Raw genomic sequence first — 42,650 nt, forward strand, 5'->3', positions numbered from 1 at the left:
GCGACCATTCTGGTCGATGACGAAAAAGAGAGCGCAATCGACGCCAAGATGACACCGGCATTTGGATATCTGAATCTAACGACAACGCCACCGAATGCTCCCGTTATGGTCAACGATAAACCAATTGGCAACGCGCCTTTACTGAATTACAAACTGATGTCCGGTAAGTATCTGCTAATGCTGAAAGCCGATTTCTATAAAACCACGCAGGAGGGAATCATCATCGCCGATGGGCAAACTTTGACAAAAGCCATCGACTTACCGCCGGACTTCGGTTCGATTTCCGTGCAAGCCGCGCCGGTTGGCTCTAAAGTGTTGATCGATGGAAAAGCAGTTGGCGTCTCACCATTATTTGTCAAACAAATTGCAGTTGGCAGTCATAAAGTCCGCATTGAGAGCGGTGAACATTACGAACCAATCGAGACGACACTATTCGTCGGACTCGGCGAAACACAGGTGATTCAAACGTCATTGAAGGAACGCATCGGTTCGCTGATGATTACCAGCAACCCGCCGGGTGCGATCATCAAAATCGACGGCGCTGGCTACAAACTGACTTCCGGAGAAAGCGCCAAAACACCAATCAAACTCAGTCGGGTATGGGCGGGTAAACGAACGGTCAGTCTGGAAATGCCCGGTTATGCGTCCGCCAAGCAGGATGTCGTTGTCCGGGAAAATGAACTGAAACCTCTCCAATTCACGCTGAATAAAATGGTTTTTATCAAACCGCGTGATCAAGCCTTGTGGCGATCTGCCGTAGTACCGGGTTTTGGGCAAGCCTATTCCACACGATACAAAGTGGGTGCTGGTTATCTCGCCGGAGAAGTCGTCCTCTATTTTATCCTTCAGAATCAGAAAAGACTGTATGAAAAGTATCAAAATGCCTATCTGATAGAACGGGAAGATTATCGTAGCGTCATCGGAACGTCGGAAGAATTGAAAGTGATCTGGGAGCATGTTCAAGACTCATACAACAAAATGGACAATCAATATAAGAAACAGCAACTCGTCACTGGAGCAATGGTGGGATTGTATCTATGGAATATCGCCGATGCCTACCTATTTATGCCGAAAATCGGTGAAAAGCATGTCAGTGTTTATCCGACCATTGACGGATTTGCTCTGCGATTAGAAGCGGAGTTGCCATGAAATCGAAATTACTATTCCGATTCTGGATGGCTCTGCTCATTGGTCTATTTTCCTGTTCGCCGCACGAGGAACTCATTCCGCCGGACAATCCGTTAGACCCGGATAATCCCGACTACGAGCCGCCGGCCGCTGTCATCACTTATGGCATTGCTGACGGAAGTGTTTCGACGAAAGATTCGGCGACCTTTGCGTGGGATGGCAATTCAATTACAAAAGACTTTTCATATCGGTTTGACAATGGTGAGTGGTCGAACTGGACGACAATTCAGACGGTGACTTTCAGTTATCTCGATGAAATGGCGCATCGGTTTGAAGTGCGTGCCCGCGGCGAAAACGACGAGATTCAGGAAATACCGGCGACCAGTGACTTCACCACAGATGCCGTCGATGGCGCGTCGCTGATTCTGTTTCCCTATCGTCAGACAAGTAATGTCGGTGACACACTAACTGTTGCGGTGATGCTGGAAGAAGTGACAAATATTCTTGGCGCTGAGTTTACACTGACTTACGATCCGACGGGATTTCTATTCATCGATTCTCAAACCGGTACGTTTGCGGATTCGATTCAGGCGACGGGATTGCAGGTCGTTGAGGTTGATCCGGTTCTGGGTAAGGTTTCCGCCTCGGTGACTGCCGCCGCGGGAAGCGTCAAGTTTTTTTCCGGCACGGCATCTCTATTAACGATCCGTTTAAAGACTATCAAGATCGGAACCTATTCGCTGACGCTTGGAAATGGTGTTTTGGTCGATTCCAACCGTCAACCGGCGGCAGTCAATCGTCTGCGCGGCGGAGTGGTGGTGGTGAAATGAAAGAATGCCGTGTCCACCTTCAGATTAATCCACAGATTTATCTGTGGAAGGAGGATGAATCGGTTCGGATGACAGGTTTCACGTCCCATAATCCCCGCGTTGAAACGCGGGGCTATTTTGATCTCATCAACGACGTCATTCAGTGTAACCCACAGATTCATCTGTGGGATCAAAACGTCTCTAAAAGCCCCGAAACCATTTTTTTTTAATGGTTTTCCAAAATCAAGGAGGTTTCTAATGTCCCACGCCTATGTCGCTAACTGGTTACATATCATCTGGTCAACTAAAAACCGGCGACGCTGTCTGATGGCAAATAATGCTCTACCAGTCCGTGAACATTTGATCGCGGAAGCCGCAAAAACCGAATCATCCATCGAGACCATTAATATCCAACCCGAACATGTTCATATTCTTGTGAATCTGCCTGCAACACAGTCAATCGATAATTTTATCCATCAACTCAAGGGTGAATCGTCACATTGGATCAATGACGAAAAGATCATCCCCGGTCGTTTTAACTGGCAGAAAGGTTATGGCGCTTTTTCGGTTAGCGTGTCGATGGTTGAAATGGTCAAACAATACATTCAGAATCAGCAAGAACATCATCGACGCAAGCCGTTTGCAGAAGAGTATAAGGAATTTTTAGAAAAACATGGATTCGTTTATGATGATGAAAACCGATAAATCGGTTTGGATGGGTTTCACGTCCCATCATCCCCGCGTTGAAACGTGGGGTTATTCTGATCTCGTCAACGACGTCATTCAGATTAACCCACAGATTCATCTGTGGGATGACGAAACGCCCCACGCCCAGATCCCCATATCCGTTTCAACGGATTTCCTATACCCGAAAACCGATGAATCGGTTCGGATGATGGATTTCGCGTCTTATCCTCCCCGCGTTGAAACGCGGGGCTATTCTGACGAACCGTTATTCCATTTCCGCAAGGAGTTATTCTCTTCAGGAAGGCAATCATTCTCTTCCGGAAAGCAGTCATTCTGTTCCGGAAAGGAGTTGTTCACTTGCGGAAAACAGTCATTCTCTTCCGGGAAGGAGTTATTCCGTTCCAGAAAAGAGTTGTTCTGTTCAGGAAAGCCATTGTTCTGTTCAATAGTTCAACCGTTAAGTTTATTAGCCCAGCCGTTCACGGTTGGGAGAGAGATTCAATTAGCAATGGAGCAATCCAAATGAGAAATAAAATTTCCATACTCATTTTAATTTCTGTTCTATTATTTTTCGCAGTCAATAGCGCCAATTCCCAGCAATTCACCGAAATGACGGAAATCAGTTTAACAGAAGTTATGGGTGGTTCTGCAGCCTGGGGCGATTATGACAACGATGGCGATCTCGATATCTTACTCACGGGTTATACAAGTAGTGACTTCTCTGTTTCCAAGATTTACCGTAATAATGGTGACAACTCATTCACTGAACAAACTGGAATCAGTTTAACGGGAGTTTATTACAGTTCAGTAGCCTGGGGCGATTATGACAACGACGGTAATCTCGATATCTTACTCACTGGTGAGAAATATTCATCACATAATTATGATGCAATTTCCAAGATTTACCATAACAATGGAGATAACTCGTTCACAGAGCAGACGGGAATTAGTTTAACGGGAGTCGAAAATAGTTCTGTAGCATGGGGTGATTATGATAACGACGGAGATCTCGATATCTTGCTTACAGGCTTTACGGGTAGTAGTAATACATATGTTACCAAGATTTACTGTAACAACAATTTAATAACGAATTCCACTCCATTAGCACCTTCCGGATTGACGGCTACAACAACAGGATCGGATGTTACCTTCAGTTGGAACAAATCCAGTGACACGGAAACACCGCAGAATGGATTGACCTACAATCTATACGTCAGCACAACTTCGGGCGGTTGTCAGGTGAAATCGCCGATGGCGGACAGTTCAACGGGTTATCGAAAAGTTGTTCAACTTGGAAATATGAATCATTGCAATTCTTATACTCTGAAAGGACTTACTGACGGTAAATATTACTGGAGCGTGCAGGCGATTGATAATGCATTCGCAGGTTCATCTTGGGCAACAGAGTACAGTTTTATTATAGATACAACTTCGCCATCCGCGCCTCAGAATCTCACCGTTCAGCCCGGCAATGGACAAGTTATACTCAAATGGAACAAGAACATCGAATCCGATTTCCTCCGCTATCGTATATATAGTGGAACGAGTGCCAATCCGACAATCAAGATTGATTCCACTATAGGTGGAATTCTTGATACTATCAAGGTCATTACCGGATTGACGAACGGCACGACTTACTATTTCCGTATCACCGCGGTGGATTCTGCTGGTAATGAGAGTGGATTTTCTAATCAAGTCAGTGCCATTCCCGACGATTATGAAGCCCCGCAAGTTGCGCTTCTTTCTCCCGTCGGGGGTGAGAAGTGGGAGGAGGGTTCCAGTCAATTGATCAAATGGATTTCGTCGGATAATGTCAGGATACAGCATCATTTGGTGCACTTTAGTATTGATAATGGGCAGAATTTCACCCGGATTGACAGCGTTTCTGGTGAAGTGGATTCCTTATTGTGGACGGTTTCAAACAAGATTACAAAACAAGGTAAGGTGAAGGTCACATCTTATGACGCGCGCGGCAATTCTGCGTTTGCGGTGAATACAAATCCGTTTGAAATTGTGGATATTACTCCGCCAAATGTAATGCTTATAAGCCAGATTTCTGGAAAAACAGTAGAAATTGCCAATGCTGAATCGATAACTTGGACCGCAACTGACAACGCGGGTGTGCAGTTCATCGATCTGGATTATTCCGTAAACGGCGGTACTGACTGGAAACCGATAGCGGCTCATGAATCCAACGACGGTTCTTACGACTGGTTGATTCCCGATGAACAGTCGGAAAATTGTAAAATCCGTGTCATTGCGACGGACGGCGTCGGTCTCTCCGATACTTCCATAAGTGCAGGCGCTTTCACAATTGTCCGTATCTATCCAAAGTTAGCGGCATTTCCGTCGGTACTGTCACCGCTCGATACACTGGTTTTGGAATTCACACAGGCGATGGACAGCGCCGGTTTCCGGAGCGGTTGTGCACTTTACAGCCAGATGTATGGCGATTTGACTTATCATTATCGTTTCTATGATAATCTCCGAAAGGCGAAGTTATTCTTAACTGAGTCATTTACGTCGCGTGATACTCTATCGGTACTTATGACGGCTAATTCCACGACGAATATCTACGGTTATGGCTTAGATGGAAACGCAAACGGTGGCTTCGAGGGTTCGCCGACAGATAATCTGACGTTGACAATTCCGGTCGAGATTGCCGGTGATTTCAACAACGATGATGTTGTCAATTTCGATGACTTTGCGCCGTTCGTTTTAGCGTGGCAAGGGCGCGATTTCGGAAAGGAATTGGCTCCCAATCGTGGTGAAGTTCCCAGGATTACTATTTCGCCCAATCAGAAGTATGACGTCTATGACTTGACGACATTTGCGAGTCTGTGGAACTGGACGGTTGGCTTGCGCAAAGCGTTACCGATGATAGCGGATTTCCCGGAAGTTGATTTTCCTGTCACACAGGAAGGAAACAGCGTAATGGTCAAGCCGAATAGTGCCGACGTGATCGCTTACCAGTATTTAGTCGAGTACGATCCAAAAGTCGTTGGTGTCAAATATTCTGACAACCGACTTCCTAAGATTACTGAAACACAGATGCGGATGGTCGATGCCTTTCCGGATAGCGGATTATTGTTGATTTCCGAAGGATATTTCAGCGCCAGTGCTTTGCCGGAAATGCATCTGGAACTTTTACCGAAGGGCAGAAATCCGTACGAAATTACAATTGCCTATCAAACTGTTCTGACCGATTGCACGCGGGTCATAGGCAAACGCACTATTCGTCTCCAACCGATACCGACGAAGTTCGCATTGCAACAGAACTACCCGAATCCATTTAATCCGACAACGACGATTCCATATCAATTGCCGGAGAAAGCATACGTCAGGATTTCGATTTATAATCTGAATGGTCAGTTTGTAGAAACCATCGTTTCGAAGGAACAGCCTGCCGGTTATTACAGCGTCGTTTGGAACGCTGGCAATGTTGCATCGGGCATCTATATCTATCGAATTGAAGCCGGATCATTTCACGATGTGAGAAAATGCGCCATTCTGAAGTGATCTGACTATGTATCGTTTGTTATGAATATAAGAGCCATCCCGAGCGGTGGCTCTTTTCATTTATCAAATTACTGATAGATAAGTACACGAGTTTTGGGACAATTGTTGTTTAAAGGATTTATGACGCTTGATAATCGGATTATTTATGATTAATATTCAATTGTATGAAGAGAAAAAAGGATCATGAATCTGTTCAATCACTACTGGGAAATCTTCACCTTAAGTTTGTCTTCCATCAAACTTGGAAGTTTATAGATAAACCTGATTAATGAAGAGAATATGCACGATAGACATATATTCAGCAGTCTGTGGGTCATCTTGGGAAAGTTCACGGAATCAGTCAGATTGATTGCCTTTGTCTTGATAGTCTTGGGCACTCTCGGCCTTCTGGCGAACGAGTTTCTTGTCGGTTGGGGTAGGCCGCCACTCTCGCGTCAGCTGCCCTGAATGTGGTCGGACTCGCGATTCTGGGGTACTCGGCGATGCGTGACAGCAAGCGATCGGGCGCATAAGCGAAGACGCCAGCCTGCTGAAGTCTGACTGAAAGTAATCTGAAAAGTTGGGGGAACTTTTTCTCTCTGAGGGAGAACGATTGTTAGAAAATGTCAAATTTAGCAAGTCTGTTTTCGCAAAATAAGCGACACGTTGTGTATGTTTTTGATGGGTTTCTCATCAGTAAAAGTGGAGCGGGGCCGACGGGGCTCGAACCCGCAACTTCTGGCGTGACAGGCCAGTGCTCTAACCAATTGAACTACGGCTCCATTGTCAAATCCTGTTCAGAACAGGCGGACGCAAATTTAAGGAAATTGAAATCGCCCTGCAAGCAGAATTACGGTACTTCCAAAATAAACATCTGCCTCTTCAGGAAATAATTTTTTATATTCAGCCTGTATGAGAAATTTGGCAGAAATAATAAATCTGGAGATTCGAGCGAATGGGATTTAAATGCGGGATAGTCGGACTTCCGAATGTAGGTAAATCCACGCTATTCAATGCGCTGACCCGGGCGGGTGTTCCAATGGAAAATTATCCGTTTTGCACGATCGAACCGCATGTCGGAATGGTTGAGGTTCCGGACAAAAGATTGGAACTGTTGCAGAAGACCTATCATCCGCAAAAGGTGATTCCGACGACATTGCAGTTCGTGGATATTGCCGGATTGGTCAAAGGCGCCTCGCAGGGTGAAGGTCTCGGTAATCAATTTCTGAGCAACATCCAACCGGTCGATGCGATTATTCATCTGGTGCGATGTTTTGAAGACCCAAACGTAGCGCACATCGATGAAAAATTAGACCCAAAGCGGGATTTTGAAATCGTCGAAACTGAAATTCTGTTGAAAGACCTCGAGATTATCGAAAGCCGGATCAATAAAATTTCCCCTCGTGCCAAAACCGGCGATGACAAAACAAGAAAACAGTTGGCAATTCTTTATGATTTGAAAAACCTGCTTTCGGAAGGGAAATCCGCCAAACTCTATCACACTCATCCGGAGGAAGAATCTTTTCTGCGAGAACTGGCGCTCTTGTCGGCTAAACCCGTTCTAGTCGTCGGAAATATTTCCGAAAATGAAGCCACTTTGGGTAAAAAATCCGAGACGACGCGGAAGTTCGAACAATATTTTATGCAAACCGGTTCGCTTTTTCTGACGCTTTCGGCAAATCTGGAACTGGAATTATCGGAATTGGAAAATGACGATCGGACTTTTTTAATGAGGGAATGGAAATTGCCGACAACAGGTCTGAACCGATTGATTTCCGCGAGCTACGATCTTCTAAGATTGATTACGTTTTTTACGGTCGAATCCGGGATTTGTCAGGCGTGGACGATTCCCGGCGGAAGCGTTGCCGTCAAAGCCGCTTCGGTTATTCATTCCGGTTTTGAAGATCGTTTTATCAAGGCGGAAGTGCGTCACTGGTCAGACATCGAAAAAATCAGATCCGAAACGTTGTTGCGCGAGCAAGGATTGGTTCATATCGAGGGAAAATCTTATATGGTTAAAGACGGAGATGTGATCACGTTCAAACTCGCCGCCGGTTAGCGTTTCTACGACAAGAAATAATCAAAAGGGAGCCGCGAAAACGACTCCCTTTTTTTGTTACAATTTTATAACTCAATCTGAGAATGTTGTAGTTTTTTTATTCGGCGACGCCGTTTAAATTGTTGTAGGCTTTAATGATTTCCCTGACCAACCGGTGGCGAACGACGTCTTTGGGTTCAAAATAAACGAAGTCGATGCCGTCGATATTCTGCAAAATGTTTTTAGCTTCGATGAGGCCGGAATGGGCTTTATCCGGAATGTCGATCTGTGTAATATCACCGGTGATGATTGCTTTCGAGTTGACGCCGAGGCGAGTCAGAAACATCTTCATCTGCATGGAGGTCGTGTTCTGCGCTTCATCGAGAATAACATAGGCGTTATTCAACGTCCGACCGCGCATGTATGCCAGCGGTAGGACTTCGATGACACGTTGTTCGGTGTAAGCGTTGACTTTTTCTGTTGAAAGCATGTCCATTAACGCGTCGTAAAGCGGAGCGAGATAAGGCTCGATTTTTTCTTTCAAATCGCCCGGTAAAAATCCCAAACTTTCTCCGGCTTCGACTGCAGGGCGTGTGAGGATGATGCGCTGAACGTCATGGTTTCGCAGAGCGGCGACGGCGATTGCGACCGCGATATAGGTTTTACCGGTTCCGGCGGGTCCGATGCCGAACACGATGTCATTTTTCAACGTTGAGCGGTAATATTTTTCCTGATTCGCCGATCGTGGCTTGATGACACCGTTCTTTTTAAAAAGGATCACCGAATCGGCGGTAATCTCTTCTGCCGCCGGTCGTTTTCCGAGAATTTCAATATTGATCAGCGTCTGTACGTCATCTTCGGAAATTTCTCCTTTTTGGTTGATCGTCAACAACATTTCCCCGATGATGGCGTCGATTTGGCGAATTGAGTTTTCATCGCCGTCCAGCATCAATTTATTCCCGCGTGCGAAAATCTTTATTGGAAAGGTTTTCTGCAATAACGTCAAATTGATGTCGTTCATTCCGAAAACCAATAACGGATCGACGCCTTTGATTTCAATGATTTTTTCTGCCATTTTTCCTTATCCTAAACAAACCATAGTAAAATTTCTCGTATTTACGGAGATTTACAAGAAATTTATCGACGAGATCGAATCTGTAGTTATCTTTAGATTTTGTGTCAGATGAGACTAAGACGGGTTGTATTTTCTGCTTTAAGTCGGGATACTTGAAGACGTATAAAAACAACTTAGCCCCCAAGATTCTACATCTGTGGGGGCTAAATAACGTCTAATGAACGGTACCTACTTGGTGGTGTCAACCGCTGTGGTGTCCGTCGGTACCTGTTCAATTGTCTGCTCTGTGGCTGGGACTTCAGTTTTTTTCTGGCAACCAGCTAATCCGAGGACAAACAACAGAACCGCTGCAAAGACCAATGCTTTCTTCAATTCAGTTCCTCCCTTTGTTAGTTCTACTACGAACGTCTATATATGAAAAATCGTTCATGCCCTAAATTTAAGCAGCAATTTACCGAAATGAAATATTTATTCTGAACAGAACGAAAAATTTTTTATATCAGGATGGTCTGATTGTGCTTTGATGATCTGTCATTTAAAACTCAGGTAAGTGACGTTCACCTTCCTTAATAATGAAGAATATGACATATAACCGCCCCGTCCTTTTTCTTGTTTTTAGTGGGGTCTGGACTTAAATTTGCAATGCTTTATTAGATGGATTATGTGTCTGAAAAATATTGATAATACTAAAATTAATTCGATAAAATGCCCAAAATAATTACGATTGCGAACCAAAAAGGAGGCGTTGGAAAGACAACGACTGCGATCAATCTTGCGGCCGGATTGGCGGTTTCGGAAGTCGATACACTTTTGATAGATCTCGATCCGCAAGCCAACGCGACCATCGGTTGCGGAATTGATTATAAAAGCGTCGAAAACAGTATCTATGAAGTGCTGATAGATGGCGAAGGCATCAGTCCTGTGATTCAAACGACTGAAATTCCCTTTCTGGATATCGTACCTTCCGCGACTCGTTTGGTAGGAGCCGAGATCGAAATGGTCTCTATGATCGGCCGGGAAACGGTTTTAAAAAAGGCTCTCGAATCGCTCGAAAAGGAATATAGATATGTTATTATCGACTGTCCGCCGTCTCTCGGTTTGCTGACGATAAACAGCCTGACGGCCTCTCATTCTATCCTGATTCCGATCCAGTGCGAATACTATGCAATGGAAGGTTTGGGACAGTTGTTGAATACGATCCGTTTGGTTCAAAAAAGCCTCAACCGGAACCTTCAGATCGAAGGAGTGTTAATTACGATGAGCGATTCGCGATTGCGTCTGACTCAGGAAGTCACTGAACAGGTGAGGAGTTTTTTCAAAGAAAAAGTCTATCAGAGCGTGATCCGGCGGAATGTTCGTCTTGGAGAATCACCGAGTTTCGGCAAGCCCATTATTTTGTACGATGCCTCGTCACCGGGCGCTCAAGATTATATGGCATTGGTAGGAGAATTTTTAAAGAATGACGGTCAAGAGATTAGGTAAAGGATTAAGCGCAATCATTCCGGAATTTCCACCGGATTTTAACATGATCAATCAGGTTGCCGAAATTGACGTCGATAAAATTCGCGCCAACCCGCATCAGCCGCGAAAAGATTTCAACGAGCAGGCGATGAATGAATTGAAAATGTCCATTCGCGAGAAGGGCATTATTCAACCGATTACTGTTCGTCAGGCGGAAAACGGATTCGAATTGATCGCCGGGGAAAGACGTTTGCGCGCTGCGATAGAACTCGGACTGAAGTCGCTTCCGGCGTATATTTTATCCGTTAAAACGGATGTCGAGATGATGGAACTCGCCTTGATAGAAAACGTACAGAGGGAAGATTTGAATCCGGTGGACGAAGCCGAAGCCTACTCGGTTCTGGCCAACACGTTCAATATGTCCCATGAAGAAATCGCAACGAAAGTAGGGAAAGACCGTTCTACTATTACAAATTCTCTGAGACTGCTAAACTTGCCGGCTCCAATCATTCAAGATTTGCGCGATGATAAAATCACACCCGGACATGCCCGGCCTATTCTTTCTATAAACAATGAAAAACAGCAACTGAATCTCTGGCAAAGAATCAAACGTGATGGATTAAGCGTGCGGGCTGTTGAAGCATTCGTGAAAAATATGGATTTGGTCCAGCAAAAAACCGCCGAGCCAAAAGTCTTTCGCAAATCCAATTATGTTAAGACGGTAGAAGAAAAACTGATGCATATCGTCGGTTCGCGTGTAAAAATCCGTGGCGACGAAAATAAGGGCAGTATTGAGATCAACTTTTATTCACGGGAAGACTTGACTCGGTTGATGGATATTTTTGAATCTATCGAGGACATCGAAAAATGAGTAAAGCGGGTAAAAGATATTTTACGTTTCATCTGATGTCCACGGACAATAAAAAGCCGTTCAAGATAACGTTTAACCATCATATCGCACATCTGATTTTCGCTTTCGGCGTGATCGTTATTTTGTTTTTTTTCGTTGGTATTTTTACTTTTTTCCCAAAGGCGATTCAATACGACAAAATCAAGGCGGAAAACGACATCCTAATTCAGGATCGGATCAAAGTGACAAAAATCCTGAGTGATTACAATCAAATCCGGCAAATGGATCAGTACATCCGCTCCGTTTTAGGTAGCGATTTGAAGATTCCCGAAGGCGATTCGACAGTATACGACTCGATGGCGAATACACAGATGGGAGTAATTCAAAAGCCGGATGAAGTGGCGCGAATCAGTTTTCTGGATAACATTCCCATTTATCCGCCCGTCGACGGTTATATCACGCAGGGATTTTTAGATAATCGTGTGTTCAACAGTGATAACCATTTAGGAGTCGATGTCGTGGCAACTGAAGGCGAACCGATCAAGGCATCAGCCTCAGGAGTCGTCATTTTGTCGAATTGGACTCCCGATCTCGGGAATACGGTGATTATCTATCATGCCGGCGGTTATTTTACAATTTACGGCCATAATCAAAGAAATTATGTTGAACCGCACCAATATGTGAATCGCGGAGATGTGATTGGTTTTGTAGGAAACACCGGTAAAAGCAAAGGACCGCATCTTCATTTTGAAATTTGGAAGGAAGGAAAGCCTGTCAATCCGCAAGATATGGTTTATTCCTATAAACTGTCTGATAAATCGCTGAAAAATGTAGAAAGATAAACTTATGAGAGGCGACTCTATTATTAAGAAAGAATCGACGATCAACACAATCATCGGTGAAAATACTTTGATTGCCGGAAAAATTAACTGCGACGGCAACATTATTGTTTATGGAAAAATTGAAGGCGACATCACAACCGAAGGAACGATCACTATTTTTGCGACCTCTAACGTTCAGGGAAATTTGACAGGTTTCAATGTTCAGATCAGCGGTAAGGTCGAGGGAAACATCGATGCCAACGGAAAAGTCGTTCTAGGCGAAAAATCCAGTCTGATTGGTGATATCAAAGCTGTCCAAATCGTCATCGAAGAGGGCGCCGCATTCGACGGTCGATGCGTTATGCGAACCGCGAATCCGGAATCGGCAGCGTCTACAAAATCCGACCGCTGAGTCTCAACCAAGGGATTGTCATGAAATTGAAACGCACAGTGAATTGCGGAGAACTACGGAAATCAAATGAAGGGCAAACGGTCGTTTTAAACGGCTGGGTCAATAAACGACGCGATCACGGCGGACTCATTTTTCTCGATCTGCGCGACCGGTACGGAATTACGCAGATCGTTTTCGACACGGAATCGGCGGACGCCGCAATTCTAAATGCAAAAAAACTCGGCGCTGAAGACGTTGTCGCCGTCAAAGGGACTGTTCGGCTTCGCCCGGAAAATTCGATAAATAAAGAAATGCCAACCGGCGAGATCGAAATTGTTGCGCGAGAATTGGAAATCCTGAACACATCCTTAAATATTCCGTTTCAGGTGACCGATCGTTCGACCGGATTAGAAGACCTTCGCCTGAAATATCGTTTTCTGGATTTGCGAACCAAGGAACTGCAAAAAAATATTGCCATCAGACATCGCGCCGCACAAGCCGTTCGAAAGTTTTACTCCGCCAATGGGTTTTATGAAATCGAAACGCCATTTTTAACGAAAAGTACGCCGGAAGGCGCACGCGATTTTCTAGTTCCGAGCCGTCTGCATCAGGGCTCTTTTTATGCGCTTCCGCAATCGCCGCAGACTTACAAACAATTGCTGATGATTTCCGGTTTTGATAAATATTTTCAGATTGTCCGTTGTTTTCGAGACGAAGACTTGCGTGCGGACCGCCAGCCGGAATTTACTCAAATCGACGTCGAGATGTCTTTTATCGAAGAAGAAGACATCATGAATCTGACCGAAACCATGTTGAGAGAAGTTTTTCGGGAAGTCATCGGCGTTGAACTTGACGATCCGTTCCCCAGAATGTCATTCGACGATGCGATGCGTCAATATGGAAGCGACAAACCAGACTTGAGATTGGGTTGTACGATTCGGACAATCGATGAAATTGCCGCGAAAACCGAGTTTGCGGTTTTTCACTCGATGCTTCAAAAAAATGGGGTCATTGCAGGATTTTGTGCGCCGAACGCCGCATTTTTTAGTCGGAAAATCACCGACCAACTTACGGAAAAAGTTAAACAGTGGGGCGCAGGCGGACTCGCATTTGCCAAACTGACTGAAAATGGTTGGGAAAGCGGAATTGCGAAATTTTTATCGCCGGTGGAAAAGGAATTGATTCATGCGTTTGACGCCAAAGTCGGCGACATCGTTTTTTTCGTGAGTGATCTGGCAAAAGTTACTTATTCGGTTCTCGGTTATTTGCGCCTCGAAATCGCGAAAATGCTCAATCTGATTCCGCTAGGTGTTTTTAGACCGATTTGGGTGACTCGCTTTCCTTTGCTGGAATGGAGCGACGAAGAAAGCCGGTACGTAGCGATGCATCATCCGTTCACCTCGGCAGATATGGAGGAGCGCCATTTGTTAGAGACCGAACCGGAAAAAGTTCACGCACGCGCTTACGACATTGTCATTAACGGCAGTGAAATCGGCGGTGGAAGCATCCGGAATCATACCGTCGAAATGCAGGAACGGATGTTTGAAGCGTTAAAAATCCCGAAGGATGAAGCGCGTTTCAAATTCGGTTATCTTCTAGATGCTCTTGCGCATGGCGCTCCGCCACATGGCGGGATCGCGCTTGGATTCGACCGGTTGGTCATGATCCTTGCTGGCGCTGACAATCTGCGTGAGGTTATCGCTTTTCCGAAAACCACCAGCGCCTCCTCGCTAATGGACGGTTCTCCAACGCCGGTTGACGAAAAGCAATTGAAAGAACTGGGCATCAGATTAATCAAATAAAAATCTGCGATCGCCTTCGATAGACGATCCATATTTTCCGTATGGTGTCATTAAGGCGGAAAATTACTTCATGAAGAAATAGTTGTCGAGTGGATCGGTGATATTATTGGCATTTGACGGTAAAATAATTACATCGAAAATCGAACCATGGAAGATTTCGCCGATCAGATGATAGGTCATTTTCGACGGAAATTCGATAGGAATTCTCATTGATTTTTATTCGGCATTTTTACTTCCTTCAAGCGTGTATCTGCCGTTCGGTTGATAAATCTTATGAGACGTAAGCACGACAGATCGCACTTTCTCGACTATTTCGGCATCGGTCATTTTGATGAGATCTTCATTGGGAATCGGCGGGTGAATAACGGCTTCAACCGGCCATTTTCGTTCTATATTAAAGCGCGTTTTCGGCTTGAGTTCGTAAAGACCATTGAGAGTTACCGGTAGAACGTCGAGGCTCGTGCCCCAGAAAATGTGAACAAATCCTTTTTTAAAAATTCCGATCCGACCGTCGAGCGTTCGGGTTCCTTCGGGGAAAATAGCGATTGTCAGCGATTTGGCTTTTTCGATCGATTGGGAAATAGACTGGCGCGCTTTGACATAGTCGTTCCGATCGATCGGAATATAGTCGGTTCGCGACAGGAGAGATCCGAAAATGGGGATTTTGATCAGATATTCTTTCCCGATGAAAGCCAGCCGCGGGATGATTGTTAAAATCGCCGGAATATCATAAATACTCGAATGATTCACAACGAGAATATAATTTTTGTCTGGGCGAATATTCTCTTTTCCGATAATATGAACTTTCTTTACCATCAGCCAGAAAATACTATTAGCCCAGAACCAATGTCCAAATCGCAGTGGCATTTCCCATTTGACGATCGCCAGCAGGACGCCTATTAGAACCATAATAGCGGTGAAAATCCATTGAAGGAAGTAACTGCAACTGCTAAAAATCATAGTAGTAAACGATCGAATTCTATTCATTACTCTTTCTATCGACTAATCAAGCGCCTGCAGATTCTAAGAAAAAGTGAGGGAAAATTCAATACATTTTTCGGTTATGAACGGAAGGAATTAGCCTGCTTAATTCATAAACCGCAGAGAGTTCACAGAGAACGCAGTCCCGACCATTCGGGATTTTAATTTCTTTTTTATTTTGTTAAGTTTCACCTCGTTGTTGATTTAACTATTTGTAATTAATTATTCTCTGTGCGCTCAGCGGTGAATTATTTAGGTTAGATATGAAGGTTTAAAATCGCGTCAACTTAGTAACAACTTCGATATGCGGCGTATGGGGAAAGAGATCAATCGGCTGAACAGATTCGATTTTGTAATCACCTGTTTGTACGATGGTTTTAAGGTCTCGAACCTGCGTGGAAGGATTACAGGAAATATAAACGATGCGCGATGGATTCAGCGGTAAAATGTCCTGAACAAGTTTGGGATGCATACCGATTCGCGGCGGATCGATGATTAACACATCCGGTTTCGGCGAATCATGCGCTAGTTCCGGAGATTTCCGGAAGAATTGATCGAGATCGCCCAGTATAAATTGGGCATTATCGATGCCGTTTCGCGAGGCATTTGCCACCGCATCTTGAATCGCCGACGGTACGATTTCGAAACCGACGACCTGTTTGGCGGCGCTTGCTAAAAAGAGTGAGATGCTTCCTGTTCCACAGTATAAATCCCAGACGGTTTCCGTTTTCCGAACGCCGGCGGCGGCTCGGATGGTTTCATATAATTTTTCCGCCATCCCGGTATTCGTCTGGAAAAACGATGCGGGAGAAATCTTGAAGGATAAATCACCAAGTTTTTCTTCGATGAAATCCTGCCCGAAAAGCAGGTTTGTTTTTTCTCCGATCGTCGTTCCGGAAACCGCACGCGTGACCGTATTGACGAAGGAAACGAGATTAGGTAACGCTTTGATTAATTTAGCGATTAAAGGTTCGAAGATTTTAGGCGAATCATCGTGCGTGACGATATTGATCATCAAATTTCCGGTGCGTTCGCCCTTTCGGAGAACCAGATGTCTTAAGAAACCATCGTGCCGGATTGTATCGAAAGCGGTGAGGTGATTTTCGAGGGAGAAAGTGCGAACGATTCGGAGAACAGTCGGAGTCTCTTCCGGCGCGATCAGACAATCGTCGATGTCGATGGCTTTCATATAATTTCCCGGAACGCGCAGACCCAAAGCAAAATCTTCCGGTTTTTCGGCATCGTTCTGCCCAATCCGCCATCGTCGATTGGAAAACGCGAATTCCATTTTATTGCGATAACGGAGTGTTTTTTGCGAAGGGATTGTCGGTTGAACTTCGACATCTGTGAATTGTCCAAGATGCTGGTAGATTTCTGCAATCTGTTCGTGGAAATAATCCGTTTGCGCTTTGTAAGGAATGTTTTGATGTTTGCAACCGCCGCAATGATGAAAATAGGGACAAAGCGCCGGAATCTCCTGCTCGCTTGGCTTGATGATTTCGCGGATTTTCGCTTCAGCAAAAGTCGATTTTGCCTGTGTGATTTGCGCGCGCACAATCTGTCCTGGAACCGCTTCATTTCCGACGAAAATGATATAATTGTCAACATGGGCGATGCCCGCTCCTCCGAAAGCTAGCCGATTGATTTTCAAATCAAGGATCTGATTTTTACGAACGGGGCGCACATCTTGGCGATTGGTGAAATTGGCAGAGGAAGGATTTTTCACGCGAATTGGAATATCTTTAAAACGTAATATTCACGTCGTCGATCTGAGAATGATCCATGAATTTTTGAGCATAGGCGAGATAGATTTTTTTCTCAACAAAAATCCTGAAAAGTTCCGGATCTATGTGGCGGTCTTTTGCCATGAACATCATGATTTTCATTGCCTCAGACAATGTTTTGCCTTTTTTATACGGGCGATCTTTTGCGGTTAGCGCCTCGAAAATATCGGCTAACGCCATGATCTTGGATTGTGGCATCAGCCTTTCCTCGGTCAAGTGATTCGGATATCCGCTACCATCTAGTTTTTCGTGATGCGCGCCGGCGATTTCCGGAATGCGGCGGAGTTTTTTAGGGTAAGGTAATTTTTCAAGCATTTTAATCGTCACGACAACGTGGTTGTTGATGATTTGGCGTTCTTTTTCGGTTAATGTTCCTCGCTGGATGGTGAGATTTGTCACCTCGTCTTCGTTTAAGATCGGCTCATCTAAATTTTCAACCGTGATCCGGTTTTCGGAAATTTGCTGAATTTTAGCGATTTTTTCCGGCGCCATAAATTCGCCGCCCGTGTTCGCAGTTTTGACAAACTGATAATCTGCCTCGATTTGATGGATTCGTTCCTGTAATTCATTATCGATTTGACTGAAGTTTTTGACTATTCCGGCAGCTTTGAGTTTTTCTTCGAGGGCGGCGATCTTCGCGTCGCGTTTGAGAGTTTCGAATCGGGCTTGCACGGTATTCAGTCGATCATAAATTGTCTCAAGTTTGGTGGATTTATCAACGATGTATTCGGGCGTTGTAATTTTGCCGATATCGTGCATCCATGCGGCGATTCGCAATTCTTTGAGGTTATCGGCGTCAAATGTGACATCAGCATATTTTCCGGTGTTGACGGAATTAACTTCCTGGGCGATCATCATCGTCAGTTCGGCAACGCGTTGAATGTGGCCGGCGGTATAAGGTGATTTTTCATCGATGGCGGCGGCGATGACCTGGATGAACGACTCGAATAATTTTTCAAGGTCTTGAATTAGACGCGTATTGGTGATGGAAACTGCCGCCTGTGAAGCGAGCGAAACGATGATTTCTTCTGCGGCGCGCGAAAAGGGAATGACTTCGCCTGAGAGATGATCAACAGCGTTAAGAATCTGCACGACACCGATGATCAAGTTTTCATGGTTTCGCATCGGAACGACGAGCATGGATTTGGAGCGATAACCGGTTTTATTGTCAAAAGCGCGCGTTCCGGTAAAATCGAATCCTTTCACGTCATATACGTCAGGAATATTGACGCTTTGTCCTGTTAATGCGACATGCGCGCTGACCATCGCGTGATTTGGCGTGCCGTTTTCGAGGTAGAGCTTTACCGGATACCAATTGATCGGATTCGCTGATGTCCCGCCCATGCTGATTTTCAGCGAGTTCGTTTTGACAATCTCGAACCGAAGCGTTTTTTGATCGTCATTCACCATATAAAGCGTTCCGCCATCGGCATTGGTGAATAGCATGGCTTGTTCGAGAATCATCTGAAGAAGTTTTGGAAGGTCATGCTCGGCGGAAAGTGCCGCGCCGATTTTTGACAAGTTCCGAACTGTCTCGCAGAGTTGACCGACATAGGAATGGATTTCCTCCGGACTGGCCTTCATTGCTTCGGAAAGGTGCGGATTGTCAAAGAATTCGTTAATTGGGTCGATCATTTCACGGTTATTTTCTTTGTTTATCATAGGTTTTTGCCTGGTTGAAATTTATCAATGTAACGTCTTAGGTATTTCGTACATCTGAAGTCTCTCTTTTCGGTCAATAACCAAATAACGATCATGGCAGTGATAACCGACATCAGTAAAGCAATTGCTCGCGCCTGAGCCGAACCAGATTGAATGAGTTCAATGATGGTTTGAATGACGCATAACCCGATTCCGGTATAAAAGTAGGATGGGATATTATCTCGGAGAAAATAGATGACGCCGAACGAAATCCAAATGATGATTAGTCCAATTGAAAGCGCATTGGCCATATATCCCGTCAATGTCCGAATTCCTGTCGGTTGAAAAATAAGCGCCAACACAGTTATCGCTAAAATCCGGTAAATCGGTTTTGATAGGCCATTTTTCAGTAGCCAGACAGCGATAGCCAGAAATCCACCCAGCGCAATTCCCCGGATGATTGGTGAAACGACGACAGAGATGAAAGGCAGAGAATAGGATAAATATTGTGGAATCGAAAAAGTCGAAGCGAATTCCTGAGGCACAAAGTTCGCAATGAGCCAGTAGCGAATTTTAATGGCGCCAAGAATTCCCGCGATCATGACGATTGCCCCCAAAACCGCATCTTCAGAATTCAAAATGCGCTGTTCTCTGTTAAACGATTTGCCGGCGGTCGAATATAAGACAAGAAATGAAACCATTACGAGAATTAATCCGCCTCCGAGACCCATGGCTTTAAAAATGGAAATGACGGTATAGGCTACTTTCCACACACCAAACGACCAGCTGGTATCGTAATCGAGAACAGCATAACGTAAAGAAGTTATCTGATTGATAAAAATCGCCGTTACAAGAATTGTCGTGACGATAAGAGGCGTTTTCCAGCGAATTCTGAAATGATCGATTTTTTTCAAAATGACGGAAACCGCCGCAAAAAAGGCGCCGACGCCGGTCAGTATCATGAGCCAAAGCCGGACAGTTTGTCCCGTTGTTTGTTGCGTTTCGGTGCGTACCCATTCTTCGGGAAGTTTATACAGAATTTCGAAAGTCGAAACATCATCGCCTTTAATCACGCATTTAAGCCGAAGGTGCGCATTTTCGACATCAGCGGGGTGATCTTTATTGGATTCCCAGACAAAAGTGAAGTCTGTTCGATTCTTCAATTTCTTGGATGAAGACTCGATGAGATGGAAATCGCCCAGTTGGTAATCTTGCTGAGTCAGATATTCTTCGGCTCGGAGCCTCGCATTTTCCTGACTAAGCGAAAAATCGGACGCATTTTCATCCAACGCATGATCAAAACCGACGACCGCGTTGTCCATTGGATGGATATAAATCCGGTATTCCTCTTTTTGAAGCGGTTTAAAAAAGCGAATGCTCCAAACGGATGTGCTTTTTAAGTTTTGGACAAGAATCGCGTTCAGCTTTTGGGTGGAAGATTTTTCCAGAATATACTGACCTTGTAGCGATTCGTAGTAACTTTCCAAACCAATAGCGTATCGAAAACTTTCGGGATCGACGCCGCGTTTCGTTAAGAAATATTTTGCGGTGTTGACGGCTTCGGCGGGTGAAACCGAATAACGATAAAACTCGCCGATGCGCTCGACTGGCAGAAAAAGAACCAAAACGAACAGGAAGACAAGAATCAGGCCGGTTTTTTTCCGCCTAACGGATAAAGATTCGTAGATATATTCCGGCAAATGAATTTCAATACTAACCGGTTTGAGGTGTTCGGGATTTTGTGACTCATTCAGCAAAGGCGCAATGTCCGAAAAACTGCGATGGCGAACATAAGAGATCAGGTTATAGATTAGCGGAATGAGAATGATGAACGCGGAGGCGATCGCAGTGGTGATCAAGTACGGATCGCTTGTCTTAATCAGTATGAATGATGTGTAAAGCGCATCAACCGTGTAGTGCCAGATCAGGACGGTCAGAATGTCGAATTTAAGGAAAATGATTCCGATGAAAACCCCAAACAATCCGACTTCAAATCCCCGAATCCAGAAAGGTTGGTTAGGATAATTGGCATGTGCGAAGCCCCAGATCACCGCCGGAATGAAAACGGCTAACGTCCGGGATTTCAGAATTTTCTCAAAGAACGGGATCGAGAACATTCGGAATGAGAATTCCTCAGTTACGGCAGGGAGGAAGCCCGTTAACAGTACGAAAAACCACGGGAAAACGGTGTTCAGGACATCCGAATAGGAAATATCGGCAGGTGCCCAGACGCCATGATTCCGACCGATCAGATAGAAAATCGTCTGAAACGCCATAAAAACGATGGCAAGCGAAATGCCAACAATGGTACTCATCAGGAATGATTTACTCCGAATTCCCGTGAGACTAAAAGTGCCGGTCAGCGTAAGTTTTTTGGGGTAGCGACTTCTGTAAAACGCTTCTCCGGCGCCCGTCACAATGAGGACGAGGATTCCATAAAATATTGCCTGAAGGAAAGCTTTCAGGATGATTGATCCATAAAAATTGCTCAGCGTTTGATTGGTGTCGAACTGAAACATTAAAACCGGGATTTCATTCAGGACGGAAAATAACTGAAGTACAAAGGCAATCCCTCCGAAAATGAGAGCGGTTTTTAGTCGAAGATTCTTTCGTGATAACTGTTGGAAAAATACGACAAGCGCCGCGATGAGAATCAGTATGTAAAAGAAAAACGCGGCGGTGGATGTGGTCGTATTCAGAGAGCGTAGATGCTGATAGTCGCGCGTCCATTGCTCGGCAACTTTTAGATATTTATGGAACTCGCCGATTTGATTTCCCTGAACCGTGACGTCGAGACGATAGGTTGCGTCATGGATTTCAACGCCTCTTTTTTTGTAAGTGAAGACGTAATCGATGCGGTTCGGCTTGACTTGTGTTTTTTCTTCGAGGAATTCCCATCGGTTCAGATCGATTTTTAGAATATCTGTCAAAAATCGGTTAGATTTCCGTTTGGCTTGATCGATTGAAATACTCGGCGAAGTGGCTTCTTCCGGGATTGTATGCTCGAAAAGCGTGACGCTTCCGTCGGGAGAAACGTTGACTTTCAACTCCTCTTTGGATAGCGGTTTGAACCATCGGTTTGACCAACGCCAGATTTTGAAATCTTCATTGAGCAGACTTCTCGACTCTTCAATGCCGACCTCTTTTTCCAGAAAGGTCTTAGACTGATCGTCGTAGTCAAACGCGACGGCGTGATGATAATCTGAAACCGAAATGTTCATCCGCCGCAGGAATTGTTCCGCGACCTGCCGCGATTCTTTTCTGTCCACGTCGAAGCGAATGGTCTGCTCGGGAAATGCCTTTCCGTAATTTTTGTATTCAAAAAATCCAGCACCGATCAAGCAGAAAAGACTGATGAAAAGGAGAATTCGATTTTTAGGGTTAAGATGCTGTTCCATGATTCGTTTACTTTAGTTTCATAATATTGCTGAATAAAATAATTGGAATTTCGATAAAAACAAAAGACTCCGTTGAACAACGGAGTCTTTGAACATTTTTAAAAAAGAAAATAGTCGGTATAGAAAGAGGATTAGCCTTTTCTTCCGCGAGCCATTTTCGCACGGGAAACGTCGCCGACTTTGTCCACGAAATAGAGATAACCTTTCTCTCTTTTCACGCCACATTTAGCCATAACGACTGCGCCGCCACCTTTTTCACCGCCGCGAGCCATTTTCGAACGAGCCACATCTCCATTCTTGTCAAGGTAGTAAAGGTAACCCTTTTCCTTCTTGACGCCACAATTTTTAACTTTTTCTGCCATGATAAAACCTCCTTGTTGATTAACTGCAGACTTCATTCATTGTCTAAATGTTAATAGACAAAATTATAAATGTCAAGAGTTTCTTCCGTCGGAACGAAAAATATTTTCAGATATAGGCTGGTTATTCATGTGTTTTGGATTTATTAACGTATTAAAAACAAGTCTTTTCATGTCTCATTTTTCAGATTATGGCTTTGACGACGTCGTCGAAAAACCGTTTATGGTCGCGAATCTTGCTCGGGCATTGAAAAATGTTCTGAAAAAAGAATTAAAGAAATGATCGTAAAACAAGTGCTTTTATTCTTGGACGCCATAGTGTTGGCTGACGATTCGTTCGGTTTCCATGGCGATGACCAATTCCTCATTGGTTGGAATTACCATGACGCGGACGCGGGATTTTTCCGAACTGATTGTGCTTTCCGTTGAACGAATCGTACGGTTTTTAGCCTCATCCAATTCGATTCCTAACTGATCCAGGTTTTTCATCGATTGACTTCGGACGATATGTGAATTTTCGCCGATTCCTCCGGTAAAAACGATAATGTCAACACCATTCAAAACGCCAATATAAGAGGCGATATATTTTTTAATTCGGTAACAGAGAACGTTCAACGCTAACTGAGCCTGATAATTACCTGCTTCGGCGGCGGCTTCGATTTCACGCATATCGCTGGTGAGACCGGAGATGCCCTGAATGCCGCACTGTTTATTGAAAAATGAACTCGCTTCCTCGAGTGTAAAGTTTTCACGCGAGGCGATGGCGAAAATCAGCCCCGGATCGATGTCGCCGCATCGTGTACCCATGACAACGCCTTCCAGCGGAGTAAATCCCATCGACGTATCCACGGAAATTCCGCCGTTAATGGCGGCGATACTGCTTCCGTTTCCGAGATGACAGGTGATGATTTTTAGATCGCGGTAATTTTTGCCAACGATTTCGGCGGCGCGTCTGGAAACGGAAGAATGAGACGATCCGTGAAATCCGTACCGGCGAATTCCCTGCTGTTTGTAGTATTTATAGGGAATTCCGTAAATGAAAGCATAGTCCGGCATGGCGTTATGAAAAGTCGTATCGAAAACGCCGACGTTCGGTGTATTAGGCAGATTTTCCAACGCGGCTTCGATTCCTTTGATGTTTGGCGGATTATGAAGCGGTGCATATTCGATACATTCGTATAGTTTGTCACGAACCTCGTTGTTGATTAAAACGGATTCCTTGAATTTTTCTCCGGCGTGAACCAGACGGTGCCCGACTGCGTCGATTTCGTTCAAATTGCCGATGACGCCATACTCAGAATCAACGAGTATTCTCAGAATCGCTTCGATGGCTGTCTGGTGGTTGGTAATATTATTGGAGATTTTCGTTTTATGTCCATCGGCGCGCGTATGCGACATGCAAGTTCCGCTGATACCGATGCGTTCAACGAGTCCGCGGCAGAGCACTTGTTGGGTGTGTGTATCGATCATCTGATATTTGACCGATGAACTTCCGGAATTGATTGTCAAAACTTTCATTTGTGACCTTTAAAGGCAGTTAAATTTGTTAAAACGGATGAGAAATAAAATTTGCGAAATCGCTCGAATCAAAAACGGGGGATTTTAAGGATTTTTAATCGCATTTCAAACGGTAACTTTCTGTGTCTGAAAATTCAAAAGTCTCTTTAAAAGTAGTATGTAAGGTTCGACCTTTCAACTTAATTGGAAGTTGGGTTGCGGAATTTTTGCTTGATTTTTAGACGAGAGGCGAATATATTCCATGTAGAATTGGAACAATGTAAAAATATGAAAAGACCTGGATACGAATTATGAAAGTAAAAAGCCTCTTCCATTTCGTCTTAGCCGGAATCATTTTTTTAATGCTTTCCGCCTCGAGTTGGTCTCAGATACGCGAACCGGATATATTTCCATTTGCCCAAAATAACACGATTTTAACGAAAACGGCCGGTGTTTTTAACTTTGACAACGACGACTTTTTCGATATAATCGGCATCGCGTCGCAAATCGATGCTAAGGGTAATCAGGTGCCGCGTTCGACTTATCTTGTGCATCTTGAGTCGACGGTTTCTGGAGATTTGAATATACTATGGAAATTCGCGATTCCCGAAAATCTGAACGGTGATTTTACCGATATCGTCGTGAGCGATTTAGATGGCGACGGTTCTCCAGAAATATCAGCGGTCATCAGTATTTCGGAAATCATTTCAGGAAAAAGTCCGGGGTCGTTACTCATTTTCAAATACGCTGATGGTTTTGCCAAAGAACCGACTGCAATTATAAATATTGCAGAAAACCAGTCCGTGCGCCCGCGACCACTTTTTATCGATGCAGGCGATATGAACGGTGACCAGAAAAGCGACCTTATCGTTTCGTCTGTCGGACCATGCAGGGGTATCACAATCATCGGTTTCAACGGTCAGGTTTCGCAAAATAATGTGCAAGTTATATTTCAATCTTCCAGTCTGAAAGTTCTACTCGGCTTTTTGCAATTCCGCGCCGTTTCGACGGAGTTGGACACGTTCCCCGGAGAAGATTTGCTGATATTCGGTGGCAAGAAAGATCTCGAAGTTGAAGTTTATCGTTATGATTTCAGATCGGCGCCGGATTATTCTTACACGTTCATGAACATTGATCGAAGTGAAGTTGATCTTTCAAAGATTGTATGGGGCGATCTGGACGGAGATGGTTTTGACGAAGTGCTCATTCCGTTAAAAAACGGCGGCGCGCAGTTGCTGTACGTAGAAGATGATGTGCTCAAAGCCAATCTCCTTTTTCCGAAGGAATTCAAATTGACAACTGCCGCCATCATGGATCTAAACTCCAATGGACTCGATCAGATTCTGTTTCAGCAATTTCCGAAGTCTGGAATGAATGAGTTCGAGTTTAATGTTTCGGGTTCAGTCACCGATTTGGCTTCCTATGATGCTAAAAATATTTCCGATCCACAGGTTAACGACGTGCGTTACCTGACAATTGTGCCGGTTTTGTCTTCGGCGGGAAAAGCGACCGGTTCGATCGTCGTTCCCTACATTCATCCGAATTTGAATCAGCACGGTTTGTTCTACTGGGCGATCAAAGATTTGTCGCCGATTGCCGAAACTGGAATCGTTGACGAAGTACTGGGTGAGATCGATTTTGTTCTCGCGAAAAAAGACACCTCTGCTCAAGTGCTAATTACCACTCCGGTCTCGGAAGCAGAGCGATTGACGATTAAATTTCAAGGTATTGAGGGTGAAGAAATCGGTCTCGCGCCGTTGCCGAATCGGGGCAGTACATCTATGGCTGTTCAACGGAAAGAAACAGTCAAGCCGGACTTTGTCGTTCACCCCGGCGAAGTGGTTCAAAACACGATCACGATTTCGGGTTTATCGCTCAGTGATGTTACCGATCTGACTATGAATATCCAAATGCCGCTGGGAATGAAATTCGACCTTGGAAACCGCGCTTTCACATGGGTTCCTGCCGATTCACAATTGGGCTTGCATAAGATTTCCGCACAATTCTCGTGGGGAAGTAAAAAAGTCAGCCAAAGTTTCACCGTTTACGTCAACGCAAAACCGATGATCACGGCAGCGCTTCCGATCCGGGAAATTGTTCAGATTGGCGAGACGTTTCGCAGTAAAATCGAATCGAAGGACGACAATACGAACGCACAATTAACCTTGCGGTTTATTTCAAGTCCTGCCGGCGCCATCATCAATCAGGACGGCGAAATCGTTTGGAAACCGTCGTTCGATCAGGCAGACTGGTATGATTTTGCCGTTGAAGTTTCGGACGGTTACGATGCCGCGCGAATGGATTTTGCGTTATTCATCAATCATCCTGTCAGCATTGAATCAGTCGCCCCGAATATGACCGCCATTGGAAAGCCATATTCCTATCAGCCGACGATCAAGGATAACAACAAAGGATTTTTTATTCCGTGGTATAGCGTTTCGCCGCGCATTACGGATTGGAAAACGACGGGAATTTATGAAACAGCGATTTTGGATGACGCCGTTCGAGGAAATTTGAGCAAACTGATCGTGCGTTACAAAAAGTCTTTTCTGGCGGAATCGGCTCCGAATAAATCTGCATCCGGTTCTATTCTCGATGTGTTTGAAGATCAGAATAAATTGGTATTCGTTTTTCAAATTGCTTTAGGAAAAACGCCGACAGCCGCCGAGATTATCGGTTCTTTCTTCAATGCGTTGAACATGAGTACCCCCAAATATGCGCCGCCGGTTCGTCGATGCTGGTACACTTTCACGATGAAGGAATCGCCAAACGGACTAAAAATGAATGACCAAGGACTTATCGATTGGAAACCCGCCAAATACCAGTTCGATTTTCAGTCGCTTTCTTATTCCGTCTCCGATGGATATTTCTCGGCAGAAGAAAACGCTCAGATTTATGTGAATTATCCGCCCAATATCATTTCGACGCCCGATACAATCGCTTATGTCAACGGTTTATGGCAGTATGAAACGAAAGTAACCGATCTGAATACCGACGCTAAATTAACGTATGAATTGATTAAAGCTCCGGATGGAATGGTTATTTCGCCGCAGGGCGTAATTTCGTGGCGTCCGACGGAAGTGCAAATCAATCGGCATTCTTTTTCGATCCGCGTCTCGGACGGTATCGCGAAAGACATTCAGAAAGCGACCATCTTCGTCAATATTAAACCGCGAATTCTGTCTGTTCCCAAACCGGTCGCGTTAACCGGAATGAAATATGAATATTTGCTGGAAGCGGAAGATCCGAATGGCGACGCGATGGTTTTTAAAGCCATTCGACTTCCCAAGACGGCAACTTTCGATCCGGATTCGCGCATGCTGGTATGGACACCGAAAAAGACGCAAAAAGGCGTCAACGACGTAGTCTTAGAGATTGTAGATTCGCACGGGTGGAGCACATTGCAGGAATTTCAGATACACGTTTTTCAGAATCCATCTGGGCGGAAATTCTCCTTTTTCTGGAACGGCATATCCATCGCCGCTCTCATCGGAGTCATCTATCTGATTATCTGATTACTCGCTAATAGAAAAAGTAGCGGATATTATTTATTTTTCGGCGTCGGGATTCGACTGAGAATTTCCGATGCCACTTCATTTATATCCAGACCGATTTCGAGAATGAGCAGGTTGGGAATTTTCGGCGAAACCGAAGTAAGGTTGACTGCGTCTTTTTCGGTGGTGATCAGGTAGTCGCAACGTTCACGATGAAATTGGTCGAGCAGAGCGGCGATTGTCCGGGATTGATACCGAAAATGATCGCCAAACGATCTCTGAATCGTGACTTTCGGATGAAAACTGTCAATCGTTTGGAAAAACTGTTCAGGGTTGCCAATTCCGCAGAAAGCCAGAACGGTTTTGTTGTTGAGATTGAGGTGATCGACTTCTGAGCGATTGTTGAATCGATAGATTTTCTCAATAGTCAGAGGCGCGGTGAATTGAGGAACGTTCGGCGCGATCTTTCGAAGAAAGTTGTGCGAACTTTCCGGCACATTTTGATTTTTTGTAAAAACCAGCATCGAAGCGCGTCGAATGCCACTCATTTTTTCCCGAAGACGTCCGGCGGGAATGACCGCAGATCTTTGTGGCACGTCGAATCCATCCCATAAAACGATGTCCAAATCCCGATGAAGATGCCGGTGCTGGAACGCATCGTCTGCAACCAGAACGGAACAGGAAAATTGCCGAACAGCGGTTTCTGCGGCTTTGACGCGATCCGCATCCACAATGACAACAGCGCCGGGGCATTTTTGTGCAATTAAAAATGGTTCGTCTCCGGAAAAATCCGGATTCATCGATGATTTTTCCGTTGGTGCGACGATTTCCTGCATTTTGCTTTTACGTCCATAACCGCGGGATATAACACCAACCCGGTGCCCGTTTTTTGTTAGCAATTGTGTCAACGCGATGACAAATGGCGTCTTTCCCGTTCCGCCAGCAGTGATATTTCCAACTGAAATAACGGAAACCGAAAACGCAGTCGCGTGGGGAATTTCCCGATCGAACATCCAATTGCGGAGTGACATGACACCTGAATATATAAGAGAGAACGGGTAAAACGCGATTTTTTGGACGATTCGTTGCATCTTCTCTATAATTTATCTGCTGTTGGGTAAAAATGAGAGGATTGCTTCCGCCGCCTGGGCTGACGCGCCCGGTTTTCCCATCCGCTCTGACACTTCCTGCAGGGAATGGCGCATGGCATTTCGGTAGTCAATGTCGGCTAACAATCTGTGAACCTCGATAGCGATTTTTTGGGGAGACGCCTCGGCTTGCACCAATTCCTGAATGATTCGTTTCCCTGCAACGAGATTGGCGATAGTGATTGACCATACGTGGACGAGCAATTTTCCAAGTCGATAGTTGAGCGGAGACATTTTATAGACGACAACCATAGGCGTACCGAAAAATGTTGCCTCAAGTGTAGCGGTTCCTGATGTGATAATCAGAACATCTGCGTTCCGCATTAATTCTTCGTTTTTACCGGAAATCCACTCGATTTGGTCGTCTGGGAACCGCTCGCGTAGTGGTTGGCTTTGAATCTGCGGTGCAACGGAAACCGATGCGATGAGGTTTGGATAAATTTGGCGTAATTGGCGAACGGCGTCGATCATAGTAGGTAAAAGTCGTTCGACTTCCTGCTTTCGACTGCCCGGAAAAAGGTTGATACGGATTGGATCAGTTATGTTGTAAGGTTCGGTTTCATTGATAATCGGTTCCGTTGAGATTTTTATCCGGTCGAGAAGCGGATGTCCGACAAATTTTGCGGAAACATGATGTGCCCGATACCAATCTTCTTCGAATGGCAAAATACAAAGGACTTGCTTCGTATACTTCCGGATGATTTTGACACGCGACTGATGCCAAGCCCAAACTGTTGGGCTGATGTAATAAACGACGGGAATGCCGAGTTTGGCGGCGGCTTTCGCCAATTTGAGGTTGAAACCGGGATAATCGACAAGAACGACTAAATCCGGTTGCGTTTCCCGAAGGTGGCGAACGGTTTGTCTGAACAAATTTAGAATAAAAGGCAAATGTTTGACGACTTCCGTAAATCCCATGAATGAAGTGTCGCGGATGTGAAATAAAAGTTTCGCACCGGCGTTAGCCATATTGTCTCCACCAATGGCGGAAATGTTAATATCTGGGCGTCGACGAATAATCTCGGAAATAACCAGACCGGCGTGCATGTCGCCTGACAGTTCACCGGCAGATATGAAAATTTTTGGCATATCAGACAAACAAGAAATGTTTGAGAACGACCGCGAGCAGAAAAACGCCGAAAACCATCAGCGTCGTTTTTTCGGTTTTCAGCACTTTTTTCCAGGTGAGGAATTTGATGTCCTGATGTTTTTTCCATGGTTTGGAACGCGGGAAAAGTCGAGGCACGTTGGCGCAATATTCACGATAGGTGTTTCCAAAAATGTCTCTTAATGTTTCCTCTTCCAGAGATATGATCAGGGTATATTGTGTGATAAAAAATGCCATTCCGAAGACGAGCAATTGCACCAGCCATTCACCGCCCGCAAAGAGCGTCATTCCGGTATAAATCAAAATATTCCCGAGGTACAGCGGGTTTCGCACATACGAAAAAAATCCCCACGTACAGAGTTCCTTGGCGCCGACGTTGCGAGTCCGGGTTCTACCGCCCGCCGCGCGTACGCCGTTCACCCGAATCCACTCGCCGGTCAGAGCGAAAATGCCTCCGACGAACATTGACCAAAACTGTAAATCAGATTGAAAAATGAGAATCAGTACGAAAGGAATCGGCGTAAAACCGCGAGAGCGAAAGAAAAATTTCCGAACATCCATTATTTAAAACTCCTTAAGGTTGATTGAATTTTTTGTTCAATCTTCAGCGCGATGTCAAGCGCTTTTCGGCCGTCTTTGCCTGTCACTAATGGCGGCGTTCCGTTTTGGATTGCGGAGACAAAAGCGGTAAGTTCGTCGAAAAGCGCATTGGATTTCTCTGGCGTAAATTTTGTGCGGAAGATAGTTTTTAAAATATTGCCGGATGCGTCAGTAATGGGAGCCGAAGTCGTATCAGGTGGAATAGTATTGAAATTGTCCGCCTGCCAGCAAATTTCAGAGAATTTGTTCAGAAAATCCACCGTGATAAGGGTTTTATCCTGAAAGATTTGCATTTTCCGGGCAGATTCGTCCGAGATGCGGCTGGCTGTCAGAATTGCGATACAACCGTTTTTAAACTGAATCTGAGCGTTGGCAATGTCGATGCTTTTAGTTAAAAAAGAAGCGCCTGAAGCGTGGATCGATCTGGTGGGTGAATCGACGAGCGACAGAGCGATATCAATGTCGTGAATCATCAGGTCTAAAACGACCGAAACATCTGTGCCGCGCGGATTGAAGGGTGAAAGCCTGTGCGATTCAATGAACAGTGGTCGAATCGAGTAACTTTTTAAAGCCGTGAAAGCCGGATTAAATCGCTCGATATGACCGACCTGTACGATGAGGTTTTTCATTTGGGCGTTTTGGATCACCTCGTCTGCTTGTTCGACTGTTAGCATAAATGGTTTTTCGCAAAAAATGTGAACGCCTTTACGAATGGCGGCAAGTGCGGTTTCATAGTGAAAAATGGTTGGGACGACGATCGAAACTGCGTCGATTTCCTGGAGCAGTTGTGCTATAGATGAAAATGAAGCGGCTCCGGTTTCGCTGGCGGCAAGTCTCGATCTCGTCGGATCGGCATCGTAAAAGCCAATCAATTTTGCATCAGGTATATTTTGGATGTTTTGGAGATGCCATTTACCGAGATGTCCGGCGCCGATGACGCCCATTCTGATCATTTTTCTATCCTATGCTATCAATTTGAAACAGGTAAAAATCTCTAAATGATAAAGAAATGGACTCGGATAACAAAGTGAAAATTTTAATTTTTCTTGTTTTTACTTGTCCGTTTGAACAAATTCTCATGCGTTGAAAATTGAAAAATTGATAAAGAAGGGAGAAACAGGTTGAAAATCGTCAGGTCTTCTTCAGTCTTAAGTTCATTGTTGTTTAGGGTTCTTTTATTCGTTGTTTGGACGACGCTGGTTTCCGCTCAATCGTCGAATGGTCAAGTCGATTCGACAGTCATTATTCACTGGAATGATTTTCATAGTTCGAATATACCTTTTGAACCGACATACGGCGTTCCGAAAGGAACTTACGTCGGCGGTTATGCCAACGTCGCCGGCTATATCGATTCGCTAAGGCGGGTTTATCCGGGTGCGTTAACCTTAAATGCCGGCGACGAATTTCAAGGCTCGCCCGTTTCTTCGCTGACCAAAGGTATGTCCCAGATTTTGATACTCAACCGCATCATTCCGACTGCGATGACGATTGGAAATCATGAGTTCGATTACGGTCCGGTGAACCTGAGAAATGCCATATCGGCGGCAAAATTTCCGCTCATTTCATGCAATTTGTATGATTCTACGAAGAAAGGATTGCTCACCGAGCCGTATATCATCGTTCAGTCGGGAAATTTGAAAATTGCGGTCATCGGTTTTGTACTGAAAGCCTTGAAGCAAAGCACACTTCCAGAAAGTGTCAGCGGAATCGGCGTGCTCGATCCCGCTACGGAAGTGATGAAATATGTCCGCGAACTGAATGATCGGACCGATTTGATCGTCGTACTGAGCCATAATGGTTACGATTACGATTCGTTGATCGCGAAGGAACTTTCCGAGGTGGATTTAATTATCGGAGGGCATTCGCACACAACGATCCGAAAACCAGTCGTCGTTAACAACATTCTGATCTGTCAGGCTGGGTCGAATGGTCGGTATGTCGGTTTGTTGAATGCGAAAGTGGACAAAGCCCGAAAAAGCATCGTCTCTTATGATTACCAACTGATTGAAACACGACTCGGTGGTGTAACAACTTCTCCGGCGGTAGCGCATGTTGTGGATTCTTTGGAATCGAATATACGCGCGGAAATAGACCGCATTATTGGGGATTTGAAAGTCTCTTGGAAACGTAACGATCGTGGCGAATCGAATATCGGTAGTTGGATCTGTGATGTTACCCGCGACTATTTCAAGACGGATATTGCAATGATGAACAGCGGTGGTATTCGCAAAGGATTGAATGCCGGACCCATTGCGGTTCGTGACTTGTGGGAAATTTCTCCATTTGACAATTCCGTCGAAATCATCAGCCTGACCGGTGAACAACTCACGAAACTTCTTCAATGGCGCATCAAGAATCCGCGAGATTTTATTCAGGTTTCAGGATTGCGATACGTATATAACAGCCAGAAAAAGCTTCTGATTTCAGCGGAAGTAAACAGGAAGCCGATTGATCCGACGAAAATTTATACGATTGCGACCAACAACTTCATCATTGGACAATTCGAGCGATTTTTTGGATTAAAGCCGGATGATGTGAACATTCGTCATACGCCGATTATCGGACGCGATATTTTGATCGAAGCCGTCCAAAATAAACCGGTTATCCAATATGAAATTGACGGGAGAATTGTCAATCAAGCCGGAACGAACTGAATCATTATATAGTAGTGGTGGACTACGAAAAAAATTGCATTTCTCCTTGTGAGTGTTGTAATGTTCGCGACGGCGCTTATTGCGCAAAATATTCAGTTGAATTATGATTTGCGGCGCGAGTGTTTTACAACAACGGTGGAAATTTTCAAACCGGATAAACTCGGTTCGTTATTCACATTTATAGATTTCAATTACGAAAACCAAGGAGACGTACAGAATGCGTCGATGAGCTACTGGGAAATTGCGCGATATTTTACAATTCCGGCCGTTCCAAAACTCGCGGCGACGATTCAGTACAACGATGGTCTAACGAACGAATATTCGTTCAATCCGGTTTGGTTGGGTGGCGTTCAATATGTCGTAGGCGGGAAGAAATTCAGCCTGCTGGTCGATTTTCTGATCCGAAAAGAATTCAATACCCAAGGATTGACTTTTCAGTTGACGACCGTCTGGTTTTATAATTTTAAAAAAGTCGAAATCTCCGGTTTTATCGATGTCTGGAATACCGGTTCGGAAGGTTTTCCATCGAAAAAGATTGTCTTCCTCAGCGAACCGCAATTCTGGTATAAGATCACGAATAATATTTTGATCGGCGGTGAGATCGAAATCAGCCGGAATTTCAACGGCGGCTATACGAAGAAAGATGCCTTCGAGGCTGATAGATTATTCATTCTGCCAACGCTTGGCGTCAAATGGTATTTATAATCGAGGCGTCATCCAACGGGCAAGTAAGCCCCCCAATTTTTTAATAGAGATTTTTCTGAAAGTTAATGACACGAATGGCGGAAAAGGTTTTATATAAACTTTTCTCCTGATAGAAATCGAAGTATGCAAATCGGTCTATTTTGGATTTGTAGAGTATTTGAGTGCAGTATATTCTGGAGACATTTCAAAATATCAATCAGTCAAAAACACATCAAGTAAGATGAGAGGAAACGTTACCTAATATGAATAGCGAATTGGCAATTGTGTCTTGACGCCGATTCGGATTTTAAGATATAAATATTTTGAGATTTGTGCTGATAGTTGACTTTCAGTAAGTAAATTCATTAAATTTAACGGCTTTTTTAAGAGTGAGAATATCGACCTTCGGGGGACGCGACTCTCGAATTCGGCATCCCTTATAGGAGCGATTCATGGTGGGTGTAGCTCAGTTTGGTAGAGCGGCAGGTTGTGGCCCTGTTGGCCGCGGGTTCAACTCCCGTCACTCACCCGTTTTTTATGGCGCTATCGTCTAGTGGTTAGGACATCACGCTTTCAATGTGGTAACCGGAGTTCAATTCTCCGTAGCGCTACAAATCCGTAAAATCATTTCAAATCGTTTAAATTTGCACAGATTTTCAACATTTCTGTGGCTTAGTAGTCCTAATATTGTGAATTAATAGTTGAAAAAATTAGAAAAAGAGTGTATTATCTCGAAGAAATGAATATTAGCCGTTTATGTATAAGCGAGTCTGTCAACAACCCGAAGGAATCATGAATCCCGTCCATTTTCCGGAATCTCAACGCGCCCCTCAAGTCATTTCCATTTTTCTTCACCCGTTCGTCATGGTGATTTTGACTTTCGGAATTGTTTTATTTTCAAGTCAGCCAGTTTCGAGTTGGACCTGGATTTACTTCGGAATCATTATCATCTCGACGGTGCTTCTGCCATTCATTCAGGTCGTTTGGATGAAGAAAAAGGGAAAGACCGCGAGTCTGGACATTCCGGAACGCGAACGGCGCTCAATACCTTTCATCCAGGGTGTATTGAACTATTTTCTCGCACTGGTTGCGCTTTGGTTCTTCGAAGCACCGAAGCCGATTTTAATTTTAATGTGGGTGTATCTGTTCAATACACTAATCGCCATTATCATCACCTATTATTGGAAAGTCAGCGTTCATGGTATGGCGATTGGCGGGCCGGTCGCTTGTCTGGGTTATCTCATATCTCCATACATTTACTGGTTTCTTTTGTTGCTACCGTTAATCACATATTCCCGCGTTTCCTTGAAGGCGCATACGCCCATGCAGGTCATCACGGGTTTTGTTCTGGGATTTGTTTTAACTTTAATTCAATTTAAAATGATGATGCCACTATGAAAAAAGACGGAATTCTGGCAGTAATTTTAGGAGGCGGCAAAGGAACGCGCCTTTATCCGTTGACTAAGTACCGCGCCAAACCGGCTGTTCCGTTCGGCGGGAAGTTCAGGATTATCGATGTTGCGATTAGTAACTGTCTTAACAGTCATATCAATAGCATTTTTATTCTGACGCAATTTAATACGCATTCGTTGCACAGGCATATTTATAGCACTTATCGTCTGGGGCATTTTTACGGTGGATTCGTCGATATTCTGGCGGCGCAACAGACATTGGAACATACCGAGTGGTATCAGGGAACGGCGGATGCGGTGCGACAAAATATTTCCTACATTGTCGAAGAAAATACGAAATACACAATCATCCTTTCCGGAGATCATTTATATCGTATGGATTATCGTGAATTTTTGAATACCCATATTGAAAGCGGTGCCGATTTTACGATTTCGGTCAAACCGGTCACGTCTCAGGACGCGAGCGATTTTGGTATTCTTCAGACGGATGAAGGCAATCGCATCCTGAGATTTATCGAGAAACCAAAAGGCGATGCACTGGAGTCATTCAGGTCACCGGGCTTGCCGAAGGAAACACCTTTTTTGGCATCAATGGGGATTTACATTTTCAATACGGAAACGTTGCTGAAGATTCTCGAAGAAAATCCGAGCGATGACTTTGGCAGGCATATCATTCCGGCTTCAATCGGGAATTATCGTGCCCAAGCGCATCTGTTCGACGGTTACTGGAAGGACATTGGAACGATGGATTCCTTCTTTCAGGCGAATCTGGAGATGGCGTTGCCAAATCCGCCGTTTGATTTGTATAACGAAGCGGCGCCGATCTACACGCATGCCCGCGCCCTTCCTTGCTCCCGCGTTGAGAATTGCAATCTTTACTGTACGCTTATCGGTGAAGGAAGTATTCTCCGAGACAGTGAAATTCGTCAGGCGGTGATCGGAATTCGCACCCGAATTGCCTCCGGTAGCCATATTGAAAACTGCGTCATCATGGGTGCTGATTATTACAGATTCGAATCTTCAAGTACCTTGCCGCCGATCGGAATTGGCGAGAATTGTATCATTCGGAACGCTATTATTGATAAAAACGCGCGCATCGGCAAAAACGTTCGCATCATCAATGAAAAAAATGTCCGGGAAGCGGAATTTCCGACCTATTCCATCCGCGACGGAATCGTCGTAATTCCTAAGAATTCAGTCATTCCCGACGGCACGGTAATATAGACAAGGATAAATAAGGAAAGAGTTCATGGCAAAAGTCTTCAACCCCAAACAGACTGTCCTTTTTCCAGAACTTTTCGAGGATGCTTTTTTGCCTTCCATCACGACGCTCCCGGATTTCGATCAGGCTCTGGAAAATTTTGTCCGACTGTCCGACTTCGGTGCGCTGATCGATTTGAATTTTCACGGCATCGACAAATCTTATTCACTGCGGCTAGATGAGATTCAGATTCCACCGAAATATCTCAAAACCCACACGGAAAAACAATCTCCAGTTTTCAATCTTTTTCCAGCAGAAGTTCGCAACCAGATCAACCGCATGAAATATGATGTCCGGTCGTTTTTCGTTCACGCAAACCACCTGAAAACGAACTACGGATATTTTTTATTTCGGAATTATTTTCACAAGTGGGATATTCACAAGAAGAACAAGATTGAAGGATTGCGTGAATATTTTACAAACGAAATTGGCGAAACTGCTTATGAGGAATATTTCCGACGACTATGGCATACCGGGATCGATTGGATCAAATCCAATCTGGCGGAAATCCACCCGTATATCCTGACCATTGATCTGGATAAACAATTGCCGGACGAACGACAAAGTCTGAGAGATTCCGGAATGACGATTAATCAGCTCGAGAGAAACGATCGTGACTTGATTGTCCAGTTTCTCATCCTAAAAATGATGCATATTCCGCAGACGCTAACCGAATACACTGACGGCATCTCGATTTTGTCTATGTTCAAAACTATTCATCTAGATTATTTGAAAAACATTAAGATCGAATCGATCGAGGATATTGAGCAGTTATTCCGCTCAATCCCTCAAAATAACTTATAGAAATCGTGTTTTATACTGAGTCCAAAGATGCGGAGGAAATGGTCAGGGAGCAACTTCTTTCGCGTGATATTCAGGATCCCGTGGTTGTTTCTGCGATGCGATCCATTCCGCGCCATGCTTTCGTTAGTCCAAAATATGCCGAACTTGCCTATTCTGATCAACCGCTTCCGATAGGGTTGGGGCAGACGATTTCTCAGCCGTATGTCGTCGCGTTTATGACGCAAGCCCTTCGGCTTTCACCGGAATCGCGCGTATTGGAAATCGGTACCGGAAGCGGCTATCAGGCGGCAGTATTATCGAAAATAGCACGCGAAGTCTATACGATCGAATTTCTCGAAACTCTTGCAAAAAAAGCCGAAATCATCTTGAAAAACATCGGGGTAAAAAATGTTTTTATCCGGCGTGGCGATGGGCGTGATGGTTGGCGTGAACATGCGCCATTTTCACATATCATCGTTACGGCGGCGAGCGAAGATATTCCAGAGGAACTGATAAGACAATTGGCGATTGGTGGGAGAATGATCATTCCCGTTGGCAATCGCGACTGGACACAATATTTGGTGCTTGTTCAAAAAGAAAAAGATGGTATACGGAAAGAAAAAATTCTGCCGGTGCGTTTTGTTCCTTTAGTTAAAAACTCCTCAAAACGCCTGTCCAAAAAGAAAGGGGCAATATGAAAGAAAATCCGACCGAGATATTATCAGATTTGGTGAGTGTTCTGGAAAAAGTTGCCGGAGGTCGGTATTTTGGGGACGAATTTGTCCCATTTATGCGCGTGGGAAATCCGGAAACGATCCGACGCCTTGCGACACTTCTGGATAACCTCTGGAATCAGATCGAATCAAAGAATGATCAACTCGAAACGGCGATCATGGAACTGAAATCCGCCAGGGACAAAATGGAATCTGTCAACATACTTCTCGATTCCCGTGTCAATGAGCGCACAAAAGAACTTACTGAAGCCAATCAACGACTCGAAACAATTTCGACGATAGATGCATTAACGGAAATCCCAAACCGGCGACACTTCGAGCACCGGCTGGAGCAGGAATTTTCACGGACAAAACGTCACAACGAAAATCTATCCTGCATTATGATGGATATTGACCTGTTTAAAAATGTCAACGACACGTACGGCCATTTGTTCGGCGATGAAGTACTGAAAGCGATTGGGCGAATCTTGCGGAGTCAGTTGCGTGTTCATGATATTTATGCTCGTTACGGCGGTGAAGAGTTTGTCATTCTTTTGCCGGAATCGACACTTCATGCCGGCTTTTACGTCGCCGAAAAAATTCGTCTTGTTGTTGCTGAAACGATTGTCGCCAAAGAAAAAAATCAAGCAAAGGTAACGGTTTCACTGGGTATTGCCCAATACGACTCGAAATCGATGCCTGACAAACATTCATTGATTGATGCCGCCGATCGCGCTCTTTATGAAGCCAAGCGTACCGGTAGAAATAAGTCCGTCATTTACAATCCGGAGCGGACTTCCAAACCATCATGAGAACTTCTGAGGAATTTAAAAATATAAAAGAAATTTATTTGGAAATATATATACATCGGCGGTAAACTTCCGCTCGTGTCGCTTGTAATTGTGTCGATCATAAAAAATATCATTCCGTTTTTTCTTCTGATGGTTGTCTGTTCACAAAGTTACGGGCAAACATATCTCTGGCCATTACCGTACGGTAAACAGATCAGCGCGACATTCGGAGAACATCGGTATCGGCATTTCCACTCGGGGATAGACATTAAAACGAATCATTCAACCGGGTATCCGGTAATTGCAGTCGATGACGGATATATTTGGCGTCTGCGCGTTTCACACGTTGGATTTGGTAAAGCGGTGTATCTTAAACTTCGCGATGGCAACTTTGCAGTTTACGGACATTTAGATGAATTTTCCGAACGGCTTCTCAGTTATGTGGAAATTGAACAGCAGAGGCTGAAACGATATGCGATTGACCTTTATCCGGGCGAAAATATCATTTCTGTTCGTAAGGGTGATACGCTTGCTTTTTCCGGAAATACGGCGTCTATTTCGCCACACCTGCATTTCGAGATTCGCAACGCGCAGGAAAGACCCATGAATCCATTCAACTTCATTCCTGAGGTTGTTGATTATACAATTCCAACCATTCAGGAATTGGCGGTCGTTCCTTTGGATGTTCAATCACGAATCGACAATAGTCCGCGTCTGAAGACATTTCCCGTCTATTTTAAGGAAAAGCGGAATTTTATTGTGAAGGATACGATTCGCGTATCCGGCGGAATCGGAATCGCGCTGAAAACATTCGACACAATAAAAGGCATACCGAACAAATACGCGCCGTACGGCATTCGTATGTTGGTGAACGACAGTCTTCGATTTGCCGTTCAATATGATCTTTTTACTTTTAGCGAGACGCGAATGGTCGATCTGGATAGAGATAGTTATTTCCTTGAAAATGGCAACGGCAATTTTAATCGGCTGTGGATTCACCCCTTGGCAAAGTCGCTTCCGATCTATCGGCTTTCGCCGGGAACCGGAGTTTTAAAATTTCAACCCGGATTTCACACGATCCGGATTGAAGTGTACGATCATCGGAGAAACACGTCAACGCTAGATTTTGTCATTGAGTCGGCTCCTCAGCGAAGACTCGATCATCCAAAATTGAAATACACAAACAGCGGTTTTCAACTTACATTCGATAAACCGTCGTGGATCGCGCATAACCACTGGAGTGCGCAATGGGTGACGAAATACGGAAATCCCGTTCAGCCTGCGAAAATCGTTAGAACAGATACTGCCGGTACGCAAGTGGTTTTGACGGTTTTGAAGGGAAATATGCGAGAGAAAAATCTTCGAATCGGCATTGGCGATGAAACATTTCACGTTTTTGTCAATGTTTGGGAAGATTCAGAAGAGAGTCCGAAAATATCTTTTCAATACATCGAATATCCCGGGAGTTTCATTTGTCATCTGACATTCCGGCAGGCGCCGTGTCAATATCCCGCCTTATTTTTGCAATCGAACAATGATTTTGATCAGGTGGAACTTTATCAAGAGACGCCTGTGGATTTTACTACTGCGCCGACATCATTTGCCATGTGGAAAGATGCGCTTGCCTGCGAAATCCGGGTTCCATCGGAACCGATGACGGTTTATAGAAAACCGGTTCGTCTGAAATGCATCGAGCCGAAAATGGGCGGATCGGCGACTTCACAGGATTCGCTTTTTCAGGCGACATTCTTCCCCGGTTCCGTTTATGACACTTTGCTTTGCTGGATAGATACGGTTTCGGCGCATCCGGGAAAAAATGGAAATCAAGTTTCGAAAATCTACCGCATTTATCCTGAAACCGAGCCACTTCAGGATTCGATATCGGTCGAGTTCAAGTATCAGACATACGTGGAGAAAATTGAACAATACGGCGTTTACTCCTGGCGTGATGGAAAGTGGTTATTTTTAGGTAACCAGATTAGTGGGCGCGATGCAATCTGCGCTGATTCGAGAAAGTTGAGCGACTTTTGCTTAATGAAAGATCAGAAACCTCCCGTGATCAAAAACGTTTTTCCGGGGAATGGTGGTCGGTTTCGTTCATCGTCCGTCGATTGGCTCAAAGCGTCCGTTTCGGATGCGCTTTCGGGAATTCGTGACGACTTATCCATTCAGGTCCGGTTGGACGAGGTCCCTGTCCTTGCTGAATATTGCGGGATCAAGAAAACATTGCGTTATCAACTGCGTCAACCGTTAAAACCCGGCAGACATCAGGTTAGAATTACTGCGACAGACCGCGCGGGAAATGTTTCGACAGCGGTCAGTGAATTCACCATTATTTCCGGATAATAACCGATATGTTTATTCCAACCCGTGATTCGACGCTGAGATTAAAAAAACCGTATGTTGTGTATATTTTGATTGTGATGAATTTTTTAATATTTTTTTATCAGGCGACGTTACCGAGTGGATCTTATGCAGAGTGGTTTGGGCGGTTGGGTGTCGTTCCGGCGCATCTTTTCCAGAATGGAATTTTGGCATCCTTGATACCATTTTTTACCTCTTTATTTCTGCATGGCGGATTTGCGCATCTCGGCGGGAACATGCTCTATTTATGGATTTTCGGCGATAATATTGAAAGCACATTGGGGCATTTTAGATTTTTCATTTTCTATTTTGCGTGTGGAATCATTGCTTCGCTCACGCAGGTGATGTTCAATCCGGCGTCAGAGGCGCCGATTATCGGAGCCAGCGGAGCAATCTCTGGAATTCTCGGCGCTTATTTGATTCGGTATCCACGCGCCAAAATCCAGATACTATTTTGGGTTATTATTTTTTTTCAGCGATTTTGGATTCCGGCGGTCTACGTGCTGGGCATTTGGTTTGCGATTCAGTTGAGCAATGGACTCGGAGCGTTGACTTTTCGCCAGCAGGGCGGTGTCGCATGGTTTGCTCACATAGGAGGATTTATTAGCGGAATCGCATTGTTGTTATGGATGGAACCTTATGAAAGGAAGCGGCTATGGAAACAGTTGAATCGGAATTATTAAAAAATGCGGCGCGAGAAGCGGCGAAAGCATCGTTTTCGCCGTACTCGCATTATCCAGTCGGTGCGGCGGTGATGACGGAAGACGGCGTGATTTATAGCGCCTGCAACGTTGAGTCGAGCGTGTATGGCCTTAGTATGTGCGCCGAACGGAACGCACTCGCCACGGCAGTATCTAAAGGCGCGAGGAAATTCCGCGCACTAGCCATCTGGTCAGAAAATGGTGCGACGCCGTGCGGAGCCTGCCGACAAGTCATCTGGGAATTGTGCGGAGAAATTCCTATCTACATAGTAGATGCAGATGGAAAAGAAAAGTGTTATATTTCGTCGGTTTTATTACCAGACCCTTTTGATGAGAATAAATTGAGAAAGTGACATGAACAAAAATGCAATTTTGATTGGCGTGGCGGGCGGAACCGGTTCCGGAAAAACATCGATGGCCAAAAATATTGTCCGGGATTTCGATCCTCGCCAGGTCGTAATCATCGAACAGGATTCTTACTACCACGATCTGAGCCAGATTCCAATGGACGCGCGGAGCCATCACAATTTTGACCATCCGGAATCTTATGACTTCGATCTGTTGAAGAATCAGATGAAATCTATCCTAAACGGCGAACATGTCAAGGTTCCCATATACGACTATAAAACCCACACTCGGTCGGCGGAAACGATTTCCGTCCACGGGCAGAAAATTATTGTCCTCGAAGGTATTATGGTGTTGTTTGACCCGGACCTG

At 44.8% G+C, this 42,650-nt stretch carries 35 protein-coding genes and 3 tRNA genes; 26 read left to right on the forward strand and 12 right to left on the reverse strand.

Going from position 1 to position 42,650, the window contains the following annotated elements; genetic code table 11:
• From COT43_05610 to COT43_05635, 6 genes are all read left to right on the forward strand, one after another.
• Window positions 1-1,149 (forward strand): hypothetical protein (locus COT43_05610; GenBank protein PIS28757.1); only part of this gene is annotated, 1,149 nt, incomplete at its 5' end.
• Window positions 1,146-1,958: a hypothetical protein gene (locus tag COT43_05615; GenBank protein ID PIS28758.1), complete on the forward strand. Its 813-nt coding sequence runs from the start codon at window positions 1,146-1,148 to the stop codon at window positions 1,956-1,958. The genes COT43_05610 and COT43_05615, both read left to right, overlap by 4 nt.
• A complete protein-coding gene (locus COT43_05620; GenBank protein PIS28759.1) occupies window positions 1,955-2,167 on the forward strand; it encodes a hypothetical protein in 213 nt (70 codons plus the stop codon). Before COT43_05615 ends, COT43_05620 begins: the two co-directional genes overlap by 4 nt.
• Window positions 2,168-2,195: 28 nt before the next feature.
• Entirely contained in the window at window positions 2,196-2,642 is a 447-nt protein-coding gene (locus COT43_05625; protein PIS28760.1) for a transposase, read from the forward strand.
• A complete protein-coding gene (locus COT43_05630; protein PIS28761.1) occupies window positions 2,623-3,150 on the forward strand; it encodes a hypothetical protein in 528 nt (175 codons plus the stop codon). Before COT43_05625 ends, COT43_05630 begins: the two co-directional genes overlap by 20 nt.
• Window positions 3,147-6,143, forward strand: a complete 2,997-nt coding sequence (locus COT43_05635) for a hypothetical protein (GenBank protein ID PIS28762.1) — start codon at window positions 3,147-3,149, stop codon at window positions 6,141-6,143. Before COT43_05630 ends, COT43_05635 begins: the two co-directional genes overlap by 4 nt.
• 682 nt (window positions 6,144-6,825) lie before the next feature.
• Here the strand turns inward: COT43_05635 and COT43_05640 are convergent.
• Window positions 6,826-6,900: transfer RNA gene (locus COT43_05640), tRNA-Asp, on the reverse strand.
• 177 nt (window positions 6,901-7,077) lie between these two features.
• On the opposite strand from COT43_05640, the gene COT43_05645 reads away from it, so the two are divergent.
• Window positions 7,078-8,181: a redox-regulated ATPase YchF gene (locus COT43_05645; protein ID PIS28763.1), complete on the forward strand. Its 1,104-nt coding sequence runs from the start codon at window positions 7,078-7,080 to the stop codon at window positions 8,179-8,181.
• Window positions 8,182-8,278: 97 nt separating this feature from the next.
• On the opposite strand, the gene COT43_05650 is transcribed toward COT43_05645, so the two are convergent.
• Window positions 8,279-9,235, reverse strand: coding sequence for a phosphate starvation-inducible protein PhoH (locus COT43_05650; GenBank protein ID PIS28764.1), 957 nt, complete (start codon window positions 9,233-9,235; stop codon window positions 8,279-8,281).
• 705 nt (window positions 9,236-9,940) lie between these two features.
• Between COT43_05650 and COT43_05655 the strand changes: the two genes are divergently transcribed.
• From COT43_05655 to COT43_05675, 5 genes are read left to right on the forward strand one after another with little or no spacing between them, the layout of a single operon-like run.
• A complete protein-coding gene (locus COT43_05655) occupies window positions 9,941-10,717 on the forward strand; it encodes a chromosome partitioning protein ParA (GenBank protein PIS28765.1) in 777 nt (258 codons plus the stop codon).
• Window positions 10,695-11,567 carry a DNA-binding protein gene (locus COT43_05660; GenBank protein ID PIS28766.1) on the forward strand — a complete coding sequence of 291 codons (873 nt, stop codon included), beginning with the start codon at window positions 10,695-10,697 and terminating at the stop codon, window positions 11,565-11,567. Before COT43_05655 ends, COT43_05660 begins: the two co-directional genes overlap by 23 nt.
• On the forward strand, window positions 11,564-12,388 hold the full coding sequence (locus tag COT43_05665; GenBank protein PIS28767.1) for a hypothetical protein: 825 nt from the start codon (window positions 11,564-11,566) through the stop codon (window positions 12,386-12,388). Before COT43_05660 ends, COT43_05665 begins: the two co-directional genes overlap by 4 nt.
• Before the next feature lie 4 nt (window positions 12,389-12,392).
• On the forward strand, window positions 12,393-12,779 hold the full coding sequence (locus COT43_05670) for a cell shape determination protein CcmA (protein ID PIS28768.1): 387 nt from the start codon (window positions 12,393-12,395) through the stop codon (window positions 12,777-12,779).
• Between the two features lie 20 nt (window positions 12,780-12,799).
• Window positions 12,800-14,560: an aspartate--tRNA ligase gene (locus tag COT43_05675; GenBank protein PIS28790.1), complete on the forward strand. Its 1,761-nt coding sequence runs from the start codon at window positions 12,800-12,802 to the stop codon at window positions 14,558-14,560.
• Between the two features lie 216 nt (window positions 14,561-14,776).
• Here COT43_05675 and COT43_05680 read toward each other — a convergent pair whose 3' ends face one another.
• From COT43_05680 to COT43_05705, 6 genes are all read right to left on the reverse strand, one after another.
• A complete protein-coding gene (locus tag COT43_05680) occupies window positions 14,777-15,547 on the reverse strand; it encodes a hypothetical protein (protein ID PIS28769.1) in 771 nt (256 codons plus the stop codon).
• Window positions 15,548-15,812: 265 nt separating this feature from the next.
• Entirely contained in the window at window positions 15,813-17,297 is a 1,485-nt protein-coding gene (locus COT43_05685; GenBank protein ID PIS28770.1) for a 23S rRNA (uracil(1939)-C(5))-methyltransferase RlmD, read from the reverse strand.
• Window positions 17,284-18,909 (reverse strand): phosphohydrolase, encoded by a 1,626-nt coding sequence (locus COT43_05690; protein PIS28791.1) that lies wholly within the window; start codon window positions 18,907-18,909, stop codon window positions 17,284-17,286. The genes COT43_05685 and COT43_05690 overlap by 14 nt, the downstream gene beginning before the upstream one ends.
• A 74-nt stretch (window positions 18,910-18,983) precedes the next feature.
• Window positions 18,984-22,364 carry a hypothetical protein gene (locus COT43_05695; protein PIS28771.1) on the reverse strand — a complete coding sequence of 1,127 codons (3,381 nt, stop codon included), beginning with the start codon at window positions 22,362-22,364 and terminating at the stop codon, window positions 18,984-18,986.
• Window positions 22,365-22,495: 131 nt separating this feature from the next.
• A complete protein-coding gene (locus tag COT43_05700) occupies window positions 22,496-22,726 on the reverse strand; it encodes a hypothetical protein (GenBank protein PIS28772.1) in 231 nt (76 codons plus the stop codon).
• Window positions 22,727-23,023: 297 nt separating this feature from the next.
• The gene (locus COT43_05705) at window positions 23,024-24,241 is read right to left on the reverse strand and encodes an acetate kinase (protein PIS28773.1); all 1,218 of its coding nucleotides are present in this window, start codon (window positions 24,239-24,241) and stop codon (window positions 23,024-23,026) included.
• A gap of 290 nt (window positions 24,242-24,531) precedes the next feature.
• Here COT43_05705 and COT43_05710 point away from each other — a divergent pair, with 290 nt between their 5' ends.
• Window positions 24,532-27,735, forward strand: a complete 3,204-nt coding sequence (locus tag COT43_05710) for a hypothetical protein (GenBank protein PIS28774.1) — start codon at window positions 24,532-24,534, stop codon at window positions 27,733-27,735.
• A gap of 29 nt (window positions 27,736-27,764) precedes the next feature.
• On the opposite strand, the gene lpxK is transcribed toward COT43_05710, so the two are convergent.
• The 4 genes from lpxK to COT43_05730 are packed head-to-tail and all read right to left on the reverse strand — an operon-like array spanning window position 27,765 to window position 31,523.
• Window positions 27,765-28,805: a tetraacyldisaccharide 4'-kinase gene (lpxK, locus tag COT43_05715; GenBank protein ID PIS28775.1), complete on the reverse strand. Its 1,041-nt coding sequence runs from the start codon at window positions 28,803-28,805 to the stop codon at window positions 27,765-27,767.
• Window positions 28,806-28,817: 12 nt separating this feature from the next.
• Complete coding sequence (locus tag COT43_05720) at window positions 28,818-29,951, reverse strand: lipid-A-disaccharide synthase (protein PIS28776.1); 1,134 nt, start codon at window positions 29,949-29,951, stop codon at window positions 28,818-28,820.
• Between the two features lies 1 nt (window position 29,952).
• Window positions 29,953-30,531, reverse strand: a complete 579-nt coding sequence (locus COT43_05725) for an isoprenylcysteine carboxylmethyltransferase family protein (protein PIS28777.1) — start codon at window positions 30,529-30,531, stop codon at window positions 29,953-29,955.
• Window positions 30,531-31,523 (reverse strand): oxidoreductase, encoded by a 993-nt coding sequence (locus COT43_05730; protein ID PIS28778.1) that lies wholly within the window; start codon window positions 31,521-31,523, stop codon window positions 30,531-30,533. Before COT43_05730 ends, COT43_05725 begins: the two co-directional genes overlap by 1 nt.
• Window positions 31,524-31,691: 168 nt before the next feature.
• On the opposite strand from COT43_05730, the gene COT43_05735 reads away from it, so the two are divergent.
• From COT43_05735 to COT43_05795, 13 genes are all read left to right on the forward strand, one after another.
• Window positions 31,692-33,224: a hypothetical protein gene (locus COT43_05735; GenBank protein PIS28779.1), complete on the forward strand. Its 1,533-nt coding sequence runs from the start codon at window positions 31,692-31,694 to the stop codon at window positions 33,222-33,224.
• Window positions 33,225-33,284: 60 nt separating this feature from the next.
• A complete protein-coding gene (locus COT43_05740; GenBank protein PIS28780.1) occupies window positions 33,285-33,929 on the forward strand; it encodes a hypothetical protein in 645 nt (214 codons plus the stop codon).
• 434 nt (window positions 33,930-34,363) lie between these two features.
• Window positions 34,364-34,437 (forward strand) — tRNA-His (locus COT43_05745).
• 10 nt (window positions 34,438-34,447) lie between these two features.
• Window positions 34,448-34,522, forward strand: a tRNA-Glu gene (locus tag COT43_05750).
• 178 nt (window positions 34,523-34,700) lie between these two features.
• On the forward strand, window positions 34,701-35,306 hold the full coding sequence (locus tag COT43_05755) for a hypothetical protein (protein ID PIS28781.1): 606 nt from the start codon (window positions 34,701-34,703) through the stop codon (window positions 35,304-35,306).
• A complete protein-coding gene (locus COT43_05760) occupies window positions 35,303-36,544 on the forward strand; it encodes a glucose-1-phosphate adenylyltransferase (GenBank protein ID PIS28782.1) in 1,242 nt (413 codons plus the stop codon). Before COT43_05755 ends, COT43_05760 begins: the two co-directional genes overlap by 4 nt.
• A 25-nt stretch (window positions 36,545-36,569) precedes the next feature.
• The gene (locus tag COT43_05765; GenBank protein ID PIS28783.1) at window positions 36,570-37,385 is read left to right on the forward strand and encodes a hypothetical protein; all 816 of its coding nucleotides are present in this window, start codon (window positions 36,570-36,572) and stop codon (window positions 37,383-37,385) included.
• Window positions 37,386-37,423: 38 nt separating this feature from the next.
• Window positions 37,424-38,062 (forward strand): protein-L-isoaspartate O-methyltransferase, encoded by a 639-nt coding sequence (locus COT43_05770; protein PIS28784.1) that lies wholly within the window; start codon window positions 37,424-37,426, stop codon window positions 38,060-38,062.
• Window positions 38,059-38,889, forward strand: coding sequence for a hypothetical protein (locus COT43_05775; protein PIS28785.1), 831 nt, complete (start codon window positions 38,059-38,061; stop codon window positions 38,887-38,889). Before COT43_05770 ends, COT43_05775 begins: the two co-directional genes overlap by 4 nt.
• Before the next feature lie 75 nt (window positions 38,890-38,964).
• The gene (locus COT43_05780; protein ID PIS28786.1) at window positions 38,965-41,214 is read left to right on the forward strand and encodes a hypothetical protein; all 2,250 of its coding nucleotides are present in this window, start codon (window positions 38,965-38,967) and stop codon (window positions 41,212-41,214) included.
• An 8-nt stretch (window positions 41,215-41,222) separates the two neighbouring features.
• The gene (locus COT43_05785; GenBank protein ID PIS28787.1) at window positions 41,223-41,915 is read left to right on the forward strand and encodes a rhomboid family intramembrane serine protease; all 693 of its coding nucleotides are present in this window, start codon (window positions 41,223-41,225) and stop codon (window positions 41,913-41,915) included.
• Window positions 41,888-42,286: a cytidine deaminase gene (gene cdd, locus COT43_05790; protein PIS28788.1), complete on the forward strand. Its 399-nt coding sequence runs from the start codon at window positions 41,888-41,890 to the stop codon at window positions 42,284-42,286. The genes COT43_05785 and cdd overlap by 28 nt, the downstream gene beginning before the upstream one ends.
• Window position 42,287: 1 nt before the next feature.
• Window positions 42,288-42,650, forward strand: a 363-nt coding sequence (locus tag COT43_05795; protein PIS28789.1) for a uridine kinase, incomplete at its 3' end; no start/stop codon positions are given.

It is taken from the genome of Candidatus Marinimicrobia bacterium CG08_land_8_20_14_0_20_45_22 (genome assembly GCA_002774355.1).
GTDB lineage: Bacteria > Fidelibacterota > UBA2242 > UBA2242 > UBA2242 > 0-14-0-20-45-22.

Coding starts and splice junctions, on each gene's coding strand:
- COT43_05675 (PIS28790.1), top strand. CDS start 12,800: ATGAAATTGAAACGCACAGTGAATTGCGGAGAACTACGGAAATCAAAT.
- COT43_05635 (PIS28762.1), top strand. CDS start 3,147: ATGAGAAATAAAATTTCCATACTCATTTTAATTTCTGTTCTATTATTT.
- COT43_05625 (PIS28760.1), top strand. CDS start 2,196: ATGTCCCACGCCTATGTCGCTAACTGGTTACATATCATCTGGTCAACT.
- COT43_05655 (PIS28765.1), top strand. CDS start 9,941: ATGCCCAAAATAATTACGATTGCGAACCAAAAAGGAGGCGTTGGAAAG.
- COT43_05740 (PIS28780.1), top strand. CDS start 33,285: ATGTTCGCGACGGCGCTTATTGCGCAAAATATTCAGTTGAATTATGAT.
- COT43_05630 (PIS28761.1), top strand. CDS start 2,623: ATGATGATGAAAACCGATAAATCGGTTTGGATGGGTTTCACGTCCCAT.
- COT43_05650 (PIS28764.1), bottom strand. CDS start 9,235: ATGGCAGAAAAAATCATTGAAATCAAAGGCGTCGATCCGTTATTGGTT.
- COT43_05785 (PIS28787.1), top strand. CDS start 41,223: ATGTTTATTCCAACCCGTGATTCGACGCTGAGATTAAAAAAACCGTAT.
- COT43_05670 (PIS28768.1), top strand. CDS start 12,393: ATGAGAGGCGACTCTATTATTAAGAAAGAATCGACGATCAACACAATC.
- COT43_05695 (PIS28771.1), bottom strand. CDS start 22,364: ATGGAACAGCATCTTAACCCTAAAAATCGAATTCTCCTTTTCATCAGT.
- COT43_05710 (PIS28774.1), top strand. CDS start 24,532: ATGAAAGTAAAAAGCCTCTTCCATTTCGTCTTAGCCGGAATCATTTTT.
- COT43_05770 (PIS28784.1), top strand. CDS start 37,424: ATGGTCAGGGAGCAACTTCTTTCGCGTGATATTCAGGATCCCGTGGTT.
- COT43_05615 (PIS28758.1), top strand. CDS start 1,146: ATGAAATCGAAATTACTATTCCGATTCTGGATGGCTCTGCTCATTGGT.
- COT43_05775 (PIS28785.1), top strand. CDS start 38,059: ATGAAAGAAAATCCGACCGAGATATTATCAGATTTGGTGAGTGTTCTG.
- lpxK (PIS28775.1), bottom strand. CDS start 28,805: ATGCAACGAATCGTCCAAAAAATCGCGTTTTACCCGTTCTCTCTTATA.
- COT43_05760 (PIS28782.1), top strand. CDS start 35,303: ATGAAAAAAGACGGAATTCTGGCAGTAATTTTAGGAGGCGGCAAAGGA.
- COT43_05725 (PIS28777.1), bottom strand. CDS start 30,531: ATGGATGTTCGGAAATTTTTCTTTCGCTCTCGCGGTTTTACGCCGATT.
- COT43_05620 (PIS28759.1), top strand. CDS start 1,955: ATGAAAGAATGCCGTGTCCACCTTCAGATTAATCCACAGATTTATCTG.
- cdd (PIS28788.1), top strand. CDS start 41,888: ATGGAAACAGTTGAATCGGAATTATTAAAAAATGCGGCGCGAGAAGCG.
- COT43_05705 (PIS28773.1), bottom strand. CDS start 24,241: ATGAAAGTTTTGACAATCAATTCCGGAAGTTCATCGGTCAAATATCAG.
- COT43_05720 (PIS28776.1), bottom strand. CDS start 29,951: ATGCCAAAAATTTTCATATCTGCCGGTGAACTGTCAGGCGACATGCAC.
- COT43_05645 (PIS28763.1), top strand. CDS start 7,078: ATGGGATTTAAATGCGGGATAGTCGGACTTCCGAATGTAGGTAAATCC.
- COT43_05730 (PIS28778.1), bottom strand. CDS start 31,523: ATGATCAGAATGGGCGTCATCGGCGCCGGACATCTCGGTAAATGGCAT.
- COT43_05680 (PIS28769.1), bottom strand. CDS start 15,547: ATGAATAGAATTCGATCGTTTACTACTATGATTTTTAGCAGTTGCAGT.
- COT43_05665 (PIS28767.1), top strand. CDS start 11,564: ATGAGTAAAGCGGGTAAAAGATATTTTACGTTTCATCTGATGTCCACG.
- COT43_05660 (PIS28766.1), top strand. CDS start 10,695: ATGACGGTCAAGAGATTAGGTAAAGGATTAAGCGCAATCATTCCGGAA.
- COT43_05755 (PIS28781.1), top strand. CDS start 34,701: ATGAATCCCGTCCATTTTCCGGAATCTCAACGCGCCCCTCAAGTCATT.
- COT43_05765 (PIS28783.1), top strand. CDS start 36,570: ATGGCAAAAGTCTTCAACCCCAAACAGACTGTCCTTTTTCCAGAACTT.
- COT43_05690 (PIS28791.1), bottom strand. CDS start 18,909: ATGAAGGCCAGTCCGGAGGAAATCCATTCCTATGTCGGTCAACTCTGC.
- COT43_05700 (PIS28772.1), bottom strand. CDS start 22,726: ATGGCAGAAAAAGTTAAAAATTGTGGCGTCAAGAAGGAAAAGGGTTAC.